The organism is Streptomyces sp. NBC_00207 (assembly GCF_045160965.1).
Classification (GTDB): domain Bacteria; phylum Actinomycetota; class Actinomycetes; order Streptomycetales; family Streptomycetaceae; genus Streptomyces.
On record NZ_CP130715.1, the window covers coordinates 6,495,531 to 6,552,841 of the forward strand.

A 57,311-nucleotide genomic window follows, 5' to 3' on the forward strand; every position below is an offset into this window, starting at 1 on the left:
CCCGGTCGGCCCCGCATCGGCTCCCGCCGTGGAGCTGCCCGGGCAGGCTTCGGCCGGGGGAGTCTTGCCCCACCCCGCCCCTTCCCGAGACCGGGCTCTACCCGGACCCGCGCCTCAAACGCCGGTGGGGCTGAATGCTGCAGCCTCGCCGGCGATTGAGGCGCGGGGTGCGGGGCAGGGCCTCTGCGGCGGGCCCGCAGGGGAGGTCGTTCCCGCGGCCCGGCTGGTCGGCGGGGATGCCGGGGTCGTCGGGCATGATCCAGCCCCGCCGGCGATTGAGGCGCGGGGTGTGGGGCAGGGCCCCTGCGGCGGGCTCGCAGGTGAGGGAGTTTCCGCGGCCTCGCTGGTCGGTGGGGACGCCGAGGTGTGGCGGGCGGCCGCCTGGGTGCTGCGCGACCACGTCGTCGTCGGCACGCTCGACGACGCCGAGGCGCTCGTCGCGGCGCGGCCCGACTCGGTGGCCGTGACCCTCGACGGAGACGTGCTCGGTGCGCACCTCGCGCACGGCGGCTCCGCCGGGGCGCCCAGCCTGATCGAGGTGCAGGCCGCGGTCGACGAGGCGGCGGCGGAGCTGACCGAACTGGGCGTGCGGTGCTCGGAACTCGGCGAGGCCCAGGCTGCCGCACAGTCCCGGCGGCAGGACGCGGCCGCCCTGGTCGAGGAGCTCGCCGAGCGCCGTCGTGCCGTGGAGCAGGCCCGCGCCGGCGTGGCGCAGCAGCTCGGGCGGCTCGCCGGGCAGGCGAAGGGGGCCGCCGGCGAAGCCGAGCGCAGCGCCGCCGCCGCGGCCAAGGCACAGGACGCGCTGGAGCAGGCGCTGGCCGACGTGGAGGAGTGCGCGGAACGGCTCGCGACGGCCGAGGAACTGCCGGTGGAGGAGGAGCCCGACAGCTCCCGGCGGGACCGGCTCGCGGCCGACGGGGCCAACGCACGGCAGACCGAGATGGAGGCGCGGCTGCAGCTGCGCACCCATGAGGAGCGGGTCAAGGGGCTGGCCGGACGGGCCGATTCCCTCGACCGCGCGGCCCGGGCGGAACGCGAGGCCCGGGCCCGCGCCGACCGGCGCCGGGCGCGGCTGCGGCACGAGGCGGAGGTGGCCCGCGCGGTGGCCGACGGCTCCCGGCAGCTGCTCGCGCACGTGGAGGTCTCACTGCTGAGGGCCGACGAGGAGCGCCTCGCGGCCGAACGGGCCAAGGGCCTGCGCGAGCGGGAGCTCGGCGAGGCGCGCAACCGCGGACGCGAACTGAAGGGGGAGCTGGACAAGCTCACCGACTCCGTCCACCGCGGCGAGGTGCTCGGCGCCGAGCAGCGGCTGCGCATCGAGGCGGTGGAGGCCAGGGCGCTGGAGGAGTTCGGCATGGAGTCCGCCGGCCTCGTCGCCGAGTACGGTCCCGACCAGCCGGTGCCGCCGTCGCCGCCCGCCGAGGGGGAGGAACTCCCCGAGGATCCCGAGCACCCGCGCAACCGGCCCGGCCCCTTCGTCCGCGCCCGGCAGGAGAAGCGGCTCAAGGCGGCCGAACGCGCCTACCAGCAGCTCGGCAAGGTCAATCCGCTCGCGCTGGAGGAGTTCGCAGCGCTGGAGGAGCGCCACCAGTTCCTCAGCGAGCAGCTGGAGGATCTGCGCAAGACACGAGCCGATCTCCTTCAAGTGGTGAAGGAGGTCGACGAGCGCGTCGAGCAGGTCTTCACCGAGGCGTACCGGGACACGGCACGGGAGTTCGAGGGGGTGTTCTCGCGGCTGTTCCCCGGCGGCGACGGCCGGCTGATCCTGACCGACCCCGACAACATGCTGACCACCGGCGTGGACGTCGAGGCCCGCCCGCCGGGCAAGAAGGTCAAGCGGCTGTCGCTGCTCTCCGGCGGTGAGCGCTCGCTGACCGCCGTGGCTCTGCTGGTGTCCATCTTCAAGGCGCGTCCCAGCCCGTTCTACGTGATGGACGAGGTCGAGGCCGCGCTCGACGACACCAACCTGCAGCGGCTGATCCGGATCATGGAGGAGCTCCAGGAGAGCTCGCAGCTGATCGTGATCACGCACCAGAAGCGGACGATGGAGGTCGCGGACGCGCTCTACGGCGTCTCGATGCAGGGCGACGGGGTCTCCAAGGTCATCAGTCAGCGTCTGCGTTGACCGTTCACTTCAGAAAGTGAACGCTGTGGCTCTCTTCACTCCGGCTTGTCGGTTTTTCTCGGGCTATTGACTTCAGGAAGTGAAGTCATAAGCTCTGCTTGCCGTGTCCGACGTTCAGGTGGTGGTGAGCAGTTTGCTGTGCGCCACTGGAGGAACACGCGTACAGACGTACACCCCCACACCGCCCGCCGTCGGCGCCGGGCCCAGGAGCACACCTTGACCAGCACAGCGAACGCACCCGCGTCCGGCAGTGGCCGGGAGGCACGCCCCGACCACCTCGGGCACGTCATCTTCATCGCCGCGGCCGCGGCTATGGGCGGTTTCCTCTTCGGCTACGACAGCTCCGTCATCAACGGCGCCGTCGTCGCCATCCGCGAACGGTTCGACGTCGGGTCCGCGGCGCTCGCCCAGGTGATCGCCGCCGCACTGATCGGCTGCGCGTTCGGCGCCGCCACCGCCGGCCGTATCGCCGACCGGATCGGCCGAATCCGCTGCATGCAGATCGCCGCCGTCCTCTTCACCGCGAGCGCCATCGGCTCGGCCCTTCCGTTCGCCCTGTGGGACCTGGCCATGTGGCGCGTCATCGGCGGCTTCGGCATCGGCATGGCCTCCGTCATCGGCCCCGCCTACATCGCAGAGGTGTCCCCGGCCGCCTACCGCGGCCGCCTCGCCTCCTTCCAGCAGGCCGCCATCGTCATCGGCATCGCCGTGTCCCAGCTCGTCAACTGGGGCATCCTCAACCTCGCCGACGGCGACCAGCGCGGCGAGATCGCGGGCCTGGAGGCCTGGCAGTGGATGCTCGGCATCATGGTCATCCCGGCCGTGATCTACGGGCTGATGTCCTTCGTCATCCCGGAGTCCCCCCGCTACCTGATCTCCGTCGGCCGCACCGAGCAGGCCAAGAAGGTGCTGCGCGAGGTCGAGGGCTCGAAGATCGACATCGACGCGCGCGCCGCCGAGATCGACCGGGCCATGCGCTCCGAGCACAAGTCCACCTTCAAGGACCTGCTCGGCGGCCGCTTCGGCTTCCTGCCCATCGTCTGGATCGGCATCGGCCTCTCCGTCTTCCAGCAGCTCGTCGGCATCAACGTGATCTTCTACTACAGCTCCTCGCTGTGGCAGTCCGTCGGCATCGACCCGACCAGCTCGTTCTTCTACTCCTTCACCACGTCGATCATCAACATCATCGGCACGGTGATCGCGATGGTCTTCGTCGACAGGATCGGCCGCAAGCCGCTGGCCCTCATCGGCTCGGCCGGCATGGCCGTCTCGCTCGGCCTCTGCGCGTGGGCGTTCTCGTACAAGGAGGGCAGCGGCGACAACATCACCATCCCCGACGCCCAGGGCACGATCGCACTCGTCGCCGCCCACTCCTTCGTGCTCTTCTTCGCCCTCTCCTGGGGCGTGGTCGTCTGGGTGCTGCTCGGCGAGATGTTCCCGAACCGCATCCGGGCCGCGGCGCTCGGCGTCGCCGCCGCGGCCCAGTGGATCGCCAACTGGGTCATCACCGTCACGTTCCCGACGCTCTCGGACTGGAACCTCGCCGGCGCGTACGTGATCTACACGTTCTTCGCCCTGCTCTCGATCCCCTTCATCCTCAAGTGGGTGCCGGAGACCAAGGGCAAGGCGCTGGAGGAGATGGGGTAATCCTCCCCGCCACCACCCCTCTCCTCGATACTGCCCCGGCTCAGTCCTTGAGCCGGGGCAGTACCTGTTCGCACAGCAGGTGCAGGCTGCGCCAGCCCTCGTCCAGCGGCATCCCGCCGCACAGCGGGTGCAGGACCAGGTTCCCCGCCTCGCCCGCGCCCCGGCCGTACGCGACCGCCTCGTCCGGGGTGAGGATCCGGTACACGCCCTCCGCGCGCAGCTCCGCCACCGAGCGCGCGGCCGACCGTACGGCGCTGCGGATGTCCTTGGACTGCCAGGACGCGTACATCCCGGCCTCGTGCAGGAAGCGCTCGCCGTGCTCCGCCCAGACCCGGTCCGGATCCTCCGCGATGTGCAGCAGCGGGGTCTCGGCCGCCGGCATCATGCAGAAGCCCTCGGTGCCGTACTCCGCGAGCTTCGCGTTGTAGTACGCCTCCAGCTCCGGCAGGTGCGCGCTCGGGAAGAACGGCAGCCCCAGCCGGGCCGCGCGGCGGGCCGCCGCCTCGGAGCTGCCGCCGACCAGCAGCAGCGGGTGCGGCCGCGTGAACGGCGTCGGCGTGACCCGTACCGTGCGGCCGCGGAACTCGAAGGGCTCGCCGGTCCACGCCTTCAGCAGGGTCTCCAGCAGCTCGTCCTGGAGCCGGCCGCGCCGGCCCCACTCCACGCCGTGCTGCTCGTACTCCTCGGGCCGGTAGCCGATGCCCGCGACGGTCACGAGGCGGCCGCCGCTCAGCAGGTCCAGGACGGCGATGTCCTCGGCCACCTTCAGCGGGTCGTACAGCGGACCGATGATCGCCGAGACGGTGACGGCGATCCGGCGGGTGGCGCCGAAGACCGCGCCCGCGAAGGCGAAGGGGGAGGGCAGCCAGTTGTTGCCGGTGCCGTGGTGCTCCTCGGTCTGGATGGTGTCGATCCCGCGGTCGTCCGCGTACCGGGCCATCTCCAGGGCCGTCTTGTAGCGGGCGGAGAGGGACTCGGGGGTGCCGTTCGGGTCGACGAGATTGAACCGGGCCACGGTGATGGGCATGGAGGAGTCCCCCTTCGCCGGATGTGGGTGGGCGGGCGAAGGGGGACGTTAGCTGACGCAGCGTCAGTTGGACAGGGATCCGGCGAGCGCGGGCTCCTCCGCGGCCGGGGCCGGCTCCGCCGGGGCCGTGCGCGGCAGGACGGCGTAGAGCACGCCCGAGGTCACGATGCCGGCCACCCAGCCGAGGCCGTTGCGGCCGATCCAGGTGGCGGCGAGCGGCCCGCTGAACCAGTCCACCGAGGTGAACAGCAGACCGACCACCAGGGCGAGGGCCCACGCGGTCATGGCCTGCCAGGCGAAACCGCCCTTGTACCAGTAGGCGCTGGTCCGCGTGGTGTCCAGCAGCGCGGCCCCGTCGTAGGTCTTGCGGCGCAGCATGTCCACGCCGAAGACGCCGATCCACGCCGAGAACGCCACGGCCAGCAGCGTCAGGAAGGAGATGAAGGAGCCGAAGAAGCTCGTCGCGACCACCATCAGCAGGAAGCCGAAGACCAGGCTGATGGCCGCGTTGACGCTGACCGCCCACGCGCGCGGGACCTTGATGCCGAGGGTCTGCGCGGTGAAGCCGGCCGAGTACATGGACATCGAGTTGATCAGCAGCATCCCGACGAGCGCGACGAGCAGGTACGGGACCGCGATCCAGGTCGGGAGCAGCTCGCCGATGAAGGACACCGGGTCCTGGGCGGTGGCCAGGTCCGGGGTGCCGACAGCCATGACCGCGCCCATCAGGACCATCGGGAGCACGACGACGCCGGCGCCGCCGACCGTCGCGCCCACCAGTCCCTTGGAGGAGGCGGTGCGCGGCAGGTAGCGGGTGAAGTCGGGGCCCGAGGGCACCCAGCTGATGCCGCCGGCCGCGATGGTGCCGATGCCCGCGATCATCATCGCGGTGGAGCCGGCCGGCTTGCCGAGGACGGCGGACCAGTCGGTCGTGAAGAGCAGGTACCCGAGGACGAGCACGCTGAAGGCGCCGAAGAGGTACGTCGACCACGTGGAGCAGACGCGCAGCGCCTTGATGCCGAGGCCCGAGACCACGAAGGTGCAGCCCACGAAGAACAGCAGGGTGACGACGATGAGCGCGGTGTTGCTCTTGATCCCGAAGAGCAGGTCGAGCACGGTCAGCACGGCGTAGGCGCCGCTCACCGCGTTGATCGTCTCCCAGCCCCACCGGGCCACCCAGATCAGCGAGCCCGGGAAGAGGTTGCCGCGCTGGCCGAACACGGCCCGCGAGAGGGCCATGCCGGGAGCGCCGCCGCGCTTGCCGGCGATCGATATCAGGCCGACGATCCCGTACGAGACGACCGGCGCCGCGACCGCGACGACGAGCACCTGCCAGATGTTGAGCTTGTTGAAGATCACCAGACCCGCGCCCATGGTCAGCAGCAGCACGCTGATGTTGGCGGCGACCCAGGTGGGCACGAGGTCGCGGACCCGGCCGCCGCGCTCGCCGTCCGGGACGGGCTCCAGTCCGCGGGTCTCGATCGCGGTTTCGGTTCCGCCGTCGGCGGGCTCGGCAGGCATGCGGCTGCTCCGTGGGGGAGGGGCGGGGGGAAGTCGTCCATCATCGTGGATTTGCCGCTAAAACCACAAACGGCGGCTTACGTCCCGGTGTGAACGCCCGGGGTCCGAGCTCCGGGCCGCCCGTGGCCGATACTGGTGAGGTTATGGACATCCTCATCCTTGCTGTAGTCATCGCCCTGGTCGCGGTCGGCGCGATCAGCGGGCTCGTGGTCAGCAGCCGCAAGAAGAAGCAGCTGCCGCCCCCGGCACCGCCCAGCACGCCGACCATCACTGCCCCGCCTGCCGAACCGCAGGTGGGGGAGGACGCCGTAGAGACGGCGGAAGAGCCGCGCCGCACGATCGAGGAGGTCGGACTCCCGGAGGCGGAGGCCGAGGCTCCGGTCGAGGCGCCGGCGGCCGAGCCCGAGGCTCCGGCCGCGCCCGCGATCGAGGTGCCCGAGCCCACCGCCGGCCGCCTGGTCCGGCTGCGCGCCCGCCTCGCCCGGTCGCAGAACTCCCTCGGCAAGGGGCTGCTCACGCTGCTCTCGCGGGAGCACCTCGACGAGGACACCTGGGAGGAGATCGAGGAGACCCTCCTCATCGCCGACGTGGGCGTCGTGCCCACCCAGGAGCTCGTCGACCGGCTCCGCGAAAGGGTCAAGGTGCTCGGCACCCGCACCCCGGCGGACCTGCGCGCCCTGCTCAAGGAGGAGCTGCTGACCCTGGTCGGCACCGACTTCGACCGCGTCGTGAAGACGGAGAGCGGCGAGGACACGCCCGGCGTGATCATGGTCGTCGGCGTCAACGGCACCGGCAAGACCACCACCACCGGCAAGCTGGCCCGCGTGCTCGTCGCCGACGGCCGCAGCGTGGTGCTCGGCGCGGCCGACACCTTCCGTGCCGCCGCCGCCGACCAGCTCCAGACCTGGGGCGACCGGGTCGGCGCCCGTACCGTGCGCGGCCCCGAGGGCGGCGACCCGGCCTCGATCGCCTACGACGCGGTCAAGGAGGGCATCGCCGAGGGCGCCGACGTGGTGCTCATCGACACGGCCGGCCGCCTGCACACCAAGACCGGCCTCATGGACGAGCTCGGCAAGGTCAAGCGCGTCGTCGAGAAGCACGGTCCGCTGGACGAGATCCTGCTGGTCCTCGACGCCACCACCGGGCAGAACGGCCTGACCCAGGCCCGCGTCTTCGCCGAGGTCGTGGACATCACCGGCATCGTGCTGACCAAGCTCGACGGCACGGCCAAGGGCGGCATCGTCGTCGCCGTCCAGCGCGAACTGGGCGTCCCGGTCAAGCTCGTCGGGCTCGGCGAGGGTGCGGACGACCTGGCCCCCTTCGAGCCGGAGGCGTTCGTCGACGCCCTCATCGGCGACTGACCGCGGTCTCCGCGCACCACGGGTGCCCCCGGGGTTCCGACCGGAACACGGGGGCACCGTTGCGTGCGGGGCGTGCCTACCGGCGCGAGCGGTGGCAGATGTACGCGAGGGTGCCCAGCAGCAGCCGGGCCTGCGGAGGGCTTCCGGCCGAGTCCAGCGCGGGCGGCCGCAGCCAGCCGACCTGGCCGAGGCCGGCCCGGTCCGAGGGCGGCGCGGTCACATGGGCCCCGTGGCCCAGGGCCAGCAGGTCGAGGTCGGCGTCGTCCCAGCCCATCCGGTACAGCAGCTGCGGCAGCTCGGCCGCCGCGCCCGGGGCCACGAAGAACTGCGCCCGGCCGTCCGCAGTCACGATGACCGGGCCGAGCGGCAGCCCCATCCGCTCCAGCCGCACAAGCGCCCGGCGCCCGGCCTCCTCGGAGACCTCGATGACGTCGAAGGCGCGGCCCACGGGGAGCAGCACCGCGGCGCCCGGGTAATCGCCCCAGGCCTCGGTGACCTCGTCCAGGGTGGCCCCGGCCTTGACGGTGGGGGCGAAGGGGAGCGGGTGCGCCCCGGGGGAGACGCACTCCGCGTCCCCGCAGGAACAGTCGCGGGCGGGCGCCGCGGCGCGGGCGCCGGGGACCACGTCCCAGCCCCACAGCCCGGTGTACTCCGCCACCGCCGTGCACTCCGAGGTCCGGCCGCGGCGCCGGGTGCCGGAACGGAACTCCCTGGTGCCGCGGCTGCCGCCGATCGTGAAGCCCATGCCCATGCCCCCTCCAACGGGTCGGACGCGCCGGTGGTTACGACGCCGGTGGTGGCGGCGTCGGCCGAACCTGCGGACCGCGGTCCGCCTCGGGGTGCCCGTCGTGGCTGCCCGGCGCACTCCTCGCCGCGCGCGCCCCGAGCGCACTCCAGTCCAACCGAGCCGTTTCACCTCGGTGTCAAGTGAATCGCGCCTGGCGGGTGGCTTGTTCATTCGAAGGGGTGGCGAATGGTGGCGTTTCTGGAATCGACCTCGCCGCAGGGGTGATCGTAGGATTACTTTCGGTACACGAACCCCCAAGGCATGCCCGTCCGTGGGTATGCCGGAGGCAATGTGTGAAGGACCTGTGAAGGTCCGTGGCGGCGCGCTGCGCCCCGGCCAGGGTTTCGTGTGGAAGATGCTGAGCGGATGGGGGCGTTCCAGTGAGCGGCAACGGCGCAAGCGGAACGATCGAGGACACTGCTGCGCGCAACGACCAGCTGACCTCGTGGTTCGTCCGCAGCGGCTGGTCCAAGGGCGAACTCGCCCGGCAGGTCAACCGCCGGGCTCGTCAGATGGGCGCCCACCACATCAGCACGGACACCTCCCGGGTGCGCCGCTGGCTGGACGGCGAGCAGCCCCGCGAGCCCGTGCCGCGCATCCTGTCCGAGCTGTTCTCCGAGCGCTTCGGCTCCGTCGTCGCCATCGAGCAGCTCGGCCTGCGCACGGCCCACCAGACCCCGTCCGTCTCCGGTGTCGACCTGCCCTGGGCCGGCCCGCAGACCGTCGAGCTGCTCGGCGAGTTCTCCCGCAGCGACCTGATGCTGGCCCGCCGCGGCTTCCTCGGGACCTCGCTCGCCCTCTCCGCCGGCCCCGCCCTCATCGAGCCCATGCAGCGCTGGCTCGTACCGGTCCCGGCCGCCGACCCGGGACCGCGTCAGGCGGGGTTCCCCTCGGCGGAGCGGGGGGGAGGGCCGACGGGGGCCCTCGGCGGCCACCGCCCGCCCCGGCTCTCCGAACCGGAACTCGACCTCCTCGACGCCACCACGGTCATGTTCCGCCAGTGGGACGCCCAGTGCGGGGGCGGGCTGCGCCGCAAGGCCGTCGTGGGCCAGCTCCACGAGGTCACCGACCTGCTCCAGGAGAACCACCCCGCCCCGGTCATGAAGCGGCTCTTCAAGGTCGCCGCCGAGCTGGCCGAGCTGGCCGGCTGGATGAGCTACGACATCGGCCTGCACCCCACCGCGCAGAAGTACTTCGTCCTCGCCCTGCACGCCGCGAAGGAGGCCGGGGACAAGCCTCTCGGCTCGTACATCCTCTCCGGCATGAGCCGCCAGATGATCCACCTGGGCCGCCCCGAGGACGCCCTCGAACTCGTCCACCTCGCGCAGTACGGCAGCCGTGACTGCGCCGGCCCGCGCACCCAGGCCATGCTGTATGCGATGGAGGCCCGCGCGTACGCCAACATGGGACAGCCCAGCCGCTGCAAGCGGGCCGTGCGGATGGCCGAGGACACCTTCTCCGATCTCGCCTTCGGCGCCGAGCCCGAGCCCGACTGGATCCGCTTCTTCTCCGAGGCCGAGCTGAACGGCGAGAACTCCCACTCGTACCGGGACCTCGCCTACGTGGCCGGGCGCAGCCCCATGTACGCCTCCCTCGCGGAACCCGTCATGGAGCGGGCCGTCGAGCTCTTCGAGAAGGACGAGGAGCACCAGCGCTCCTACGCCCTCAATCTCATCGGCATGGCCACCGTCCACCTGCTGCAGCGCGAGCCGGAGCAGGCCGCGGCGCTCGTCGACCGGGCCCTCGACGTGGCGGGAAAGGTGCGGTCCGAACGGGTGAACACGCGCCTGCGCAAGACCGTCGACAGCGCCGCCCGTGAGTACGGCGACGTCGCCGAAGTGGTCCGGCTCACCGACCACCTCGCCTCCCGGCTCCCCGAAGCCGCGGCGGCCGTCTGACGGCCCCGGCGGCCGCCCCTCAGGCCCCGGCCGCGGCAGTCACCCCGTGAAGCCCGATCAGGCTCCCCCAGCCAGGACGTCCGGGTCACCGCCGCGGCCGGTTGCACCACCCGCCCAGTTCATTGACGCGTAACACGCCCGACCTCTTCGTCATCGGCGCGAAACACCCAGCGGCGCCGCCGGAAACCGGCCTGCGCGAATCTCATGGCCAATAACCGGCCAGTTCCCAATGCCGCCGCTCAGGTTTTCACGATCGCCCGCACGCGAACGTACCGACGACGAGGAGACGCCGATGGCATCAGCCATCACGACCCTCGCGGCAGACGCCCCGACGCTGTCTGCCGCGAACACCGGGTTCATGCTCATCTGCTCCGCCCTGGTCATGCTGATGACCCCGGGACTCGCCTTCTTCTACGGAGGCATGGTCCGCGTCAAGAGCAGCCTCAACATGCTGATGATGAGCTTCATCAGCCTGGGGATCGTCACGATCCTCTGGGTCCTCTACGGCTTCAGCCTCGCCTTCGGCACCGACTCCGGCTCCCTCATCGGCTGGAACTCCGACTACGTGGGCCTCAGCGGCATCGGGATCACCGAGCTGTGGGACGGCTACACCATCCCGGTCTACGTCTTCGCCGTCTTCCAGCTGATGTTCGCCGTCATCACCCCGGCCCTGATCAGCGGCGCCCTCGCCGACCGCGTGAAGTTCAGCGCCTGGGCCCTGTTCACCGTCCTGTGGGTCACCGTCGTCTACTTCCCCGTCGCCCACTGGGTCTGGGGAGCCGGCGGCTGGCTCTTCGAGCTCGGCGTCATCGACTTCGCGGGCGGCACCGCCGTCCACATCAACGCCGGCGCCGCCGCCCTCGGCGTGATCCTGGTCATCGGCAAGCGCGTCGGCTTCAAGAAGGACCCGATGCGCCCGCACAGCCTGCCCCTCGTGATGCTCGGCGCCGGTCTGCTGTGGTTCGGCTGGTTCGGCTTCAACGCGGGCTCCTGGCTCGGCAACGACGACGGCGTCGGCGCGGTCATGTTCGTCAACACCCAGGTCGCCACCGCCGCCGCCATGCTCGCCTGGCTCGGCTACGAGAAGCTGCGCCACGGCTCCTTCACCACCCTCGGCGCCGCCTCCGGCGCGGTCGCCGGCCTCGTCGCCATCACCCCCTCCGGCGGTGCGGTCAGCCCGCTCGGGGCCATCGCGATCGGCGTCATCGCCGGTGTGCTCTGCGCCATGGCGGTGGGCCTCAAGTACAAGTTCGGCTACGACGACTCCCTCGACGTGGTCGGCGTCCACCTCGTCGGCGGTGTCGCCGGCTCCCTCCTCGTCGGCCTCTTCGCCACCGGCGGGGTCCAGTCCGACGTGGCCGGCCTCTTCTACGGCGGCGGCCTCGAACAGCTCGGCAAGCAGGCCATCGGAGTCTTCTCCGTCCTCGCCTACTCTCTGGTGGCGTCCGCGCTGCTCGCCTTCCTCCTCGACAAGACGATCGGGATGCGGGTCAGCGAGGACGTCGAGGTCGCCGGCATCGACCAGGTCGAGCACGCCGAGACCGCCTACGACTTCAGCGGAGCCGGTGGCGGGGCAGCCTCGCGCAGCACCGCCGCACCCACCCCCTCCGCCGCGAGCAAGAAGGTTGACGCATGAAGCTGATCACCGCGATCGTCAAGCCGCACAAGCTGGACGAGATCAAGGAAGCCCTCCAGACCTTCGGAGTGCAGGGCCTCACGGTCACCGAGGCCAGCGGCTACGGCCGCCAGCGCGGTCACACCGAGGTCTACCGCGGTGCCGAGTACCAGGTGGACCTCGTCCCCAAGATCCGCATCGAGGTGCTGGTCGACGACTCCGACGCCGAGGAACTGATCCGCGTCATCGTCAGCGCGGCCGCCACCGGCAAGATCGGTGACGGCAAGGTGTGGAGCGTCCCCGTGGACTCGGTCGTACGGGTCCGCACCGGCGAGCGCGGCGCTGACGCGCTCTAGGTGACGGGAGCTTCTGGGTGACGAGCGTCGAAGAGACCACGGACAACACGGCCGACTCGGGACCCAGCGGATACGCCGCGGCCCGGCTGCGACTCCTCCAGGAGGAGTCGCGGTCCGGGCCTTCGCGGCGTTCCGCCCTGTCCGGGCTGACCGACGACTGGCTGAACGCCCTGTTCACGACCGCCGTACGGGAGACCGGCGTCCGCGGCGCCACCCTGGTGGCCGTCGGCGGCTACGGGCGGGGCGAACTCTCCCCCCGCAGCGACCTCGACCTGGTGCTGCTGCACGACGGCAAGGCGGAGCCGCAGGCGCTGAGCGCGCTGGCCGACCGCGTCTGGTACCCGGTGTGGGACCTCGGCCTCGCCCTCGACCACTCGGTACGGACCCCCGGCGAGGCCCGCAAGACCGCCGCCGAGGACCTCAAGGTGCAGCTCGGCCTGCTCGACGCCCGGACCGTCGCCGGCGACGCCGGACTCCTCGCCGGCCTGCGGACCTCCGTCCTGGCCGACTGGCGCAACCAGGCCGCCAAACGGCTCCCGCAGCTGCACTCCCTGTGCCGCGAGCGGGCCGAGCGGGCCGGAGAGCTCCGCTTCCTGCTCGAACCCGACCTCAAGGAGGCCCGCGGCGGGCTCCGCGACATCACCGCGCTGCGGGCGGTCGCGGCCTCCTGGCTGGCCGACGCCCCGCGCGACGGCCTCGCCGAGGCACGGCGGCGGCTCCTCGACGCGCGCGACGCCCTGCACCTGGTGACCGGCCGGGCCACCGACCGGCTCTCGCTCCAGGAACAGGACCAGGTCGCGGCGCAGCTCGGGCTGCTCGACGCGGACGCCCTGCTCCGCGAGGTGTACGAGGCCGCGCGCGTCGTCGCGTACGCCGGTGACGTGACCTGGCGGGAGGTCGGGCGGGTGCTGCGGGCCCGCGCCGCCCGGCCCAGGCTGCGCGGGCTGCTGGGCGCCCGGGGCGCCCAGGCCGCCGCGCGGGCACCGCTGGCCGAGGGCGTGGTGGAGTCCGACGGCGAGGCCGTACTGGCCCTGGCCGCCCGCCCCGACCGCGATCCCGTCCTGCCCCTGCGGTTCGCCGCGGCCGCCGCGCAGGCGGGTCTTCCCGTTTCGCTGCACGCCGTACGCAGGCTCGCCGCGCAGGGCAAACCGCTCCCGGTGCCCTGGCCGGCCGAGGCGCGCGAGCAGCTGGTGACACTCCTCGGGGCGGGGGAACCCACGGTGGCCGTGTGGGAGGCCCTGGAGGCGGAAGGCCTGATCACGCGACTGCTCCCCGACTGGGAGCGGGTGCGGTGCCGCCCGCAGCGCAACCCCGTCCACACCTGGACGGTGGACCGCCACCTCATCGAGACGGCGGTCCGCGCCTCGGCCCTCACCCGCCGGGTCGGCCGCCCCGACCTGCTGCTGATGGCGGCCCTCCTGCACGACATCGGCAAGGGCTGGCCGGGCGACCACTCGGTGGCCGGCGAGACGATCGCCCGCGACGTCGCCGCCCGCGTCGGCTTCGACGCGCAGGACGCCGCCGTGCTGGGGGCGCTCGTACGGCACCACCTGCTGCTGATCGACACCGCGACCCGGCGCGACCTGGACGACCCGGCCACCGTCCGCTCGGTCGCCGAGGCCGTCGGGTCGGTGGGCACGCTGGAGATACTGCACGCCCTGACGGAGGCGGACGCCCTGGCCACCGGGCCCGCCGCGTGGAGCGCCTGGCGGGGATCGCTGGTGGCGGACCTCGTCGCGCGGGTCGCCGCCGTGCTGCGCGGCACGGCCCCGGCGGTGCGGGAGGCGGAGATCCCGACCACGGAACAGGAACGCCTGGCGGTGGAGGCCCTGCGCACCGGGGAGCCGGTGCTCGCGCTCCACGGCCGCCAGGAGGAGGACGCGGTCGGCGGGGAGCTCGTCGTGGCCGTCCCCGACCAGCCGGGGGTCCTCCCGGCGGTGGCCGGGGTGCTGGCCCTGCACCGGCTCACCGTACGGGCGGCGGACCTGCGCTCCATGGAACTGCCGGACCGGCTGGGCGAGGTCCTGGTGCTGCGCTGGCGGGTGGCGGCGGAGTACGGGGCGCTGCCCCAGGCCGCGCGGCTGCGCAGCGACCTGGTCCGGGCCCTGGACGGCTCGCTGGACGTCCCGGCGAAGCTGGCGGACCGCGAGGCGGCGTATCCGCGCCGGCGCGGGGTGACCCCGCCGCCGCCCCGGGTCACGGTCGTCCCGGACGTCTCCTCACTGGCCACGGTCCTGGAGGTGCGCGCGCCCGATGCCGTCGGCCTGCTGCACCGGATCGGGCGGGCGCTGGAGTCGGCGGGCGTCAGGGTGCGGAGCGCGCACGTCTCCACCCTGGGCGCGAACGCGGTGGACACGCTGTACGTGACCACGGCGGAAGGCAAGCCCCTGGATCCGCAGGAGGCGACGGTGCTGGCCGACCGGGTGGCGTCGGCACTGGCGTAGCGCGCGGGGCCCTCAAACGCCGGGCAGGCTGGATTTGCGCAGCAAATTCCAGCCCCGCCGGCGTTTGAGGCGCGGAGCCCCGGTCCTGTAATCCGCACCCGGGCACGGGGGCGGGCAGAATCCGGCCTCCTCCGCGTTTGAGGCACGGGGTTCGGTGCGGAGCACCGGGGAAAGCCGACCGCAGGGCCGGATGGGCGGCGAGGGCGGATACCCTGGGGGACGACCACAACGCCCCCGACCCGAGGAATCGCGACCACCGTGTTCGATACGCTCTCCGACCGCTTGGCGAATACCTTCAAGGGCCTGCGCGGCAAAGGCCGGCTGTCCGAGGCTGACATCGACTCCGCGGCCCGGGAAATCCGTATCGCCCTCCTCGAGGCCGACGTCGCCCTCCCGGTCGTCCGCTCCTTCATCGCGAACGTCAAGGAGAGGGCCCGCGGCGAGGAGGTCAGCAAGGCGCTGAACCCCGGCCAGCAGGTCCTGAAGATCGTCAACGACGAGCTCGTCACGATCCTCGGCGGCGAGACCCGGCGGCTGCGCTTCGCCAAGACGGCCCCCACCGTGATCATGCTGGCCGGTCTCCAGGGTGCCGGTAAGACCACCCTCGCCGGAAAGCTCGGCCTCTGGCTCAAGGGGCAGGGCCACACCCCGCTCCTCGTCGCCTGCGACCTCCAGCGCCCCAACGCCGTCAACCAGCTCTCCGTCGTCGCCGACCGCGCGGGCGTGGCCTTCTACGGCCCCCAGCCGGGCAACGGCGTCGGTGACCCGGTCCAGGTCGCCAAGGACTCCATCGAGTACGCGCGGACCAAGCAGCACGACATCGTCATCGTCGACACCGCCGGCCGCCTCGGCATCGACCAGGAGCTGATGCAGCAGGCCGCGGACATCCGCGACGCCGTCAGCCCCGACGAGATCCTCTTCGTCGTCGACGCCATGATCGGTCAGGACGCGGTCAACACCGCCGAGGCCTTCCGCGACGGCGTCGGCTTCGACGGCGTCGTGCTCTCGAAGCTCGACGGCGACGCCCGCGGCGGTGCCGCGCTCTCCATCGCGCACGTCACCGGCAAGCAGATCATGTTCGCCTCGAACGGCGAGAAGCTCGACGAGTTCGACGCCTTCCACCCCGACCGCATGGCGGGCCGGATCCTCGACATGGGTGACATGCTCACCCTCATCGAGCAGGCCGAGAAGACCTTCTCGCAGGCCGAGGCCGAGAAGATGGCGGCCAAGCTCGCCAAGGGCCCGAAGGAGTTCACGCTCGACGACTTCCTGGCCCAGATGGAGCAGGTCCGCAAGATGGGCTCCATCTCCAAGCTGCTCGGGATGCTGCCCGGCATGGGGCAGATCAAGGACCAGATCAACAACATCGACGAGCGTGACGTCGACCGCATGGCAGCGATCATCAAGTCGATGACCCCGGCCGAGCGCCAGGACCCGCACATCATCAACGGCTCGCGCCGTGCCCGTATCGCCAAGGGTTCCGGCTCCGAGGTCAGCGCCGTCAAGGGCCTCGTCGAGCGGTTCTTCGAAGCCCGCAAGATGATGTCCCGCATGGCCCAGGGCGGCGGGATGCCGGGCATGCCCGGCATCCCGGGGATGGGCGGTGGCCCCGGCCGGCAGAAGAAGCAGGTCAAGCAGGCCAAGGGCAAGCGCAAGAGCGGCAACCCGATGAAGCGCAAGGAAGAGGAGGCCGCAGCAGCGGCCCGCCGCGAGCAGGGTCCGCAGGCGATCGAGCCCGCGGCCGGCGGCAGCCCCTTCGGCCTTCCCGCCGGCGGTGGCCAGCCGGGCCAGGACTTCGACCTTCCGGACGAGTTCAAGAAGTTCATGAAGTAGTACCTGCGCAGGCAGGCAGCGGAGGGCCCCGGTCGTGATCCCACGGCCGGGGCCCTCCGTCTTCTGCGGGGCAACGGGTCGATTTGTCGCTTATCGTCGGCCGGGAGGATGGCAGAAGGAGGCGCCCCGTGCCCAGCCCCACCCCCGTACCTCCCCGCGACCGGGCCGACACGCCCTGGCGCTCGGAAGGCGCCCCGCCCACGCCTCCGCCGAAGAAGCGGATGCCGGGCGGCTGGAGGGGGCTGATCCTCGCCGCCCTGATCGTCTACCTGGTGACCAACCTCGTGCTGTCCTTCTTCAACGAGGGGGACGAGCCCACCATCTCGTACACCGAGTTCAGCAAGCAGGTGGCCGGCGGCAACGTCTCGAAGATCTATTCCAAGGGCGACGCGATCCAGGGCGAGCTGAAGGCCAAGCAGCCGCTGCCCGACGGGGACAAGGGGGACTACACCAAGTTCGTCACCCAGCGCCCGGCCTTCGCCGACGACGACCTGTGGGCCGACCTCACCAAGCAGAACGTGACGGTGACGGCCTCCCCGGTCGTCGTGCAGCGCAGCTTCCTCGCCAACCTGCTGCTCTCCCTCGCCCCGATGCTCCTGCTGGTCCTGCTGTGGGTGGTCATCGCCCGCCGGATGGGCGGGGGGATGGGCGGCATGGGCGCCCTGGGCCGCAAGGCCCCGCCCAAGCCGGTGGAGCTGGAGACCGGCGACAAGCGCACCACCTTCGAGGACGTGGCCGGCATCGACGAGGTCGAGGGCGAGCTCAACGACGTCGTCGACTTCCTCAAGAACCCGCAGGCCTACCGGAAGCTGGGCGCCCGGATGCCCGGCGGGGTCCTCCTGGCCGGCCCTCCCGGCACCGGCAAGACCCTGCTCGCGCGGGCGGTCGCGGGCGAGGCCGGGGTGCCGTTCTTCTCCGCCTCCGCCTCCGAGTTCATCGAGATGATCGTCGGCGTCGGCGCCTCCCGGGTCCGCGAACTCTTCACCGAGGCCCGCAAGGTGGCTCCCGCGATCATCTTCATCGACGAGATCGACACCATCGGCCGGGTGCGCGCCGGCAGCGCGGCCATGGGCGGCCACGACGAACGCGAACAGACCCTGAACCAGATCCTCACCGAGATGGACGGCTTCTCCGGCTCGGAGGGGGTGGTCGTCCTCGCCGCCACCAACCGGGCCGACGTCCTGGACCCCGCCCTGACCCGCCCCGGCCGCTTCGACCGCACGGTGGCCGTCTCCCCGCCCGACCGGGCCGGCCGCGAGGCCATCCTGCGCATCCACACCCGCGACATCCCGCTCGGCCCGGGCGTCGACCTCGCGCAGGTGGCCCGTACGACCCCCGGAATGACCGGCGCCGAACTGGCCAACCTCGCCAACGAGGCCGCGCTGCTGGCCGTCAAGCGCCGGCAGGACCAGGTCACCCAGTCCGATCTGTCCGACGCCCTGGAGAAGGTCCAGCTCGGCGCGGAGCGGTCCCTGGTGATGCCGCTGGAGGAGCGCCGCCGCACCGCTTACCACGAGAGCGGCCACGCCCTCCTGGGCATGCTGCAGCCGGGCGCCGACCCGGTCCGCAAGATCACGATCGTGCCCCGGGGCCGCGCCCTCGGCGTCACCCTCTCGACCCCGGACGCCGACCGGTACGCGTACACCGAGCCGTACCTGCGCGGCCGCGTCATCGGGGCGCTCGGCGGCATGGCGGCCGAGCACGTCGTCTACGACGTCATCACCACGGGCGCGGAGAACGACCTCGAACAGGTCACCAACATCGTCCGGGGGATGGTCGGCCGCTGGGGCATGAGCGACCGCGTCGGAAAGCTCACCGCCATCCCGTCCGACGGAGGCGGCCCCTACGGCCTGTCCGCCGCCCCCGCCACGCTCGACGCGGTGGACCACGAGATGCGGCGGATCGTCGACGAGTGCTACGCGGAGGCCTGCCGCCTCCTGCGCGAACACCGCCCGCAGCTCGACGCCCTGGCCGAGGCCCTGCTCGCCAACGAGACCCTGGACGAGACGGCCGCCTACGCCGCCGCCGGAGTCACCCGCCTGACGAAGGCCCACGACACCGACTGACGGGGCGGCCGCACGGCTGCACGGCCGTACGCCCGTTAGCCCATCCGGGCGATCACATACCGGAAGATGTTCGGCAGCCACACGGCGCCGTCGGACCGCTCGAACGGGTGAAGCGCCTCGGCCAGCTCCTTCTCCGCCAGCGCCGGATCGGCCGCGCTGTCGTAGAGCCCGGTCGACAGCAGCCCGCGCACCGCGCTGTCCACGTCCGCGTACCCGAAGGGGCAGAACACCCGCCCCGATCCGTCCGGTCTGAGCCCGGCCCGCTCCACCAGCGCGTCCAGGTCCCGGGGCGAGGGCCCGCCGCCCAGGACCGCGGGCACCGTGCAGCGCTCCGCCGGGCCCCAGTCGGCCAGCACCACCGCCCCGCCGCGGCGCACCGCGGGCAGGGCCGCGGCCAGGGCCGCCGGGGACGGCGAGAAGGCCAGCAGGGCGTCGTACGGGCGGGGCGCCGACGGCGGGGCCGCCAGTACCTCCAGCAGCCGCTCACGGGCCAGTGCCCGCCGGGCCGGATCCGCCTCCACGCCCGTGGCCACGGCTCCCCGCCCGGCCGCGAGCAGCAGGGCCAGGCCGGCCCCGCAGTCGAGGCCCAGCAGCCGGTCGCCCGGCCCGACCTCCAGTCGGTCGTAGACCGCCTCGTACAGCGGTACCAGCATCCGTTCCTGGATCTCCGCCCAGTCCCGGGCGACGAGCGTCGCCGTCGGCGTCGGTGTCATCGAAAGAGCGCTCCTGATTCCGTATCGCCCCCTTGCCCCCGTTGCCAGAGAACTCCCCATTCGCCCCCGCGTCCAGAGGAGCGAGGCACCCGATTCACGCATCGTGTGCCCGGCGCCGTACGATTCGCGGCATGGCAAAGGCACCCGTTCTCACCCCGCAGGCGGAGGATTTCCCCCGCTGGTACCAGGATCTGATCAACAAGGCCGAGCTGGCCGACAACGGTCCGGTCCGCGGCACCATGGTCATCCGACCGTACGGCTACGGCCTGTGGGAGCGGATGCAGCAGGAGATGGACGCGCGCATCAAGGACGCGGGCGCCCAGAACGCGTACTTCCCGCTCTTCATCCCGCAGTCGTACCTGACGAAGGAAGCCGAGCACGTCGAGGGCTTCGCCCCCGAGCTCGCGGTCGTCACGCACGGCGGCGGCAAGGAGCTGGAGGAGCCGGTCGTCGTCCGGCCCACGTCCGAGACGATCATCAACGACTACTTCTCCAAGTGGGTCCAGAGCTACCGCGACCTGCCTCTGCTGATCAACCAGTGGGCCAACGTGGTCCGCTGGGAGATGCGCCCGCGCGTGTTCCTCCGTACGAGCGAGTTCCTCTGGCAGGAGGGCCACACCGCCCACGCCACCTACGAGGACGCCCGCGACTACGCCGCCCGCATCCACACGGACGTCTACGGCGACTTCATGACGAACGTGCTCGGCATCGACGTCGTGCTCGGCCGCAAGACCGCCAAGGAGCGCTTCGCCGGCGCCATCAACACCCTCACCCTCGAGGGGATGATGGGCGACGGCAAGGCCCTGCAGCTGGGCACGAGCCACGAGCTCGGCACCAACTTCGCCAAGGCCTTCAACACCCAGTACCTGTCGAAGGAAGGCAAGCAGGAGCTCGTCTGGCAGACCTCCTGGGGCGTCTCGACCCGCATGGTCGGCGGCCTGATCATGTCCCACGGCGACGACAACGGCCTGCGGGTGCCGCCGCGCCTGGCGCACGTCCAGGTCGTCGTCATGGCGATCAAGGGCGACGAGGCCGTCACCAAGGTCCGCGAGCTCGGCGCCCAGCTGAAGGCCGCCGGACTCCGGGTCCAGGTCGACGACCGCGTGGACACCCCCTTCGGCCGCCGCGCCGTGGACTGGGAGCTCAAGGGCGTACCGGTGCGCATCGAGATCGGCCCCCGCGACCTGGAGGCCGGCACCGCGATGCTGGCCCGCCGCATCCCGGGCGGGAAGACCCCGGTGCAGATCGACGCGCTCGCCGACCTGCTGCCGAAGGTGCTCGACGAGGACCAGGCGCAGCTGCTGCGCGAGTCCCGCGAGCGCCGTGTGGCCCGTACCTCCGACGTGTCGACGATCGAGGAGGCCGCCGAGGCCGCCGTCGCCGGCGGCTGGGCGCGGATCCCGTGGGCGGACCTCGGTCCCGAGGGCGAGGCCAAGCTGGCCGAGCAGGCCGTCTCCGTGCGCTGCCTGATCGCCGAGGACGGGTCGGTCCCCACGGCGGACGACGCCCCCGGTACCCTCGCGATCGTCGCGCGCTCGTACTGACGGGGCCCGAAGGCTTCTGTGCCCCGGCGTGCGGCTCGTGCCGCGCGCCGGGGCAGCTTCGTCATTGGTCCTCGTTAAGTACCGACTCCTCCTGAGATAGACGCACCCGTCCTCGTCAGCACGCATGAGACTGAACTGACTGGTACGTGCAAAAAATTTGGAATGGCCCGGAATCGGAACACCCGGGCACCTCGGCTCGTTGTCACGACGTGAGCACGACACCACCTGTTCTCGCCGCAGAGCTGGCGCAGGCGTGGGCCGATATTCAGCGGCACCACCCCGAGCTGCCTGACCTTGCCGCGCCCGAGTCCCTGATCGGAGAGTCCTCGTCCGCCTGCGGCGCCGAGCTCTCCTTCGAGCGACTGCTGCACGAGGCAGTCCACGGCATCGCCGCCGCCCGCGGAGTCCGAGACACCTCGCGCGCCGGCCGCTACCACAACCGCAGATTCCTCGCGATCGCCGAGGAGCTGGGGCTGGACCACTCCGAGGAGCCGCACGCCAGCAGCGGCTTCTCGCTCGTCACGCTCAATCCGGAGGCGAAGCGGCGCTACCGCCCCACCATCGAACGGCTGCAGCGCGCCCTGAAGGCGCACACCGCCGCCACGGCAGCCGACACCAAGCGCAGCTTCCGCGGACCGGCCGCCCGGCACGGGTCCTCCGGTGGCGGCGTGCGCGTCAAGGCGGTCTGCGACTGCGGGCGCAACGTGCGGGTGGTCCCCTCCGTGCTGGCCCAGGCGCCGATCGTGTGCGGCGGGTGCATGAAGCCCTTCCGCATCCCCGAAGTCGCCATCGCGGCGGCCTCCTGACCGCCCTCACCGTCGCCACCGGGGCCACCGCCCCACGGCGAACCGGCCGCCGGGCCCTCGCCCCCACCGGGGCGACCGCCGCCGGCGCACACGCGGGCAGCCCGCACCGCCGCACCACCGGCGGGCCGTGCCCCGCGCCCCGCACCGCCGTCCTTGCGGTACCCCGTGCCCGCACGGAGAAGGGAGCGGGCCGCCCGCGGCAGGCGGACCCGCCCGCCCGGCGGAGCGCGCCGCGGGCGTATGGCACAATGGCTAGCTGTACTCGACAGTCGCATAGGACCCCTCTCTCCTCCGGCTGACGCGTCCATCGGGCACCCGAGTACCGCAACCCCACGTGGCATCTCATGTGCCCAACCACGTCAAGTTCAGGAGACACCACTCCAGTGGCAGTCAAGATCAAGCTCAAGCGCCTCGGCAAGATTCGCCAGCCGCACTACCGCATCGTCGTCGCCGACGCCCGCACCCGCCGGGATGGTCGCGCGATCGAGGAGATCGGTATCTACCACCCGACCTACAACCCGTCGCGCATCGAGGTCAACGCCGAGCGTGCGCAGTACTGGCTGTCCGTCGGCGCCCAGCCCACCGAGGCTGTGCTCGCCATCCTGAAGCTGACCGGTGACTGGCAGGCCCACAAGGGTCTCCCCGCCCCCGCGCCGCTCCTGCAGCCGGAGACGAAGGAGAGCAAGCGTCGCTCCTTCGACGAGTTCGCCAAGGCCCTCGAGGGCATCGGCGAGGGCAAGGGCGAGGCCATCACGCAGAAGGCGAAGAAGGCCGACAAGAAGGCGGACGAGGCTGAGGCCGCCGCCGAGTCGACCGAGGCCTGATCATGCTCGAGGAGGCTCTTGAGCACCTCGTAAAGGGCATTGTGGACAACCCCGACGAAGTGCAGGTCGCCTCGCGCAACCTGCGCCGTGGGCAGGTGCTCGAGGTCCGGGTTCACCCCGACGACCTCGGGAAGGTGATCGGCCGCAACGGCCGCACCGCACGTGCACTGCGTACCGTCGTGGGCGCCATCGGCGGCCGGGGGATCCGCGTCGACCTCGTCGACGTGGACCAGGTCCGCTGAGTATTTGAATCACCGGCACGGGCCGGGGAGGGCATTCGTGCCCGCCCCGGCCCGTCGTCGTCTGAACAGGAGAGACACACAGTGGAGCTGGTAGTCGCGCGGATCGGCCGCGCCCACGGCATCAAGGGTGAGGTCACCGTCGAGGTGCGCACGGACGAGCCGGAGCTGCGGCTCAGCCCCGGTGCCGTGCTCAAGACGGAGCCCGCCACGGCGGGACCGCTGACCATCGAGACGGGCCGGGTGCACAGCGGCCGGCTGATGCTCCGCTTCGCCGGCGTCAAGGACCGCACGGGGGCCGAGGCGCTGCGCAACATCCTGCTGATCGCCGAGGTGGACCCCTCCGAGCTGCCGGAGGAGGAGGACGAGTACTACGACCACCAGCTGATGGACCTGGACGTCGTCCTCGCCGACGGCACCGAGATCGGCCGGATCACCGAGATCTCCCACCTGCCCTCGCAGGACCTCTTCATCGTCGAGCGGCCGGACGGCTCCGAGGTGATGATCCCCTTCGTCGAGGAGATCGTCGCCGAGATCGACCTGGAGGAGCAGCGCTGCGTCATCACCCCGCCGCCCGGGCTGATCGACGAGCGCGAGGCCGTCATCGTCTCGACCCGTGACGAGGACTCCGGGGACGACGCCTGATGCGTCTCGACGTCGTCACGATCTTCCCCGAGTACCTGGAGCCGCTGAACGTCTCCCTCGTCGGCAAGGCCCGTGCCCGCGGGCAGCTCGACGTGCACGTCCACGACCTGCGGGACTGGACGTACGACCGGCACAACACGGTCGACGACACCCCGTACGGCGGCGGTCCCGGCATGGTCATGAAGACCGAGCCGTGGGGCGAGGCCCTGGACGCGGCGCTGGCCGACGGCTACGAGGCGGGCGCGCACGGGCCCGTCATGGTCGTCCCCACCCCCAGCGGCCGCCCCTTCACCCAGGAACTGGCCGTCGAGCTCTCCGAGCGGCCGTGGCTGATCTTCACCCCGGCCCGGTACGAGGGCATCGACCGCCGGGTCATGGACGAGTACGCCACCCGCATGCCGGTGTACGAGGTCTCCATCGGCGACTACGTCCTGGCGGGAGGCGAGGCCGCCGTCCTGGTCGTCACCGAGGCCGTGGCCCGGCTGCTGCCCGGGGTGCTCGGCAACGCCGAATCGCACCGCGACGACTCCTTCGCGCCGGGCGAGATGGCCAACCTGCTGGAGGGGCCCGTCTACACCAAGCCCCCGCAGTGGCGCGGCCGGGACATCCCCGAGGTGCTGCTCAGCGGCCACCACGGGAAGATCGCCCGCTGGCGCCGGGACGAGGCCTTCCGCCGGACCGCGCAGAACCGCCCGGACCTGATCGAGCGCTGCGAGGCCTCAGCCTTCGACAAGAAGGACCGGGAGATCCTCTCCGTCCTGGGCTGGAAGCCGTCCGCGGACGGCCGATTTTGGCTCAGGCCCGAGGCCGTGGAAGAATAGGCGGCTGCTGTACGCCCGCGGGCGCCCCTGCCACAGGGGGACCGTCGCCCGCCGGGTGGAACAGCTCCCGAATTCTCTACGGAAACCCGCCCGGCGGCCTGTGGCGTCGTGCGAAGAAAGCAGACGAAGAACATGTCTCACCTGCTCGATGGCGTCAACGCCGCCGCGCTCCGCTCGGACGTCCCGGCCTTCCGCCCGGGTGACACGATCAACGTGCACGTCCGCGTGATCGAGGGCAACCGCTCCCGTATCCAGCAGTTCAAGGGCGTCGTCATCCGTCGCCAGGGCGCCGGGGTCTCCGAGACCTTCACCGTCCGCAAGGTCTCCTTCAGCGTCGGCGTGGAGCGTACCTTCCCGGTCCACTCCCCGATCTTCGAGAAGATCGAGCTCGTCACCCGCGGTGACGTTCGCCGTGCGAAGCTGTACTACCTCCGTGAGCTCCGCGGCAAGGCCGCGAAGATCAAGGAGAAGCGCGACAAGTAAGGTCGCCTCCGGTGTTCCGGGGCGGCCGGATAGGCTCGCCCCCGATGGACACCGAAGCACCTCACACGCAGCGCGGCCACTCTTCCCCCGCAGAGGGGGGAGAGCGGCCGCGTTTTGCGTTCTCCGTGACCGGGAAGCCGGCGGTGGGGAGGCGGGCGTCGGGGCGCCCCGCGAAGGGGCGGGCGCGGACCCGGGGATCCCTGACCTGGCGGCGGGCCGGTGTGCTCGGTGTGATCTGCACCGTCTTCCTGCTGCTGTTCAGCAACTTCGTGGTCCAGCCCTTCCTGATCCCGAGCCGCTCCATGGAGCCGACGCTCCAGGTCGGCGACCGGGTGCTGGTCAACAAGCTGGCGTACCGTTTCGGCGACCAGCCGGGCCGCGGGGACCTGGTGGTCTTCGACGGCACGGGCTCCTTCGTTCGGGAACGCCCGGACGCCAATCCGGTCGGAGTGCTGCTCCACGGTGCGGCCTCGGCGCTCGGGCTCGCGGAGCCGTCCGACACCGACTTCGTGAAGCGGGTGGTGGGCGTGGGCGGTGACGACGTGGTGTGCTGCGATGCCGGCGGGCGGGTCGAGGTGAACGGCGTGCCGCTGGACGAGCCGTACCTGTATCCCGGTGACGCCCCCTCGAAGGTGCCGTTCCGGATCGTCGTACCCCTGGGGAGCCTGTGGGTGATGGGTGATCATCGGTCCCAGTCGCGGGACTCGCGGGACCATCTCGGGGAACCGGGCGGGGGGATGGTGCCGGTGGAGAAGGTGATCGGGCGGGCCGACTGGATCGGCTGGCCGGTTTCGCGCTGGGGCGCCGTCGGCGGCGGTCATGGGTAGCCGGGGACGGCCGCGCGGCGGACGGGAGCGGGAGCCCGAACCGGAGCCGGAACCGACGCCCGCACCGGTGGTGGAGGGCGGCCGGGCCGAACGGCGCCGGACGGCCCGCAAGGTGCGCCGGCGCCGCCGCACGCGCCGGGCGGGCGAGCTGCCGCTGCTGGTCGTGGTGGCCCTGTGCATAGCCCTGCTGCTCAAGACCTTCCTGGTGCAGGCCTTCTTCATCCCGTCGGGCTCGATGGAACAGACCATCCGCATCGGCGACCGGGTCCTCGTGGACAAGCTGACCCCGTGGTTCGGCTCCAAGGTCGAGCGCGGCGACGTCGTCGTGTTCAAGGACCCCGGCGGCTGGCTCAAGGGCGAGGCGGCCCGGCCCGCCCAGGATCCGGTCGGCGTCAAACAGATCAAGCAGGGCCTGACCTTCATCGGCCTGCTGCCCTCGGCCGACGAGCAGGACCTCATCAAGCGCGTCATCGGCGTGGGCGGGGACACCGTCAAGTGCTGCGACAACAGGGGCCGGGTCACCGTCAACGGCTCGCCGCTCGACGAGCCGTACGTGAATCCGGGCAACGCCCCCTCGGACATCGCCTTCGAGGTCGACGTGCCGGCCGGGCGGCTCTTCGTGATGGGCGACCACCGGGCGAATTCCTCGGACTCGCGCTTCCACCTCGACGAGGCTTTCGACGGAACCATCGACGAGAACGGGGTCGTGGGCGAAGCCGTGGTGATCGCCTGGCCGTTCGGGCACTGGAAGCGACTGGAACAGCCCGCGACCTTCCGCATGGTGCCCGATCAGGCACGGAGTGAAGGACGCGGACGGCGTAGGCGCCGTCGGGGCCTGCCGTTCGCATAGTGTGTCTTCGGTCTCCCGCGCCTTAGGGAACTCCCGCTCGTTAAGGGAGGGGAGGGCCCGTGCCTGTTTCGGCCGGGCGGCGATCGCGAGTGAGGAGTGGATGTGGGGGATGTGGCGGTAGGCGCACGTTCCGGTCGCGACGAGGGCGAGGAGCGGCCGGACGATGCAGTCGAGCGCGAGGCCGACGAGGACGGTACCGCGGCGCCGGCGCACCGCTCGTTCTGGAAGGAGCTTCCGCTCCTCATCGGCATCGCCCTGCTGCTGGCCCTGCTGATCAAGACCTTCCTGGTCCAGGCGTTCTCGATCCCGTCCGACTCGATGCAGGACACCCTGCAGCGCGGCGACCGGGTGCTGGTGGACAAGCTGACCCCGTGGTTCGGTTCCGAGCCGGAGCGCGGTGAGGTCGTCGTCTTCCACGACCCCGCGAACTGGCTCTCGGGGGAGCCCACTCCGGAGCCGAACATCGTGCAGAAGGCCCTCAGCTGGATCGGCCTGATGCCGTCCGCCGAGGAGAAGGACCTGATCAAGCGGACGATCGCCATCGGCGGTGACACGGTCGAGTGCAAGAAGGGGGGACCGGTCGTCGTCAATGGCAAGGCGCTCGACGAGCCGTACATCTACCCCGGCAACACCCCGTGCGACGACGCCCCCTTCGGCCCGATCACCGTGCCCAAGGGCAAGATCTGGGTGATGGGCGACCACCGGCAGAACTCCCAGGACTCCCGCTACCACATGCAGGACTCCACCCAGGGCTTCGTGCCGGTCGACAAGGTCGTCGGCCGGGCCGTCGTGATCGCGTGGCCGGTCACCCGCTGGTCGACGCTGCCGATCCCGGACACCTTCGACCAGCCGGGCATCGGCAACCAGGCCGCCGCGACCGCGCTCGGTCTCGGAGCCTCCGGGCTGGCCCCGGTCGGGCTGGGCCCGGCCGCACTCGGGCTCGTGGGGGCGGTTCCGCTCGTCATGTGGCGCAGGCAGAAGCTGACCAGCGGTCGTACCGCCCGGTAGGGTGCCGCCCAGGTCGACGATCCCGGAGTGTGGGGGCGCTGCAATGGGCGGAACACAAGCAATACGCAGTGGCAAGGATGGCCGCGGCGGTCTCGGCAATGTGCTGTCGGGACTCGCCGTGGCCATCGGCTTTGCGCTCTTCCTCGGCGGCTTCGTCTGGGGGGCGCTTCTCTATCAGCCCTACACGGTGCCGACCGACTCGATGATGCCGACCGTGAAGCCCGGGGACCGGGTGCTCGCGCAGCGCATCGACGGCGGGGAGGTGCGCCGCGGGGACGTGGTCATCTTCACTGATTCCATGTGGAGCGATTCGCCCATGGTCAAGCGGGTCGTCGGCATCGGCGGCGACACCGTGAAGTGCTGCGGCGCGGGCGGCGAGCTGACGGTGAACGGAACGCCGCTGGACGAGCCGTACGCCGACACCACCCGCCCGGACACGGGTCTGGCCATGCCTCCGGGGCAGGCCCCGCCACCCGGAACCCCGTTCGAGGTGACGGTCCCCGAGGGGAACCTCTTCCTGCTGGGCGACCGGCGGGCCGCCTCACTGGACTCCCGCGCCCACTTGCAGGAGGCAGGGCAGGGGACCGTGTCGAGGTCGGCCGTCAGCGCCCGCGTCGACGCCCTGGCCTGGCCCTCCGTGAAGATGCTGGAGCGTCCGGCGACGTACGCCGGCCTGCCCGGCGGGATCTCGCACCCCGGGCCGCTGCGGCTCCAGCTGGTCGCGGTGGTGGCCGGCGCCGTCCTGGTCCTGCTGGGGGCCGCGTACGGGCCCGTGGCGCGGGTCCTGGGGCGCGGGCGGAGGCAGGAGCGGGCCGGTGTCCGCTGACCCGGCCGGGACCGGCCGCCGGAAGGTGTCGCGGGTGATCCTCCTGGACCCGGACGACCGGATCCTGCTGCTGCACGGCTTCGAGCCGGCGGACCCCTCGGACGACTGGTGGTTCACCCCGGGCGGCGGGCTGGAGGGCTCCGAGAGCCGGGAACAGGCCGCGCTGCGCGAGCTGGCGGAGGAGACGGGGATCACGGAGGTGGAGCTGGGGCCGGTGCTGTGGCAGCGCTACTGCTCGTTCCCCTTCGACGGGCGCCGCTGGGAGCAGGACGAGTGGTACTTCCTGGCACGTACCAGCCAGACGGCGACCGAGATGGGCGGGCTCACCGAGCTGGAGCGGCGCAGCGTCACCGGAGCCAGGTGGTGGACCTCCGAGGAACTTCTCTCGGCCCATGAGACGGTGTACCCGACCAGACTCGCCGAGCTGCTCCGTACGCTGCTCGACGACGGTCCCCCGGGTGCGCCGGTGGTCCTGGCCCCGGAAATCGTTTAGGGGCGCACGGGCCTGGCGCACAATAGGGGGACGCACGGCTGAAGGGGAACATGCCATGAGTGCCGAGGACCTCGAAAAGTACGAGACCGAGATGGAGCTGAAGCTCTATCGGGAGTACCGCGACGTCGTCGGGCTGTTCAAGTATGTGATCGAGACCGAACGCCGTTTCTACCTCACCAACGACTACGAGATGCAGGTGCACTCGGTCCAGGGCGAGGTGTTCTTCGAGGTCTCGATGGCCGACGCGTGGGTCTGGGACATGTACCGGCCGGCCCGCTTCGTGAAGCAGGTCCGGGTGCTGACCTTCAAGGACGTGAACATCGAGGAGCTCAACAAGAGCGACCTCGAACTGCCCGGCAGCTGAGCTTCCTCACCCGGGAGGGTGAGGAGGTTTTCCACAACGGCCGGTTCGTCCACCAAGATCCACAAGGTGGGCGGGGACGCGGGACCGTCGGTGCCGGAGGTGGTGCCGGATGAACGCGAAGGGCGTGGCACAGCAGGCATTGGGGCGGTACGGCGAGGAACTCGCCGCGCGGCGGCTGACCGAGGCCGGCATGACGGTGATCGCGCGGAACTGGCGGTGCCGCGGCGGGGAGATCGACATCGTCGCGCGGGACGGGGACGCCCTCGTCGTGTGCGAGGTCAAGACCCGCCGGGCGGGTGACTTCGAACATCCCATGGCCGCGGTGCGGCCGCCCAAGGCCGAGCGCTTACGGGGGCTCGCCGGGCGGTGGCTCGCCGACCACGGCGGACCGCCCCCGGGCGGCGTGCGCATCGACCTCGTCGGAGTCCTGCTGCCGCGGCGCGGTGCGCCCCTGGTGGAACACGTCAGGGGGGTGGCCTGATGGGGTTCGCACGAGCCTGCTCGGTGGCCCTGGTCGGCGTCGACGGGGTGGTGGTCGAGGTCCAGGCCGATCTGGAGCCCGGAGTCGCGGCCTTCACCCTGGTGGGGCTGCCGGACAAGACCCTGGTCGAGAGCCGGGACCGGGTGCGTGCGGCCGTGGTCAACTCGGGGGCGGCCTGGCCGCAGAAGAAGCTCACGGTCGGGCTCAGCCCGGCCTCCGTGCCGAAGTCCGGCGCCGGATTCGACCTGGCCGTCGCCGCGGCGGTGCTCGGGGCCGCCGAGGTGGTCGACCCGGCGGCCATCGCCGATCTCGTCCTCATCGGGGAGCTGGGGCTGGACGGCCGGGTCCGTCCGGTCCGGGGGATCCTGCCGGCGGTCCTCGCCGCGATGGAGGCCGGATACCGGCAGGTGGTGGTGCCGCAGCAGTGCGCCGCCGAGGCCGCGCTCGTGCCGGACGTCTCCGTGCTCGGCGTGCGCAGCCTGCGTCAGCTGATCGCGGTCCTGACCGGCGGGACGGTGCCCGAGGAGGATCCGCCCGACCCGCCGGGGCGCCCCGATCCGATACTGGCCGGCCTGCTGGTCCCGGGTGCGGGACTGGGCACGGGTCTCGCCCAGGGCCGCACCGGCCGGGGGGAGGCCGCGGACTTCCCCGACCTCGCCGACGTGGCCGGGCAGCAGACGGCGCGCCGCGCCCTGGAGGTGGCGGCCGCCGGAGGGCACCACCTCTTCCTCAGCGGACCCCCGGGCGCGGGCAAGACGATGCTGGCCGAGCGGCTGCCCTGGATCCTGCCGCCGCTGACCCGCCAGGACTCCGTGGAGGTCACGGCCGTCCACTCGGTCGCGGGGATCCTCCCGCCCGGCGAACCACTGGTCGCCCGGCCGCCGTACTGCGCACCGCACCATTCGGCGACCATGCAGTCCCTGGTGGGCGGCGGGAGCGGGATCCCCAGGCCCGGAGCGGTCTCCCTGGCGCACCGAGGCGTGCTCTTCCTGGACGAGGCCGCGGAGTTCCACAGCCGGGCCCTGGACGCGCTGCGCCAGCCCCTCGAATCGGGACACGTGGTCATCGCCCGGGCCGCGGGCGTGGTGAGGCTGCCGGCCCGGTTCCTGATGGTGCTCGCCGCGAACCCCTGCCCGTGCGGGCGCCACACCCTGCTGGGAGCCGGGTGCGAATGCCCGCCCTCGGTGATCCGGCGCTACCAGGCGCGGCTGTCCGGGCCGCTGCTCGACCGGGTGGACCTGAGGGTGGAGGTCGAGCCCGTCACCCGGTCCGATCTGCTGGGGCAGGGCGGGCGGGGGGAGGCCACCGCCGTGGTCGCCGAGCGGGTGCGGGAGGCCCGGGAGCGCGCCGGGGCCCGGCTCGCCGACACGCCGTGGCGGCTCAACTCCGAAGTGCCCGGACAGGAATTGCGGACCCGGTGGCAGGCGGGCCCCGGGGCACTGGCGCAGGCCGAGCGCGACCTGGAGCGGGGGCTGCTCACCGCGCGCGGGCTGGACCGGGTGCTGCGGGTCGCCTGGACCGTCGCCGATCTGCGGGGGCGGGACCGGCCCGACGCGCTGGACGTGGCCGTGGCGCTGGAGTTGCGGACCGGGATCGCCCGCGGGGCCGTCCCGGTGACGGGAGGCGGGAGGTGACCGGCGCAGGGGACGAGGAACTGCTCGCGAGGGCGGCGCTGTCGCGGGTGCTCGAGCCCGGGGACGAGCACGGCGGGCGCTGGCTGCGGGAGCACGGCGCGGTGGGGCTGATGGGGCTGCTGACCGGCCCCGCGACGGGATCGGAGGCCCCGGCGGGAGTGGGGCCGGAGCGGCTCGCCGGGTACCGCAGACGGGCGGCACTGGCCGATCCGCGGCGCGACCTCGAACGGGCCGCCGCCTCGGGAGTCCGGTTCGTGTTCCCGGGATCGGCGGAGTGGCCGACCCAGCTCGACGACCTCGGCGACGCCCGCCCCGTCGGGCTGTGGCTGCGGGGCCGGCCGAACCTGCGGACCTGGGCTCTGCGTTCGGTGTCCGTGGTCGGCGCCCGGGCCTGCACCCCGTACGGCGCGCACATGGCGCAGACCCTGGCCGCCGGGCTCGCCGAGCGGGGCTGGGTCGTGGTCTCCGGCGCCGCGTTCGGGATCGACGGCGCCGCCCACCGGGGGGCCCTCGCGCCGGGCGGCGCGACCGCGGCGGTGCTCGCCTGCGGGGTGGACGTCGCCTATCCCCGCGGACACTCCGGGCTGCTCGACCGGATCGCCGGCCAGGGGCTGATCCTCGGCGAGCTGCCGCCCGGCAGCCATCCGACCCCCAGCAGGTTCGTCCTGCGCAACCGGGTCATCGCGGCCCTCACCCGGGGCACGGTCGTCGTGGAGGCCGCCCACCGCAGCGGGTCCCTCGTCACCGCCCGGCGGGCCCAGCAGCTCGGGCGGATCACGATGGGCGTCCCGGGGGCCGCCACCAGTGCGCTCTCGGCCGGGGTGCACGAACTGCTGCGCGGCGAGGCCGTGCTCGTCACCGACGCGGCGGAGGTGGTCGAACTGGTGGGCTCCATGGGCGAGCTGGCTCCCGAGCGGCGCGGTCCCGTGCTCGCCAGGGACCTGCTGGACCGGGACACGGCCCGGGTGCTCGAAGCGCTGCCGGCCGGACGCCCGGCCGACGTGGCGTCGCTGGCACTTGCCTGCGGCACCGGCGCCGATGAAGTCATCGGCAGACTGTACGAACTTCACTCTCTGGGGTTCGTCGAACGGCAGGGCGACGGCTGGCAGTTGAGCAGACAAACGGCTGGAAGGGACATACAAACCCGGCCCACCCGGCGAGGCGGTCGTTGACCTGGGGAGTTCCGGTGAAAGAGTGAAACCGATGAGAGACGCGGTCTTCCCGGTGGCAGCTGCCGGGACCGTGCGCGCTGCGCCGGTCCCGGGCGGCCCGTGCGAGTCGGGGCGCCCCTGCGCCCCCGCGCCATCCCGTACTCTTCGCGCACCGCGACACTTCCGTCACGCTACGCTCCCAAGGAATCCGGCTCCGGCAAAGGCGAAGCATGCCCCAGCACACCTCAGGGTCCGACCGCGCTGCGGTGCCCCCCGCTGCCCGTGGCAGCGTGCGGTCCACCGCGCCCTCGTCCCTGGAGGTGCTGTGGCGCTCGTACAAGGAATCGGGTGACGAGCGGCTGCGGGAGCAGTTGATCCTGCACTACTCGCCCCTGGTGAAGTACGTCGCCGGCCGCGTCAGCGTGGGCCTGCCGCCCAATGTCGAGCAGGCCGACTTCGTCTCCTCCGGGGTCTTCGGACTGATCGACGCCATCGAGAAGTTCGACATCGAACGGTCGATCAAGTTCGAGACCTACGCGATCACCCGGATCCGCGGCGCGATGATCGACGAACTGCGGGCACTGGACTGGATCCCCCGCTCGGTCCGGCAGAAGGCGCGGGCCGTGGAGCGGGCCTACGCCACGCTGGAGGCCCAGCTGCGGCGCACCCCGACGGAGAGCGAGGTCGCCGGGGAGATGGGCATCGGGGTGGAGGATCTCCACACCGTCTTCAGCCAGTTGTCCCTGGCGAACGTGGTCGCCCTGGAGGAGCTCCTGCACGTCGGCGGGGAGGGCGGCGACCGCCTCTCGCTGATGGACACCCTGGAGGACACCGCCGCCGACAACCCGGTGGAGGTGGCGGAGGACCGCGAACTGCGGCGCCTGCTGGCGCGGGCCATCAACACCCTGCCCGAGCGCGAGAAGACGGTGGTCACCCTCTACTACTACGAGGGCCTCACCCTCGCCGAGATCGGCAACGTGCTGGGCGTCACCGAGAGCCGGGTCAGTCAGATCCACACCAAGTCCGTCCTGCAACTGCGCGCGAAGTTGGCAGATGTAGGACGGTGAGCTTGCGCCCCCTCCGTAGAGTGGATGCGTGCCCAGGATTCGAGCGGCCTCCGTGGCCGAGCACCGGTCGATGCAGCGCGGCGCCCTCTTGGACGCTGCGCGTTCCCTGCTGTCCGAAGGCGGGACGGAGGCGCTGACCTTCCCCGCCCTCGCGGAGCGGACCGGCCTCGCCCGGTCCTCCGTGTACGAATACTTCCGCTCCCGTGCGGCCGTCGTCGAAGAGCTGTGCGCGGTGGACTTCCCCGTGTGGGCCGCCGAGATCGAGGCGGCGATGGAGCAGGCGGAGTCGCCGGAGGCGAAGATCGAGGCCTACGTGCGGAGCCAGCTGGGGCTGGTGGGGGACCGGCGGCACCGGGCGGTGGTGGCCATCTCGGCGAGCGAGCTGGACGCAGGTGCGCGGGAGAAGATCCGCGCGGCGCACGGCGGCCTGGTCGCGATGATCGTCGAGGCGCTGGCCGGCCTCGGGCAGCCGGAGCCGCGCCTCGCGGCGATGCTGCTGCAGGGGGTCGTGGATGCGGCCGTGCGACGCATCGAGCTCGGCGCGGCGGAGGATCCCGTCGTCGTGACGGAGACGGCCGTGGCCATGGCCCTGCGGGGCGTGCGGGGCTGAGGTCCCCGGGGCTCCCGGGGCTCCCGCCCCGGAACTTCCCCGGATTCCGTCCGGGGCCCTCCACACCTCGATCGCCGGCCGGGCTGAAAGATCGCCTCAAACGCCGGCGGGGTCCGGTGTGGGCGAGGCCGGATTCGGCAGCAGGCGGGGTGTCGAGCGGGGGAGCAGGGTCAGGGGGTTGAGGTAGGTCTCGCCCGACAGGAGGCCCCAGTGGAGGCACGGGGCCGGACAGTGGGAGCCCTGTGTCAGGACGGCCACCACCTGGCCCGCCGTGACCTGCTCGCCCTCCGCGACCAGCGGGCGGACCGGTTCGTAGGTCGTGCGCAAGCCGTCCGGGAGGGTCAGGGAGAGCACACCGCGGCCCGCGACCTGCCCGGCGTAGTGGACCCGGCCCGGGCCGACCGCGCGGAGCTCCGCGCCCACCGGGGCGGACAGGTCCACGCCGCGGTGCCCTGCCGCGTACGGGGTCGGCGGCGGGTCCCACCAGCGGGCCACCGTCAGCGGTGCGGGCAGCGGGCGCGCCCCGGGCAGGTGCCCGGGAACGGCCCGGGGCTGGTGTCCGGGCACGGGCCCGGGCAGGGCCGCCTGTGCCAGGGCCAGGAGCAGGCTGAGCAGCAGAGTCGTCATGGGCCGTAGCGTCCCGCGCCCGTACGGGGCCGCGAGCGGGCCTGTGGACGATCCGGGCGCTGTGGACAACGGCGTCACCCGGCATACCGCCGGGTCCCGTACACTTCTTGTGGCGATCCGGGTCACCGGGTCGACTTCGCACGCCCCGGCACCAGCCCGAAACGGCCAGGTGACAGCGTCTCTCGGTCCCTCATGGGGGCAGGGCGCGGTGGGGCGTCAGGAACCAAACCGAGAAACCAAGGAGATGGCCATGGCCGTCGTCACGATGCGGGAGCTGCTGGAAAGCGGCGTCCACTTCGGTCACCAGACCCGCCGTTGGAACCCGAAGATGAAGCGCTTCATCTTCACGGAGCGCAACGGCATCTACATCATCGACCTGCTGCAGTCGCTGTCGTACATCGACCGCGCCTACGAGTTCGTGAAGGAGACCGTCGCGCACGGTGGCTCCATCATGTTCGTCGGTACCAAGAAGCAGGCCCAGGAGGCCATCGCCGAGCAGGCGACGCGCGTTGGTATGCCGTACGTCAACCAGCGCTGGCTGGGTGGCATGCTCACCAACTTCTCCACCGTCTACAAGCGCCTTCAGCGTCTGAAGGAGCTTGAGGCGATCGACTTCGAGGACGTCGCCGCCTCGGGTCTCACCAAGAAGGAGCTCCTGGTCCTCTCCCGCGAGAAGACCAAGCTGGAGAAGACCCTCGGTGGTATCCGCGAGATGTCGAAGGTTCCCAGCGCCGTCTGGATCGTCGACACCAAGAAGGAGCACATCGCCGTCGGTGAGGCGCGCAAGCTGCACATCCCGGTCGTCGCGATCCTCGACACCAACTGCGACCCCGACGAGGTCGACTACAAGATCCCGGGTAACGACGACGCGATCCGTTCCGTCACCCTGCTCACCCGCGTGATCGCCGACGCCGTCGCCGAGGGCCTCATCGCCCGCTCCGGCGCTGCGACCGGCGACTCGAAGCCGGGCGAGAAGGCCGCCGCCGAGCCGCTCGCCGAGTGGGAGCGCGACCTGCTCGAGGGTGACAAGAAGGCCGACGACGCCGAGGCCGCTCCGGCCGCGGCCGCCGCCGAGGTCGTCGAGGCCCCGGCCGCCGAGGCTGAGGCCCCGGCCGCCGACGCCGAGCAGGCCTGACCCACTGAGAGCGCCCGGCGTTCACGCGCCGGGCACTCACAGCACGGACGATGACGGCGGGGGAGCCGCGCCCTGGGCGCGGCGCCTCCGCCGTTCACCCGTAGATCTACGACTTCGAGAGAGAATCACAGACTCATGGCGAACTACACCGCCGCTGACGTCAAGAAGCTCCGCGAGCTCACCGGCGCCGGCATGCTGGACTGCAAGAACGCGCTCGTGGACGCCGACGGTGACGTCGAGAAGGCCCAGGAAGCGCTCCGCATCAAGGGTCAGAAGGGCGTCGCCAAGCGCGAAGGCCGTTCTGCCGAGAACGGTGCGGTCGTCTCCCTCATCGCCGACGACAACACCTCCGGTGTCATCGTCGAGCTGAAGTGCGAGACCGACTTCGTCGCCAAGGGCGAGAAGTTCCTGGCCGTCGCCAACCAGCTGGCCGCCCACGTGGCCGCCACCTCCCCGGCCGACATCGAGGCGCTGCTCGCGTCCGAGATCGAGCCCGGCAAGACCGTCACCGCTTTCGTCGACGAGGCCAACGCCAACCTCGGCGAGAAGATCGTCCTGGACCGCTTCGCGCAGTTCACCGGCGGTTACGTGGCTGCGTACATGCACCGCACGATGCCCGACCTGCCGTTCCAGATCGGTGTCCTGGTCGAGCTCGACAAGGAGAACGCCGAGGTCGCCCGCGGCGTCGCGCAGCACATCGCCGCGTTCGCCCCGCAGTGGCTGTCCGCCGAGGACGTCCCGGCCGAGAAGGTCGAGTCCGAGCGCCGCATCGCCGAAGAGGTCACCCGCGCGGAGGGCAAGCCCGAGGCTGCCATCGCGAAGATCGTCGAGGGTCGCGTCAACGGCTTCTTCAAGGACGCCACGCTGCTCGGCCAGGCCTACGCCCTGGACAACAAGAAGTCCGTCCAGAAGGTTCTGGACGAGGCCGGTGTCACCCTGAAGCGCTTCACCCGCATCAAGGTCGGCATCTGAGTCCGTCCGTACGCGACGGACACCGGACCCCGGTAGGGTCTGAAGCAGTCGTCCGTGCTTGCGCAGGACGACCGCAGATCTGACGAGGAGGCCATTGCCGTAGAGGGAACCGCAAGGACCCACCGGCAATGGCCTTCTTCGTATGTGCACGAGGAGATCTCCATGAATCAGGGCGTGGACCCCCACACCGCATCCGACGACAAGAGCGACCAGGACAAGAAGGGCCGCCGCTTCATGCTGAAGCTGTCGGGCGAGGCCTTCTCCGGTGGCGGAGGACTGGGCGTCGACCCCGACGTCGTCCACGCCATCGCGCGTGAGATCGCCGCGGTGGTCCGCGACGGCGCGGAGATCGCCGTCGTGATCGGCGGCGGCAACTTCTTCCGCGGCGCCGAACTGCAGCAGCGTGGCATGGACCGGGCACGGTCCGACTACATGGGCATGCTCGGCACCGTCATGAACTGCCTCGCACTCCAGGACTTCCTGGAGAAGGAGGGCATCGACTCCCGCGTGCAGACCGCCATCACCATGGGCCAGGTCGCGGAGCCGTACATCCCGCTCCGTGCCGTGCGGCACCTGGAGAAGGGCCGCGTCGTCATCTTCGGCGCGGGCATGGGCATGCCGTACTTCTCCACCGACACCACGGCCGCCCAGCGTGCCCTGGAGATCGACGCCGAGGCCCTGCTCATGGGCAAGAACGGCGTCGACGGGGTCTACGACTCCGACCCGAAGAAGAACCCTGACGCGGTCAAGTTCGACGCGCTGGAGTACAGCGAGGTCCTCTCCCGCGACCTCAAGGTCGCCGATGCCACCGCGATCACGCTCTGCCGCGACAACAAGCTGCCGATCCTCGTGTTCGAGCTGCTCGCCGAGGGCAATATCGCCCGCGCCGTCAAGGGTGAGAAGATCGGCACGCTCGTCAGCGACCAGGAAACCCGGGCCTGAGCGGTCCGCCGCCGGACCGAGCCCGGACCGGCCCCGCCGGCCCCGCCCGCCTGAACCATCCATTCAAGACATGCAGGAGCACGTGGTGACCGAAGAGATCCTCCTCGAGGCCGAGGAGAAGATGGAAAAGGCCGTCGTCGTCGCCAAGGAAGACTTCGCCGCGATTCGCACCGGCCGTGCGCACCCGGCGATGTTCAACAAGATCGTGGCGGACTACTACGGTGCCATCACGCCCATCAACCAGCTCGCGTCCTTCTCGGTGCCCGAGCCGCGCATGGCGATCGTGACCCCGTTCGACAAGAGCGCCCTGCGCAACATCGAGCAGGCCATCCGCGACTCCGACCTCGGTGTCAACCCGAGCAACGACGGCAGCATCATCCGGGTGACCTTCCCCGAGCTGACGCAGGACCGCCGCAAGGAGTACATCAAGGTCGCCCGCACCAAGGCCGAGGACTCCAAGGTCTCCATCCGCGCCGTGCGCCGCAAGGCCAAGGACGCCCTCGACAAGCTCGTCAAGGACAAGGAAGCCGGCGAGGACGAGGTCCGTCGCGCCGAGAAGGAGCTCGACGACACCACCGCGAAGTACGTCGCGCAGGTGGACGAGCTCCTCAAGCACAAGGAAGCCGAGCTCCTCGAAGTCTGATGAACGACACTTCCTGGCAGCCGGAGCCGGTTCCGGCGGGTCCCGCATACGATGCGCAGGTGGGCCCGCACACTCGGCCCATGCCCATCGTGCCCGATGCCGCCGGCCGTGACTTCGACGACCGGGAAGCACGCGATCGGGGGGCCGCCCTGGACGGCGGCCCCCTCTTCCGCGCCGATACGCCGCCGCAGGAGCCCATGCCCAGCCCCCCGCCTCCGCATGCCCCGCAGCCGCAGGACGCCTCGCCCCCGCCGCCGAAGAAGCGCGCGGGCCGGGACCTGCGCGCCGCCATAGGGGTCGGCGTCGGTCTCGGCGCGGTGATCTTCGCTTCGCTGCTGATCGTCAAGGCGGTCTTCGTCGGCGTCATCGTCGTCGCGGTCGTCGTGGGCCTGTGGGAGCTCACCTCCCGGCTGCAGGAGCAGAAGGGCATCAAGGCCCCGCTGGTCCCGCTCGCGGTCGGCGGCGCGGCCATGGTCATCGCCGGGTACGTCCGGGGGGCCGAGGGCGCCTGGGTCGCCATGGCCCTGACCGTGCTGGCGGTCCTGGTGTGGCGGATGACCGAACCGCCCGAGGACTACCTCAAGGACGTCACCGCGGGCGCCTTCGCGGCGTTCTACGTGCCCTTCCTGGCCACCTTCGTCGCGATGCTCCTCACCGCCGACGACGGCCCCCAGCGCGTGATCACGTTCCTGCTCCTGACCGTGGTCAGCGATACCGGGGCCTACGCCGTCGGCTGGCGCTTCGGGAAGCGCAAGCTCGCGCCGCGCATCAGCCCCGGAAAGACCCGCGAGGGACTGTTCGGCGCGGTGGCCTTCGCGATGGCGGCCGGCGCGCTGTGCATGGAGTTCCTGATCGACGGCGGCGCCTGGTGGCAGGGCCTGCTGCTGGGCCTCGCGGTCGCGGTCAGCGCCACCCTGGGCGACCTCGGCGAGTCGATGATCAAGCGGGACCTGGGCATCAAGGACATGGGCACCCTGCTGCCGGGCCACGGCGGCATCATGGACCGGCTCGACTCCCTCCTGCCGACGGCGCCGGTGGTGTGGCTGCTGCTGGCGGCCTTCGTGGGTGTTGGCTGACCTGCGAAAAGGCGGCGTGTGACGCCGGGCGGTTACTCTTGAAAGGCGCGCTGCTTCTGCGGCGCGCCTTTCGTCTTACAAGGAGTACCTGCCATGGCCCGCCCCGTTCCGGGAGAGCTCACCTTCGTCGCCCCTCGCGGGGCCAAGAAGCCGCCCCGGCACCTCGCCGACATGACCCCGGCCGAGCGCCGTGAGGCGGTCGCCGCGATCGGCGAGAAGCCGTTCCGGGCCAAGCAGCTTTCCCAGCACTACTTCGCGCGCTACGCGCACGACCCGGCCGAGTGGACCGACATCCCCGCCGGCTCGCGGGAGAAGCTCCAGCAGGAGCTGCTCCCCGATCTGATGAACGTCGTCCGCCACATCAGCTGCGACGACGACACCACGCGCAAGACCCTGTGGAAGCTGCACGACGGCACGCTCGTCGAGTCCGTGCTGATGCGCTATCCCGACCGGGTCACGATGTGCATCTCCTCGCAGGCCGGCTGCGGCATGAACTGTCCGTTCTGCGCCACCGGCCAGGCGGGACTCGACCGCAACCTCTCCACCGCCGAGATCGTGCACCAGATCGTCGACGGCATGCGCGCGCTGCGCGACGGCGAGGTCCCGGGCGGACCGGCGCGCCTGTCGAACATCGTCTTCATGGGCATGGGCGAGCCGCTGGCCAACTACAACCGCGTGGTCGGCGCCATCCGCCGGCTCACCGACCCCGAGCCCGACGGCCTGGGCCTGTCGCAGCGCGGCATCACCGTCTCCACCGTCGGCCTGGTCCCGGCCATGCTGCGGTTCGCCGACGAGGGCTTCAAGTGCCGTCTCGCCGTCTCCCTGCACGCGCCCGACGACGAGCTGCGCGACACCCTGGTCCCCGTGAACACCCGCTGGAACGTCCGCGAGGTGCTCGGCGCGGCCTGGGAGTACGCGGAGAAGTCGGGCCGGCGGATCTCGATCGAGTACGCCCTGATCCGCGACATCAACGACCAGGCCTGGCGTGGTGACCTGCTGGGCAAGCTGCTCAAGGGCAAGCGTGTCCACGTCAATCTGATCCCGCTGAACCCCACGCCGGGCTCGAAGTGGACCGCCTCGCGGCCCGAGGACGAGAAGGCCTTCGTCGAGGCCATCGCCCGCCACGGCGTGCCCGTGACCGTACGCGACACCCGCGGCCAGGAGATCGACGGCGCGTGCGGCCAGCTGGCCGCTTCGGAGCGCTAGGTTCCGCTTCTGTTCGATGAGATTCGGCCGCGGGGTACCCTGTGGCCGAACCAATTTCATATTCCGACAGGGGAGCGCCACAGCGCTGAGAGTGCGGTATCCGTCATCCGCAGACCCTCTGAACCTCGCCCCGGTCATTCGGGGTAGGAAGTTCGGTCACCACTCTTGCTGTTGCGCCCTGCCCGGCGTCCGCTCTCGCAGCGCCGGGCAGGGCCGCGTCTTCTCCTGGACATCCCAGGAGGAATTCACCGATGAGCACCACCAAGAAGATCGCGGGCGCCGCGCTCGCGGCCGCGCTGGGCGTCACCACGCTCAGCGCCTGCGGCGGCGACGCCAAGGACAAGACGGCGGGCGCGAGCGACGCCCCCAAGTCCAAGACCGTGACCCTCGTCTCGCACGACTCCTTCAACGTGACCGACACGGTCCTCAAGGAGTTCGAGCAGCAGAGCGGCTACACGGTCAAGGTGCTGAAGTCCGGGGACGCCGGCGCGGCACTGAACCAGGAGATCCTCACCAAGGGCTCCCCGCGCGGCGACGTCTTCTTCGGCGTGGACAACACCCTCCTCTCGCGCGCCCTCGACAACGGCATCTTCACGCCGTACGAGGCCAAGGGCCTGGCCGACGTGAAGCCCGAGTACGTCCTCGACAAGGAGCACCGGGTCACCCCGATCGACTCCGGCGACATCTGCGTCAACTACGACAAGGCGTACTTCGCCGACAAGAAGATCGCCCCGCCGCAGACGCTGGACGACCTGATCAAGCCGGAGTACAAGAACCTCCTGGTCACCGAGAACGCCGCGACCTCCTCGCCCGGCCTCGGCTTCCTCCTCGCCTCCGTCGGCAAGTACGGCGACGAGGGCTGGAAGGACTACTGGAGCAAGCTGAAGGCCAACGGCGTCGAGGTCGTCGACGGCTGGGAGCAGGCCTACAACGAGCGGTTCTCCGGCTCCGCCGGAGGCAAGAAGGCCAAGGGCGACCGCCCGCTGGTCGTCTCCTACGCCTCCAGCCCGCCGGTCGAGGTGCTGTACGGCGAGCCGCAGCCGGCCGAGGCCCCGACGGGCGTCGCCACCGGCACCTGCTTCCGCCAGATCGAGTTCGCGGGCCTGCTGAAGGGCGCGAAGAACGAGGAGGGCGGCAAGGCCCTGGTGGACTTCCTGGTCAGCAAGAAGTTCCAGGAAGACATGCCGCTCCAGATGTTCGTGAACCCCGTGACCAAGGACGCCGCCCTGCCGGAGCTGTTCACCAAGCACGGTGTGGTGGTCGAGAAGCCGGAGAACGTGGCTCCCGAGACCATCGCCAAGAACCGTGAGCAGTGGGTCAAGGCATGGACCTCGCTCGTCGTGAAGTAGGCGGTACCAAGGGGCCGGGCGCGGCGTCGGGGGGCGCCGCGCCGGGCTCCGGCCCCCGCGGGGGCGGCCGGTCGACCGCCGTGCGGCTCGCCCTGATGGCCGTGCCGCTGGCCTTCTTCGGGCTGTTCTTCGCCTACCCCGTCGCCTCGATCGTCGGGCGCGGCCTCAAGACCGACGAGGGCTGGCAGTTCGGCCGGATCGGCGAGGTGCTGGCCCGGCCCGACATCGCCGGCGTGCTGTGGTTCACGACCTGGCAGGCGCTCGCCTCGACCGTGCTCACGCTGCTGATCGCGCTCCCCGGCGCGTACGTCTTCGCGCGCTTCGAGTTCCCCGGCAAGCAGCTGCTGCGGGCCGTGGTGACCGTTCCCTTCGTGCTGCCGACCGTGGTCGTCGGCACCGCCTTCCTCGCGCTGCTGGGACGCGGCGGGCTGCTGGACGAGACGATGGGGGTCCGGCTCGACACCACCGTCTGGGCGATCCTCCTCGCGCACGTCTTCTTCAACTACGCGGTCATCGTCCGCACCGTCGGCGGGCTGTGGGCGCAGCTCGATCCGCGCCAGGAGGAGGCCGCCCGGGTGCTGGGCGCCGGCCGGTTCGCCGCCTGGCGGCGCGTGACACTGCCCGCGCTGGCCCCGTCGGTGGCCGCGGCCTCGCTGATGGTCTTCCTGTTCACCTTCAGCTCCTTCGGCGTCGTACTGATCCTGGGCGGGCCCGCGTACTCCACCCTGGAGGTGGAGGTCTACCGGCAGACCGCGCAGCTCCTGGACCTGCCGACGGCCGCCGTGCTGACGATGGTGCAGTTCGCCGCGGTCGGCGCGATCCTCGCCGTGCACGCCTGGACCGTGCGCCGGCGCGAGACCGCGCTGCGGCTGGTGGACCCGGGCCGCACCACGCACCGGCCGCGCGGCTGGGCGCAGCGCACGCTGCTGGGCGGGGTCCTGGCGACCATCGCGCTGCTGATCGTGGCGCCGCTGGCCGTACTGGTCGAGCGGTCCTTCGACGCCCCCGGCGGATACGGGTTCGGCTTCTACCGGGCGCTGCAGGACGCGGGCGCCGGCGGCGGAACCTTCCTGGTGCCCCCGTTGGAGGCGATCTGGAACTCCCTCCAGTACGCCCTCGCCGCCACCGCGATCGCCCTGTTCATCGGGGGGCTGGCGGCCGCGGCACTGACCCGGCGCGCGGGGCCCTTCGTACGCGGCTTCGACGCGCTGCTGATGCTGCCGCTCGGGGTGTCCGCCGTGACGGTGGGCTTCGGCTTCCTCATCACCCTGGACGAGCCGCCGCTGGACCTGCGGACCTCGTGGATCCTGGTGCCGCTGGCGCAGGCGCTGGTGGGCGTGCCCTTCGTCGTACGGACCATGCTGCCGGTGCTGCGCGCGGTGGACGGCCGGCTGCGGGAGGCGGCCTCCGTGCTCGGCGCGTCGCCGCTGCGGGCCTGGCGGGAGGTGGACCTGCCGCTGGTGCGGCGGGCGCTGTTGATCGCGGCCGGATTCGCCTTCGCGGTGTCGCTGGGGGAGTTCGGCGCGACCGTCTTCATCGCGCGGCCGGACCAGCCGACACTGCCGGTGGCCGTGGCACGGCTGCTGGGGCGGGCCGGCGAGATGAACTACGGGCAGGCGATGGCCCTGAGCACGATTCTGATGCTGGTGTGCGCGGTGTCCCTGCTGGTGCTGGAGCGACTGCGGCCCGACAAGACCTCCGGAGAGTTCTGATGACACTGCTTCAGCTGGAAGGGGTGTCGGTCCGGTTCGGTGAGCGCGCGGCCGTCGACTCCGTGGACCTCGCGGTCGCCGAGCACGAGACCGTGTGCGTACTGGGCCCGAGCGGGAGCGGGAAGTCCACGCTGCTGCGGGTCGTCGCCGGGCTCCAGCAGGTGTCCGCGGGGCGGGTGCTGCTGGGCGGGGACGACCAGGCCGGCGTACCCGTGCACCGTCGGGGCGTGGGCCTGATGTTCCAGGACCACCAGCTCTTCCCGCACCGCGACGTCGGCGCGAACGTCTCCTTCGGCCTGCGGATGCGCGGTGGCGGGCGGGCCTCGAACGCGTCCCGGGTCGCGGAACTGCTCGAACTGGTCGGGCTCCCCGGGGCCCAGGCCCGTGCGGTGGCCTCCCTGTCGGGCGGCGAACAGCAGCGGGTGGCGCTGGCCCGGGCGCTGGCGCCGTCGCCGCGGCTGCTGATGCTGGACGAACCGCTGGGACAGCTGGACCGCGGGCTTCGGGAGCGGCTCGTGGTGGAGCTCCGGCAGTTGTTCGCCCGGCTGGGAACGACGGTGCTCGCCGTCACGCACGACCAGGGGGAGGCCTTCGCACTGGCCGACCGGGTGGTGGTGATGCAGGACGGCCGGATCGCGCAGGCCGGGACCCCGCTGGAGGTGTGGCAGCGGCCCGCATCGGAGTTCGTGGCGCGCTTCCTCGGCTTCGAGAACGTGGTCCCGGCCGTGGTCTCGGGCACGGCGGCCGGGACCCCGTGGGGCAAGGTCCCGGTGCCGGAAGGATCCCCCGAGGGGGATCAGCGGCTGCTGATCCGCCCGGCGGGGGTGGTGCTCTGCGCGGCCGGCCTGCGGTGCGAGGTGGTGTCGCGCACCTTCCGCGGCACGCACGTCGCGCTGCTGCTGCGGCCGGAGGCGGGGCCGGACCTGGAGGCGGAGTGCGGGCTGGAGGGGGCGCCGGCCGCGGGGGACCGGGTCGCGGTGACCTTCACCCCGTCCGAGGTCGTCGTCCTCCCGGTGGCCGGCACCCGCTAGCCGGTCCCGGCTCAGGGACGGATGCCGTCACAGGCGATCGGCAGGTGGCGCGGTCCGCGCAGGACCGCGTTCTGACGGTACTGCGGCGGGTCCTCCAGCAGCCGGGGGTTCTCCAGCCTGCGGGCGAGTTCGCTCAGGGCGAGCTGGGCCTCCTGGCGGGCGAGCGGCGCCCCGAAGCAGCTGTGGATGCCGCTGCCGAGGCCGAGGTGCTGGATGTCCTTGCGGTCGGGGTCGAAGCGGTCCGGGTCCTCGAACCGCTTCGGGTCGCGGTTCCCGGAGGCCAGCATCAGCCACAGGGACGCGCCCTGGGGGATGGTCACCCCGCCGACCTCGATGTCGGAGAGGGTGGTGCGCTGCGGCAGCAGCTGCACGGGCGGTTCGTACCGCAGCAGCTCCTCGACGATCGGGACCGACAGGTCCGGGTTCCCGCGCAGCCGCTCGAGGACGTCCGGGTGGCGCAGCAGGGTCAGCATGCCGTTCGTGATGAGGTTGACCGTGGTCTCGTGGCCCGCGATCAGCAGCAGCGCGGAGGTGCTGAGCGCCTCCATGGTGGTCATCGCGCCGTCCGGGCCGTCCGCCGTCGCCAGCTGGGACAGCATGTCGTCGCCGGGGTTCTTGCGGCGCTCCTCGATCAGCCCGGCCAGGTACATGCCCAGTTCCATCCGGGCGTCCATGGCCTTCGGGGGGTGCTTGGCGGGGTCCGCGTCCGGGTCGGGGTCCAGGCTGGCGGCCAGGGTTTCCGCCCAGACGTGGAACTTCGGCTCGTCCTCGCGGGGCACGCCGAGCAGCCGGCAGATGACCGTGACCGGGAAGGGGTACGCGAACTGGTCGACCAGGTCGACCCGGTCCAGGTTCCCGTTGGTGGCGATGGAGTCGATGAGCCCGGAGACGAGCCCGCCGAGTTCGTCGCGCATGTCGTACACCCGGTGGGGCGCGTGCGGAGGCCCGAACGGCCGGTTCGTCATCCGCCGCAGACGGTCGTGGTCCGGCGGGTCCAGCTTGAGGAAGGACGGAGGCAGGGCCGTCCCCGCCCCGTCGTCCTCGGTCTGGCCCAGCGGGTCGTCCCCGGTCGACTTCAGGTTCCTGGCGTCGGAGCTGATCCGCGGGTCGTGCAGGAGGCTGTGGATCTCGTAGTACGTGCTGACGACGTACGGGCCGTCCCCGTCCTGGGACACCGGGGTCTTGCGGAGCTCCTCGTACAACGGGTACGGGTTCGCGCGGCTCGCGTAGTCGATGATCTCCCGCAGGAGGGCTTGTGTCATGACGGGTCCTCGTGATCCTCGTGATCCTCGGGGGAGGGCGCGGTGCGGTCTCGGACGTGGTCAGGGGCGCCCGGGGACGAAGGTCATCTTCCGGTCGGCCGGCGAGTAGCCGCTGAGGGTGATGGTCGGTCCGTGCGTCGGCACGGAGGGGTCCGGGAAGTCCGCCGGTACCGGCTTGTTGCCCTCGGGCCTGCGGTCCACCGTGGAGAACTCCGGGGGGAACGGCGCGGTGCTCTCGATCTGGTGCTCGTAGAAGGGGAGCCACCGGCAGTTGTCGAAGGTCACGGCGGCGATCACGCGCCCCTGGTACCCGTACACGGCCGCGAACCGGCGCTCCGCGAGCGAGCCCTGAGTGACCAGGAGCTCGGTTCCCATCGGCGGTACTCCGACCGACTTGATGTTCACCCCGAACTGGGAGGACCAGAACGCCGGCACCCACAGGTGGGGGCGGCGGTCCGCGCTCTCGCTGAGCATGTTGTGCGCGGCGGTGTCGGCCTGTGCGACGGCATTGCCCCAGTGCTCCAGGGACAGGAACTGGTAGCCGAACAGCGCGTGCGGCGAACGTGCCACGTCACCCGCCACGTAGATGTCATCGGTGACGATGCCGCGGATGTCGAAGGCCCGGCAGCCGGCGTCGCAGGCGATGCCGCGGGGTCCCGCACCCAGTCCGGACCCGGAGAGCCACTCGGTGTTGCGCTGCGCGCCGAGCCCGACCACCACCACATCGGCCTCGACGGTGGACCCGTCGGAGAAGTGGGCGGCGCGGACCCGTCCGGCGGGGTCGCCCTCCAGCCCGGTCACCATGACCCCGGTGCGCAGGTCCACCCCGTTCTCGCGGTGCATCTCGGCCGCGACCTCGCCGATCACCCCGCCGAGCGCACCGACCAGCGGCGCCGCGCCCCGTTCGGCGACGGTGACGTCCAGGCCGCGTTCCCGGCAGGCCGAGGCGATCTCGGACCCGGTGAAGCCGGCTCCGATGACGAGCACCCGGCGGGGGCCGGCGGCGAGGGCCTGTTGCAGTCCTTCGCCGTCGTCGCGGGTGCGCAGGACGAAGACTCCCTTGAGGGCGCCCTCCTCCTCGTTGGGCCAGGGCCGCGCCCGGACGCCGGTGGCGATCAGCAGCCGGTCGTACTCCACCTCGTCGCCGTTGCCGAGCCGGACCCGGTGGGCCGCCATGTCCAGGCCCGTGGCGGGGACCCCGAGGCGCCAGTCGGCGTCGATCGCCCGGCGGCGGGGGAGCGCCGTGTGGTCCGCCACCGCGTTGCCCAGCAGGACCTGCTTGGACAGCGGGGGCCGGTCGTAGGGCTCGTACGGTTCGTCGCCGATCATCGTGAGCGAACCGGCGAAGCCCTTCTCGCGCATGGTCTCGGCAGCCCGCAGACCCGCCAGCGAGGCGCCGACGACGACGATGCGGCCTTCGCGCTTGAGCCGCTCCAAGGCCCCGTCGTGTGTTCCTGCAGCGGTCACCGGGAGCCTCCCGAGCGGGATCCGGCTCCGGCCACGGCATCGGGGGCGGTCATGTTCGCCATGTCCTCGTCAGTGATCTCCAAGAGGATGGCCTGGACCGGACAGGCGGCCACGGCACGCAGGACGTTCTCGCGCTGCTCGGGGTCGGCCTCCGGGTTGTACAGGAGCGACTCGTCGCCGTGCATGGCGAAGACATCGGGTGCGAGGAAAGCGCACTGGGCGTATCCCTGGCAGCGGTTGAGGTCGACGACAAGCCTCATGACGGTTCTGCCTTTCCCTCGGCTGTCCATCCCCGTCACCCCCCGGAACCCCGGTTCCTCCCCTTTCCACCAGCATGCACGCGGCACCGGGAGGCCGCCTGCCGGAGAAAGGATCACCAGGTCAGGGCGGGTCGGTGCGGTCGGGAGGGGTCCTTCGGGCGGTGCCGCGCCGGGCCCGCAGGACGTACAGGCTGAGGATCAGTGCCCAGACCGGGAACAGCAGCTCGGACCAGGGCACCCCGGAGCCGATCACGAGCAGGAGCAGACCGACGACGGTGCCCAGCACGGCCAGCGGCCGGGGGAAGACGCCGAGCATGCGCCCGATGGTCGAGGTCGCGAGGACGAAGACCGCCGCCATCCGCATCGCGTACGTCGCGAGGAGGGTGTAGGCGTAGTGGCGGCCGAAGTCGGAGGGCGTCTCCTCGGCCAGCACCGTGCCCGCCGCCGCGGCGGCGGCGAACAGGGTGGCCACGAAGACGAATCCGCTGCCGAGGAACACGGTGGCGACGAACCGGTCCTCGGCCGCGCCCGTGTGCGCGCGCAGGGCGCCCATGAACCAGAGGAAGAAGATGCCGGCGAAGGGCACGATCTCCAGTGCCACTTGGACCGCCCAGCGCCGGTCCGCGGCGACGGGCGTGCTGGCGTTGCCCGACGGGACGGCGATCCGCATCAGGACGATCGCCGCCGCGAGCAGCAGCGCGAAGGCGATTCCGGCCATTCCGGCCGCGCGCGGTGTGTCGAGCCGATCGGTCGTGGGCTTCATGGACCCTCACTCTCTCCCCCGGTCCAGCAAGCGGCAGCCACTGCCGCGCCACCACCGGGAGCGGCCGACCGGGTGAGTGCGCCCGGCCGGCCGGCGCGTCAGCCGACCGGCTCCGGCACTGGGTCCCCGGCCTCCTCCTCGGCGCCCTCGTGCTTGCCGTACCAGGCGACGGCCACCGCGCCCGCGACGGCAAGGACGAAGCCGAGGACCGCCAGCCAGGCCAGGCCCGGGCGGGAGGCGTCACCCAGCCACAGCACGCCGATCGCGCCCGGGAGCACCGTCTCGCCGACGACCAGGGCCGCCGTGGCGCCGTTCACCGAGCCGATCTGGAGCGCGACCGTGTGCAGGTACATGCCACCGATGCCCGCCACCAGAATGGCGTAGAGGGCCGGGTCGGAGAGGAAGGTGCCGAGGTCGAACGGGTCCACGCCGTCGAGGATCCGGACGCCGACGCCGAGCGCGCCGAAGCCCAGGCCCGACAGCAGGCCCGCCAGGATCGCCGCCCCGCCGCCGAGGAGACGTACCGCGACCGTGCCGCCCACCATCAGCAGCAGGGTGATCCCCAGCAGCCACCAGTGCGTGGACATCGGCGCGTGGTGCCCGCCCTCGTGGCCCGCCGCCGTCGCCAGCAGCACCAGCGCCGTGCAGACGACGCCGATCGAGGTCCACTCCTTCCGGCTCAGCCGGATGCCCAGCATCTTCACGCTCAGCACGGCCGTGATCACCAGGTTGGCGCTGATCACCGTCTGCGAGAGGAACAGGGGAAGGAGGCGGGCAGCCAGGGCGCCGAGCCCGAAGCCCACGAAGTCCAGGATCGTGCCGACGATGAATTCCCAGGTCATCGCCGCTTTCGCGGTGGACGACAGGTTGGGGCCGCCGTGGGCGGTCACCCCGGCGGCGGTCGGGGACATCCGGGCGGCGCGGCGCGATCCGACGGCTTGCAGCACGGATCCCGTGCCGTAGCAGATGGATGCCGCGACGGCGGTCAGCAGGCCTATGAGCACCAAGGGCTCCGTTCACGTCTGGCAGGTTTTGCGGTACCTCTGCCAGACGTGGGAACGGGCCGCGAAGTTGCTTCCGGAGCTCAGCTCATTGACGCGAGGACGCCGGGGACCTCGTCCACCGAGTCGACCAGCGCGATCCGGGACTCCATGGCGCGGCCGCGGGCCAGCGCCCGGAGCAGGGGCCAGGCCGGGAGGTGCTCGGTCCAGTGGGTGCGGCCGACCAGGATCATCGGTGCCGGCTCGCCCCGGGACTCGTAGTAGTTCGGTGTGCCGTTGTCGAAGATCTCCTGGACCGTGCCGGCCGCGCCGGGCAGGAAGACCACGCCCGCGGTGGACCGGGCCAGCAGCCCGTCCTCCCGGGTGGCGTTCGCGAAGTACTTCGCGACGTGCCCGGCGAACGCGTTCGGCGGCTCGTGCCCGTAGAACCAGGCCGGGATGCCCACCGAGTCGCCGCCTCCGGGCCAGCGCTCCCGTACGGCGAAGGCCGCGTGCGCCCAGTCGGACACCGACGGGGTGAAGGAGGGGGCCTTGGCGAGCAGCTCCAGGGCCTCCGCGAGGGCCTCGTCCGGGGCCGGGGCCAGGTAGGCGCCGAGGTTCGCGGCCTCCATCGCGCCGGGGCCGCCGCCGGTGGCCACGGTCAGCCCGGACCGGGACAGGGCCCGGCCCAGCTCCGCAGCGCCGCGGTAGTCCGTGCCGCCGCGCGACATGGCGTGGCCGCCCATCACGCCGACGACCCGGGCGCCGACGAGGTGTTCGTCGAGGGCGTCCGATATGGCGTCGTCGTGGATGGACCGGAGCATGGAGGAGAGGACGTCGGTGTCGGCCTTGGTCTCCTGGAACCAGGCGTAGGCCAGGGCGTCGGGGGTGGCCTCGTACCCGTCGGGCAGCCCGGTGAAGAGCTCCTCGGGCGTGTAGAGCAGGCCCCGGTACGGGTTGAACGGCAGGTCCGGGACGGGCGGGAAGACCAGCGCCCCGTCGGCGCGGACCTTCGCCGCGGCGTCGGGCTCCATCGCGCAGCCCAGGAACACGGCTGCCGAGGTGTCGGCGGAGAGCAGCGCGAAGGTCCGCTCCAGCAGGTTGACCGACTGGATCCGGTAGCCGCTGAGCGAGCCGCGTGCCACGACCTGGTCGAATTCGGCGAGCGTCTCGATCTCGATGTCTGCGTTGACCATTCGGCCCACCCTAAGGGCTGCCCGCGTCAGCGGGTCAGTGCCAGCGACGTCAGCTGCGCCACACCCCAGCTGAGCGGAACGCACACCGCCACGAGCGCTCCGGCCCGCAGACTCGCCGCCGTACGCAGGACCTTGGCGGGAGCGCCCAGGTCGAGCAGGGCCTCGCGCGCGGCGCTCCGGCTGCGCCGGGCCTCCACCGCGGATGTGAGAAGGGTCGCGGCCGCGCACACCGCCACGAGCGCGGCGGCCGGACCGGTCAGCGGGCCCAGCGGGACGAGCGGCCCGCCCCCGTCGCGCAGGGCCAGGGCGGTGAGGGCGCCGACGCCGACCGAGCACAGCACCCCGAGCGGCGGGCCGATCCGGGGTGCGTCCTCCTGGAGGACCCGCCCGGCCAGCAGGCGCAGCGCGCCCGGGCGCACGGCCTGGACCAGGCTCCCGGCAGCGTAGGCGAGACCCGGCCCGGCGAGGGCGAGGCCGATCGCGGTCAGCGCCCAGCCGGCGAGCATTCCGGGGCCGCTCCGGCCCGCGTAGGCCTCGGCGGCGAGCCCGCAGGCGGTCAGCGCGATCCCCCAGGGCAGGCCGGTCTGCGGGGCCAGCGGCCGGTGCGGGCGCAGGGCGAGGGCGGTGGCGGCCGAGGCGGTCAGCGGGACCAGGGCCAGCAGGGTGAGGGCGGCCGCCACGGGCAGCGGCTGGTCGGCGTGGAGCAGCGCGGCCCCGGCTCCGTCGAACGGCAGCCCGGCCAGGTCCCCGCGCAGGTGGAGGAATGCGGCCAGGGCCAGGGCGCTGCCCAGGGTGCAGGCGACGGCGGTGGAGATCGCGGCGACCAGGGCGAGCCGTACGGGTCCCAGCCCGGCGGCGTCCATTCCCTCGCGGGGCCGGTTCGCGGGGTCGGCCCGGGCCACGGCCACGGCGAAGTGGACGGTGACGGCCAGCGGGATCAGGGCCCACAGCAGGCGAGGGAACGATCCGGCAGGCTTGGCCACCGCCCCGGCGAGTACGGAGAGCAGCAGGAACCCGGTCCCGGCCGAGGCGGCGGCGACGAGGAGCCGCCGCAGCTGGACGAGCGGCCGGGAACCGCGGGCTAGGCGGAGAGCGAGCACGCGGCCTGGCCCTCCGGGGTGTCGGGGAGGGGGGAGGCGGCGGCCGCGGTCCCCGCGAGCCGGCCGTCGAGCAGCGCCAGGCGGCGGTCCGCGACGGCCGCGGTGGCCTCGTCGTGGGTGGCCAGGAGCACGGTGATCTCGTGGGACCGGGCCGCGGTGGTGAGCGTCCGGAGCAGCAGGGCCCGCTCGGCCCGGTGCAGGGGGGCCGTGGGATCGTCGGCGAAGATCACCGCGGGCTCGTTGACCAGGGCCCGGGCCAGCGCGACCCGCTGGGATTCGGCACGGGTCAGGGCGCCGGGGCGCTTGCGCGCGAAGCCGCCGATGTCGAGGCGGTCCAGCCATTCGCAGGCGGCGTTCTTGGCGGCGCGGTGGGGGGCTCCGGCGAGGAGCAGCGGCAGGGCGGCGTTCTCCCAGACCTTCAGTTCGGGCAGCAGCTGCGGCTCCGGGCCGATCCAGCCGAACCGGTCGCGGCGAAGCCGTTCGCGGGCCAGCGCGCCCATGGTGTGCACGGGGACGCTGTTGAACCAGACCTCGCCCTCCTGGGGTCGCAGCTGCCCGGACAGGCAGCGGAGCAGGGTGGTCTTGCCGCTGCCGCGGGGACCGGTCAGGGCCAGGATCTCGCCCTGGCGGACTCCCACGGAGACCCCGACGAGAGCGGGGGATCCGTCGTGCGAGTACTGCAGGGACCGGGCCCACAGGACGTCATTGTCAGGCGGGGCATTGTCCGGTGGAGCCACCATGGCGTACACCTCCGTCCGGGGGAACGAAGCGGAGCCGGTTCGGTCACTGGCACCGCAATGAGATGTAAAGAGATGAACCTCTTGGATGGTGACAGCACACGGCCCGGACCCCCGCGTTCTCACTCGAACGGAGGATCCGGGCCATGTGATCGGACTATGGCAGCCTCGGACGATTTACGTCCCGGCCGGTCCGGTGGGCCTGCTTACAGCTTCGTCCAGGCCTCGGTGAGCACCGAGCGCAGGATGCCTTCGATCTCGTCGAAGGTGCCCTGGTCCGCGATCAGCGGCGGCGCCAGCTGGATGACCGGGTCACCGCGGTCGTCGGCCCGGCAGTACAGGCCGTTCTCGAAGAGCGCCTTGGAGAGGAAGCCGTAGAGCACGCGCTCCGTCTCCTCGTCCGTGAAGGACTCCTTGGTGACCTTGTCCTTGACGAGCTCGATGCCGTAGAAGTAGCCGTTGCCGCGGACGTCGCCGACGATCGGCAGGTCGTGCAGCTTCTTCAGCGTTGAGAAGAAGGCGTCCTCGTTGTCCAGCACGTGCTGGTTGAGGCCTTCCTTGTCGAAGATGTCGAGGTTGGCCAGCGCGACCGCCGAGGAGACCGGGTGGCCGCCGAAGGTGTAGCCGTGCAGGAAGGTGTTGTCGCCCTTGTAGAAGGGCTCCGCGAGGCGGTCGGAGATGATGCAGGCGCCGATCGGGGAGTAGCCCGAGGTCATGCCCTTGGCGCAAGTGATCATGTCCGGCACGTAGTCGAACTTGTCGCAGGCGAACATCGTGCCGAGGCGGCCGAACGCGCAGATCGTCTCGTCGGAGACGAGCAGGACGTCGTACTCGTCGCAGATCTCGCGGACCCGCTGGAAGTACCCGGGCGGCGGCGGGAAGCAGCCACCGGCGTTCTGCACCGGCTCCAGGAAGACGGCGGCGACGGTGTCGGCGCCCTCGAAGAGGATCTCCTGCTCGATCTGGTCGGCGCACCAGCGGCCGTAGGCCTCGGGGTCGTCGCCGAAGATCGGGGCGCGGTAGATGTTGGTGTTCGGCACCTTGTGCGCGCCGGGGACCAGCGGCTCGAAGGGGGCCTTCAGGGCCGGCAGGCCCGTGATGGACAGGGCGCCCTGCGGGGTGCCGTGGTAGGCGACCGCACGCGAGATGACCTTGTACTTGGTGTGCTTGCCCTGCAGCTTGAAGTACTGCTTGGCGAGCTTCCAGGCGGTCTCGACGGCCTCGCCGCCACCGGTGGTGAAGAAGACCTTGTTCAGGTCGCCCGGGGCGTAGTGCGCGAGGCGCTCGGCGAGCTCCACGGCCTTGGGGTGCGCGTACGACCAGATGGGGAAGAACGCGAGTTCCTGCGCCTGCTTGTAGGCGACCTCGGCCAGTTCCTTGCGGCCGTGACCGGCGTTGACCACGAACAGTCCGGCGAGACCGTCGAGATAGCGCTTGCCCTTGTCGTCCCAGATGTAGGTGCCCTCGCCCCGGACGATGGTGGGGACGGGGGAGTTCTCGTAGGACGACATGCGGGTGAAGTGCATCCACAGGTGGTCGTACGCGGTCTTGGAGAGGTCCTGGCTCACGGTTATCGGGTTCCCCACATGTAGGTCTGCTTCTTCAGCTTCAGGTAAACGAAGCTTTCGGTTGATCGCACGCCGGGGAGCGTGCGGATCTTCTTGTTGATCGTTTCGAGCAGGTGGTCGTCGTCCTCGCAGACGATCTCCACCATCAGGTCGAACGACCCTGCGGTCATCACCACGTACTCGCACTCGGCCATGGCAGTCAGTGCATCGGCCACCGGGTCGAGGTCGCCCTCGACGTTGATGCCGACCATGGCCTGGCGTCGCAGGCCCACGGTGAGCGGGTCGGTGACGGCGACGATCTGCATGACGCCCTGGTCGAGCAGCTTCTGCACACGTTGGCGCACTGCCGCTTCGGAGAGGCCGACGGCCTTGCCGATCGATGCGTAGGGACGGCGGCCGTCCTCCTGCAGTTGCTCGATGATCGCCAGGGACACAGCATCGACCGAAGGGGACGGTTGTCTGTTCCTGGAATCTGCGCTTCGACTGACCACGACCTCACTGTGCACGAGGGTCGTCTGTTCCGCAAGACGGAATCAATGAAATCCGTTGTTTGGGCACTCGGATCTCACCGATTTCGTAGTTGGTGGCCTTCGGGTCTGTCGAAAGCCTCTGCCAAGGGGCTAGGCTTGGTAATCGTCTCAATCGTTGGACATGTGATCAGGAGTGTGGCTGTAGTGACCACCGAACTGCGTCGTCTGCGCAACTACATCGGCGGGGAGTTCAAGGACGCCGCCGACGGGCGGACCACCGAGGTGGTCAACCCGGCCACCGGCGAGGTGTACGCCACGGCCCCGCTCTCGGGCCAGGCCGATGTCGACGCCGCCATGGCCGCCGCCGCTGCGGCCTTCCCGGGCTGGCGCGACACCACCCCCGCCGAGCGCCAGAAGGCGCTGCTGAAGATCGCGGACGCCTTCGAGGCGCGCGCGGACGAGCTCGTCGCCGCGGAGTCGGAGAACACCGGCAAGCCGCTGGGCCTCACGGCCAGCGAGGAGCTGCCGCCGATGGTGGACCAGATCCGCTTCTTCGCGGGCGCCGCCCGTCTGCTCGAGGGCCGCTCGGCCGGCGAGTACATGGAGGGGATGACCTCGATCATCCGCCGTGAGCCGGTCGGCGTCTGCGCCCAGGTCGCGCCGTGGAACTACCCGATGATGATGGCCGTGTGGAAGTTCGCCCCGGCCATCGCGGCGGGCAACACCGTCGTGCTCAAGCCGTCGGACACCACCCCGGCCTCCACCGTCCTGATGGCGGAGATCATCGACTCGGTCCTGCCCAAGGGCGTCTTCAACGTCGTCTGCGGCGACCGCGAGACCGGCAAGGCCATGGTCGAGCACTCCACCCCGGCGATGGCCTCCATCACCGGCTCGGTGCGCGCGGGCATGCAGGTCGCCGAGAGCGCCTCCAAGGACGTCAAGCGCGTCCACCTGGAGCTCGGCGGCAAGGCCCCGGTCGTGGTCTTCCAGGACGCCGACATCCCCAAGGCCGTCGAGGACATCGCGGTCGCCGGTTACTTCAACGCCGGCCAGGACTGCACCGCCGCCACCCGCGTGCTCGTGCACGAGTCCATCCACGACGAGTTCGTGGCCGCGCTCGCCAAGGCCGCCGCCGACACGAAGACCGGCCAGCCGGACGACGAGGACGTGCTGTACGGCCCGCTGAACAACCCGAACCAGCTCAAGCAGGTCGCGGGCTTCATCGAGCGCCTCCCCGCCCACGCCAAGGTCGAGGCGGGCGGCCACCAGGTCGGCGAGAAGGGCTTCTTCTACGCCCCGACCGTGGTCTCCGGCCTCAAGCAGGACGACGAGATCATCCAGAACGAGGTCTTCGGCCCCGTCATCACCGTCCAGTCCTTCACGGACGAGGCCCAGGCCCTGGAGTACGCGAACGGCGTCGAGTTCGCCCTCGCCTCCTCCGTGTGGACCAAGGACCACGGCCGCGCGATGCGGATGTCCAAGAACCTCGACTTCGGCTGCGTGTGGATCAACACCCACATCCCGCTCGTCGCCGAGATGCCGCACGGCGGCTTCAAGAAGTCCGGCTACGGCAAGGACCTCTCCGCCTACGGCTTCGAGGACTACACGCGCATCAAGCACGTGATGACCTCGCTCGACGGCTGACCGGTCGCATCGATCACAGCACAGCGTTGACGGGGCGGGCAGTAGACAACATGTCTATTGCCCGCCCTTCCGCGTTCCCCGAGGCTGTGCCCATGCCTGAACTCGCCTTCTCCCGCCGTGCTGCGTTGTACGGCCTCGGTGCCGCGGGCCTGTCGGCCGCCCTCGTCGGCTGCGGTGTGCCCGCCGCCTACGTTCCCGAAGAACGGCGTACGGGCCCGGACCGGTCCGAGCGGGACCGGAGCGTCGCCTTCTCCAACTGGCCGCTCTACATCGACACCGACGAGGAGGACGAGGAGCGCCGGCCGACGCTTGAGGCCTTCTCGGAGCAGACCGGCATCGAGGTCCGGTACACCGAGGAGATCAACGACAACGACGAGTTCTTCGGCAAGGTCAGCCCGGCCCTGATGAACCGCCAGGAGACCGGCCACGACCTGGTCGTGGTCAGCGACTGGATGGCCGCCCGCTTCGTCCACCTGGGCTGGGCCCAGAAGCTGGACCGCTCGGCGCAGCCCAACGTGGCCATGCACCTCGACCCGCAACTGCGGTCCCCCGCCTTCGACGAGGGGCGGCTGCACACCGTTCCGTGGCAGTCGGGGATCACCGGCATCGCCTACAACCGCAAGGCCCTGGGCCGGGAGATCAAGTCGGTCAAGGACCTGTGGCACCCGGACCTGGCGGGCCGGGTCACCCTCTTCTCCGGCCTCGACGAGTCCTTCTCCCTGCTGATGCAGGGCAACGGCGTGGACGTCACCCGCTGGACCGAGTCCGACTTCCACCGGATGTGCGACCAGGTGGAGAGCATGGTGAAGAAGAAGCACATCCGCCGCTTCACCGGCAACGACTACACCTCCGATCTGAGCAAGGGCGATGTCCTCGCCTGCCAGGCCTACTCCGGTGACGCCATCCAGCTGCAGGCCGACAACCCGGACATCGAGTTCGTGGTCCCCGAGGAAGGGGCCGAACTCTGGGCGGAGAGCCTGCTCGTCCCCAACCTCGCCCGCCACAAGGCCAATGCCGAGGCGCTCATCGACTACTACTACGACCCGGCGGTGGCCGCGTCGCTGGCCGCCTCCGTCAACTACGTCTGCCCGGTCCCGGCCGCCCG

Annotated in this window: 53 protein-coding genes and 1 riboswitch (2 of these 54 cut by a window edge); of the genes, 38 read left to right on the forward strand and 15 right to left on the reverse strand. The window is 71.5% G+C overall.

Annotation, left to right across the window (positions count from 1 at the left end; translation table 11 throughout):
• Together OG472_RS30835 and OG472_RS30840 are read left to right on the forward strand one after the other, a co-directional pair.
• Positions 1–2,125, forward strand: the 3' portion of a protein-coding gene (locus OG472_RS30835) for an AAA family ATPase (protein WP_405832137.1). Its footprint begins 2,057 nt before the window's first position; the window shows 2,125 of its 4,182 coding nt (coding positions 2,058–4,182); the start codon falls outside the window, past its left edge; it ends in the stop codon at positions 2,123–2,125.
• A 216-nt stretch (positions 2,126–2,341) separates the two neighbouring features.
• A complete protein-coding gene (locus OG472_RS30840; RefSeq protein WP_401613306.1) occupies positions 2,342–3,772 on the forward strand; it encodes a sugar porter family MFS transporter in 1,431 nt (476 codons plus the stop codon).
• Positions 3,773–3,812: 40 nt separating this feature from the next.
• Here the strand turns inward: OG472_RS30840 and OG472_RS30845 are convergent, their stop codons facing one another.
• Positions 3,813–4,799 (reverse strand): LLM class flavin-dependent oxidoreductase, encoded by a 987-nt coding sequence (locus tag OG472_RS30845; protein ID WP_401613304.1) that lies wholly within the window; start codon positions 4,797–4,799, stop codon positions 3,813–3,815.
• 63 nt (positions 4,800–4,862) lie between these two features.
• Entirely contained in the window at positions 4,863–6,320 is a 1,458-nt protein-coding gene (locus OG472_RS30850) for a cytosine permease (RefSeq protein WP_401613302.1), read from the reverse strand.
• A gap of 143 nt (positions 6,321–6,463) precedes the next feature.
• Between OG472_RS30850 and ftsY the strand changes: the two genes are divergently transcribed.
• Positions 6,464–7,681, forward strand: coding sequence for a signal recognition particle-docking protein FtsY (ftsY, locus tag OG472_RS30855; protein WP_401613300.1), 1,218 nt, complete (start codon positions 6,464–6,466; stop codon positions 7,679–7,681).
• A gap of 76 nt (positions 7,682–7,757) precedes the next feature.
• On the opposite strand, the gene OG472_RS30860 is transcribed toward ftsY, so the two are convergent.
• Positions 7,758–8,426 carry a bifunctional DNA primase/polymerase gene (locus OG472_RS30860; RefSeq protein WP_405832139.1) on the reverse strand — a complete coding sequence of 223 codons (669 nt, stop codon included), beginning with the start codon at positions 8,424–8,426 and terminating at the stop codon, positions 7,758–7,760.
• Positions 8,427–8,848: 422 nt separating this feature from the next.
• Between OG472_RS30860 and OG472_RS30865 the strand changes: the two genes are divergently transcribed.
• From OG472_RS30865 to ftsH, 6 genes are all read left to right on the forward strand, one after another.
• Positions 8,849–10,366 (forward strand): hypothetical protein, encoded by a 1,518-nt coding sequence (locus tag OG472_RS30865; RefSeq protein WP_401613296.1) that lies wholly within the window; start codon positions 8,849–8,851, stop codon positions 10,364–10,366.
• 292 nt (positions 10,367–10,658) lie between these two features.
• Positions 10,659–12,002: an ammonium transporter gene (locus OG472_RS30870; protein WP_405832141.1), complete on the forward strand. Its 1,344-nt coding sequence runs from the start codon at positions 10,659–10,661 to the stop codon at positions 12,000–12,002.
• Positions 11,999–12,337: a P-II family nitrogen regulator gene (locus OG472_RS30875; protein WP_030708521.1), complete on the forward strand. Its 339-nt coding sequence runs from the start codon at positions 11,999–12,001 to the stop codon at positions 12,335–12,337. The genes OG472_RS30870 and OG472_RS30875 overlap by 4 nt, the downstream gene beginning before the upstream one ends.
• Positions 12,338–12,354: 17 nt before the next feature.
• Positions 12,355–14,781 carry a [protein-PII] uridylyltransferase gene (locus tag OG472_RS30880; protein ID WP_401613293.1) on the forward strand — a complete coding sequence of 809 codons (2,427 nt, stop codon included), beginning with the start codon at positions 12,355–12,357 and terminating at the stop codon, positions 14,779–14,781.
• Positions 14,782–15,039: 258 nt separating this feature from the next.
• On the forward strand, positions 15,040–16,614 hold the full coding sequence (ffh, locus tag OG472_RS30885; protein WP_401613291.1) for a signal recognition particle protein: 1,575 nt from the start codon (positions 15,040–15,042) through the stop codon (positions 16,612–16,614).
• A gap of 128 nt (positions 16,615–16,742) precedes the next feature.
• The gene (gene ftsH / locus OG472_RS30890) at positions 16,743–18,680 is read left to right on the forward strand and encodes an ATP-dependent zinc metalloprotease FtsH (protein ID WP_401613289.1); all 1,938 of its coding nucleotides are present in this window, start codon (positions 16,743–16,745) and stop codon (positions 18,678–18,680) included.
• A 35-nt stretch (positions 18,681–18,715) separates the two neighbouring features.
• Here the strand turns inward: ftsH and OG472_RS30895 are convergent, their stop codons facing one another.
• Positions 18,716–19,393, reverse strand: coding sequence for a methyltransferase type 11 (locus OG472_RS30895; protein WP_383563626.1), 678 nt, complete (start codon positions 19,391–19,393; stop codon positions 18,716–18,718).
• 131 nt (positions 19,394–19,524) lie between these two features.
• Between OG472_RS30895 and proS the strand changes: the two genes are divergently transcribed.
• The 18 genes from proS (at position 19,525) to OG472_RS30985 (ending at position 34,066) form a co-directional block, all read left to right on the forward strand.
• The gene (gene proS / locus OG472_RS30900) at positions 19,525–20,937 is read left to right on the forward strand and encodes a proline--tRNA ligase (protein WP_383563629.1); all 1,413 of its coding nucleotides are present in this window, start codon (positions 19,525–19,527) and stop codon (positions 20,935–20,937) included.
• 209 nt (positions 20,938–21,146) lie between these two features.
• The gene (locus OG472_RS30905; RefSeq protein WP_030708534.1) at positions 21,147–21,743 is read left to right on the forward strand and encodes a hypothetical protein; all 597 of its coding nucleotides are present in this window, start codon (positions 21,147–21,149) and stop codon (positions 21,741–21,743) included.
• A gap of 383 nt (positions 21,744–22,126) precedes the next feature.
• A complete protein-coding gene (rpsP, locus tag OG472_RS30910; protein WP_030386406.1) occupies positions 22,127–22,567 on the forward strand; it encodes a 30S ribosomal protein S16 in 441 nt (146 codons plus the stop codon).
• A gap of 2 nt (positions 22,568–22,569) precedes the next feature.
• Entirely contained in the window at positions 22,570–22,809 is a 240-nt protein-coding gene (locus tag OG472_RS30915; protein ID WP_030011889.1) for an RNA-binding protein, read from the forward strand.
• Between the two features lie 81 nt (positions 22,810–22,890).
• Complete coding sequence (gene rimM, locus OG472_RS30920; protein WP_401613286.1) at positions 22,891–23,451, forward strand: ribosome maturation factor RimM; 561 nt, start codon at positions 22,891–22,893, stop codon at positions 23,449–23,451.
• Entirely contained in the window at positions 23,451–24,272 is an 822-nt protein-coding gene (gene trmD / locus OG472_RS30925; RefSeq protein WP_405832142.1) for a tRNA (guanosine(37)-N1)-methyltransferase TrmD, read from the forward strand. Before rimM ends, trmD begins: the two co-directional genes overlap by 1 nt.
• A gap of 132 nt (positions 24,273–24,404) precedes the next feature.
• On the forward strand, positions 24,405–24,755 hold the full coding sequence (rplS, locus tag OG472_RS30930) for a 50S ribosomal protein L19 (protein ID WP_030823745.1): 351 nt from the start codon (positions 24,405–24,407) through the stop codon (positions 24,753–24,755).
• 44 nt (positions 24,756–24,799) lie between these two features.
• A complete protein-coding gene (gene lepB / locus OG472_RS30935) occupies positions 24,800–25,582 on the forward strand; it encodes a signal peptidase I (RefSeq protein WP_405942279.1) in 783 nt (260 codons plus the stop codon).
• Positions 25,575–26,432, forward strand: a complete 858-nt coding sequence (gene lepB / locus OG472_RS30940) for a signal peptidase I (RefSeq protein ID WP_401613281.1) — start codon at positions 25,575–25,577, stop codon at positions 26,430–26,432. Before lepB (OG472_RS30935) ends, lepB (OG472_RS30940) begins: the two co-directional genes overlap by 8 nt.
• Before the next feature lie 111 nt (positions 26,433–26,543).
• Positions 26,544–27,440, forward strand: coding sequence for a signal peptidase I (lepB, locus tag OG472_RS30945; protein ID WP_401613279.1), 897 nt, complete (start codon positions 26,544–26,546; stop codon positions 27,438–27,440).
• Positions 27,441–27,483: 43 nt separating this feature from the next.
• Entirely contained in the window at positions 27,484–28,266 is a 783-nt protein-coding gene (gene lepB / locus OG472_RS30950; protein ID WP_401613277.1) for a signal peptidase I, read from the forward strand.
• Positions 28,256–28,759: an NUDIX hydrolase gene (locus tag OG472_RS30955; protein WP_401613275.1), complete on the forward strand. Its 504-nt coding sequence runs from the start codon at positions 28,256–28,258 to the stop codon at positions 28,757–28,759. The genes lepB (OG472_RS30950) and OG472_RS30955 overlap by 11 nt, the downstream gene beginning before the upstream one ends.
• 55 nt (positions 28,760–28,814) lie before the next feature.
• The gene (locus OG472_RS30960; protein WP_005311352.1) at positions 28,815–29,123 is read left to right on the forward strand and encodes a DUF2469 domain-containing protein; all 309 of its coding nucleotides are present in this window, start codon (positions 28,815–28,817) and stop codon (positions 29,121–29,123) included.
• Between the two features lie 109 nt (positions 29,124–29,232).
• Positions 29,233–29,604 (forward strand): YraN family protein, encoded by a 372-nt coding sequence (locus OG472_RS30965; RefSeq protein WP_405832145.1) that lies wholly within the window; start codon positions 29,233–29,235, stop codon positions 29,602–29,604.
• Positions 29,604–31,238 (forward strand): YifB family Mg chelatase-like AAA ATPase, encoded by a 1,635-nt coding sequence (locus tag OG472_RS30970; RefSeq protein ID WP_405942280.1) that lies wholly within the window; start codon positions 29,604–29,606, stop codon positions 31,236–31,238. The genes OG472_RS30965 and OG472_RS30970 overlap by 1 nt, the downstream gene beginning before the upstream one ends.
• Positions 31,235–32,410, forward strand: coding sequence for a DNA-processing protein DprA (gene dprA / locus OG472_RS30975; RefSeq protein WP_405942281.1), 1,176 nt, complete (start codon positions 31,235–31,237; stop codon positions 32,408–32,410). Before OG472_RS30970 ends, dprA begins: the two co-directional genes overlap by 4 nt.
• 209 nt (positions 32,411–32,619) lie before the next feature.
• Entirely contained in the window at positions 32,620–33,456 is an 837-nt protein-coding gene (gene whiG / locus OG472_RS30980) for an RNA polymerase sigma factor WhiG (protein WP_362858442.1), read from the forward strand.
• 52 nt (positions 33,457–33,508) lie between these two features.
• Positions 33,509–34,066, forward strand: coding sequence for a TetR/AcrR family transcriptional regulator (locus tag OG472_RS30985; RefSeq protein WP_383563907.1), 558 nt, complete (start codon positions 33,509–33,511; stop codon positions 34,064–34,066).
• A gap of 96 nt (positions 34,067–34,162) precedes the next feature.
• Here the strand turns inward: OG472_RS30985 and OG472_RS30990 are convergent, their stop codons facing one another.
• Complete coding sequence (locus OG472_RS30990) at positions 34,163–34,693, reverse strand: M23 family metallopeptidase (protein WP_401613233.1); 531 nt, start codon at positions 34,691–34,693, stop codon at positions 34,163–34,165.
• A gap of 250 nt (positions 34,694–34,943) precedes the next feature.
• Here OG472_RS30990 and rpsB point away from each other — a divergent pair, with 250 nt between their 5' ends.
• From rpsB to OG472_RS31035, 9 genes are all read left to right on the forward strand, one after another.
• Positions 34,944–35,828 carry a 30S ribosomal protein S2 gene (gene rpsB / locus OG472_RS30995; protein WP_361755224.1) on the forward strand — a complete coding sequence of 295 codons (885 nt, stop codon included), beginning with the start codon at positions 34,944–34,946 and terminating at the stop codon, positions 35,826–35,828.
• Between the two features lie 135 nt (positions 35,829–35,963).
• The gene (gene tsf, locus OG472_RS31000; RefSeq protein WP_266379229.1) at positions 35,964–36,800 is read left to right on the forward strand and encodes a translation elongation factor Ts; all 837 of its coding nucleotides are present in this window, start codon (positions 35,964–35,966) and stop codon (positions 36,798–36,800) included.
• A gap of 162 nt (positions 36,801–36,962) precedes the next feature.
• On the forward strand, positions 36,963–37,742 hold the full coding sequence (gene pyrH, locus OG472_RS31005) for a UMP kinase (protein ID WP_030016384.1): 780 nt from the start codon (positions 36,963–36,965) through the stop codon (positions 37,740–37,742).
• Positions 37,743–37,827: 85 nt separating this feature from the next.
• Positions 37,828–38,385, forward strand: coding sequence for a ribosome recycling factor (frr, locus tag OG472_RS31010; protein ID WP_031144133.1), 558 nt, complete (start codon positions 37,828–37,830; stop codon positions 38,383–38,385).
• Entirely contained in the window at positions 38,385–39,461 is a 1,077-nt protein-coding gene (locus tag OG472_RS31015) for a phosphatidate cytidylyltransferase (RefSeq protein WP_405942282.1), read from the forward strand. The genes frr and OG472_RS31015 overlap by 1 nt, the downstream gene beginning before the upstream one ends.
• A 93-nt stretch (positions 39,462–39,554) precedes the next feature.
• The gene (gene rlmN, locus OG472_RS31020) at positions 39,555–40,667 is read left to right on the forward strand and encodes a 23S rRNA (adenine(2503)-C(2))-methyltransferase RlmN (protein ID WP_319724511.1); all 1,113 of its coding nucleotides are present in this window, start codon (positions 39,555–39,557) and stop codon (positions 40,665–40,667) included.
• 58 nt (positions 40,668–40,725) lie between these two features.
• Positions 40,726–40,835: riboswitch (TPP riboswitch) on the forward strand.
• A gap of 83 nt (positions 40,836–40,918) precedes the next feature.
• Positions 40,919–42,016 (forward strand): thiamine ABC transporter substrate binding subunit, encoded by a 1,098-nt coding sequence (locus tag OG472_RS31025; RefSeq protein WP_401613227.1) that lies wholly within the window; start codon positions 40,919–40,921, stop codon positions 42,014–42,016.
• Between the two features lie 95 nt (positions 42,017–42,111).
• The gene (locus OG472_RS31030; RefSeq protein WP_401613364.1) at positions 42,112–43,728 is read left to right on the forward strand and encodes an ABC transporter permease; all 1,617 of its coding nucleotides are present in this window, start codon (positions 42,112–42,114) and stop codon (positions 43,726–43,728) included.
• Positions 43,728–44,759 (forward strand): ABC transporter ATP-binding protein, encoded by a 1,032-nt coding sequence (locus tag OG472_RS31035; RefSeq protein ID WP_405832152.1) that lies wholly within the window; start codon positions 43,728–43,730, stop codon positions 44,757–44,759. The genes OG472_RS31030 and OG472_RS31035 overlap by 1 nt, the downstream gene beginning before the upstream one ends.
• Before the next feature lie 11 nt (positions 44,760–44,770).
• Here OG472_RS31035 and OG472_RS31040 read toward each other — a convergent pair whose 3' ends face one another.
• From OG472_RS31040 to OG472_RS31085, 10 genes are all read right to left on the reverse strand, one after another.
• Positions 44,771–46,021: a cytochrome P450 gene (locus OG472_RS31040; RefSeq protein WP_401613223.1), complete on the reverse strand. Its 1,251-nt coding sequence runs from the start codon at positions 46,019–46,021 to the stop codon at positions 44,771–44,773.
• A gap of 60 nt (positions 46,022–46,081) precedes the next feature.
• Positions 46,082–47,488 (reverse strand): NAD(P)/FAD-dependent oxidoreductase, encoded by a 1,407-nt coding sequence (locus OG472_RS31045; RefSeq protein WP_401613221.1) that lies wholly within the window; start codon positions 47,486–47,488, stop codon positions 46,082–46,084.
• Entirely contained in the window at positions 47,485–47,748 is a 264-nt protein-coding gene (locus OG472_RS31050) for a ferredoxin (protein WP_401613219.1), read from the reverse strand. Before OG472_RS31050 ends, OG472_RS31045 begins: the two co-directional genes overlap by 4 nt.
• Before the next feature lie 121 nt (positions 47,749–47,869).
• Complete coding sequence (locus tag OG472_RS31055) at positions 47,870–48,511, reverse strand: hypothetical protein (protein WP_401613217.1); 642 nt, start codon at positions 48,509–48,511, stop codon at positions 47,870–47,872.
• Positions 48,512–48,609: 98 nt separating this feature from the next.
• Positions 48,610–49,515, reverse strand: coding sequence for a hypothetical protein (locus tag OG472_RS31060; protein WP_383563682.1), 906 nt, complete (start codon positions 49,513–49,515; stop codon positions 48,610–48,612).
• An 80-nt stretch (positions 49,516–49,595) separates the two neighbouring features.
• Positions 49,596–50,687 carry an LOG family protein gene (locus OG472_RS31065; protein WP_405942283.1) on the reverse strand — a complete coding sequence of 364 codons (1,092 nt, stop codon included), beginning with the start codon at positions 50,685–50,687 and terminating at the stop codon, positions 49,596–49,598.
• 26 nt (positions 50,688–50,713) lie between these two features.
• Positions 50,714–51,787, reverse strand: a complete 1,074-nt coding sequence (locus OG472_RS31070; RefSeq protein WP_405832161.1) for a hypothetical protein — start codon at positions 51,785–51,787, stop codon at positions 50,714–50,716.
• On the reverse strand, positions 51,769–52,527 hold the full coding sequence (locus OG472_RS31075) for an ABC transporter ATP-binding protein (protein ID WP_405832162.1): 759 nt from the start codon (positions 52,525–52,527) through the stop codon (positions 51,769–51,771). Before OG472_RS31075 ends, OG472_RS31070 begins: the two co-directional genes overlap by 19 nt.
• Positions 52,528–52,730: 203 nt before the next feature.
• The gene (locus tag OG472_RS31080) at positions 52,731–54,110 is read right to left on the reverse strand and encodes an aspartate aminotransferase family protein (protein ID WP_382538091.1); all 1,380 of its coding nucleotides are present in this window, start codon (positions 54,108–54,110) and stop codon (positions 52,731–52,733) included.
• Complete coding sequence (locus OG472_RS31085; RefSeq protein ID WP_007266859.1) at positions 54,095–54,598, reverse strand: Lrp/AsnC family transcriptional regulator; 504 nt, start codon at positions 54,596–54,598, stop codon at positions 54,095–54,097. Before OG472_RS31085 ends, OG472_RS31080 begins: the two co-directional genes overlap by 16 nt.
• A gap of 168 nt (positions 54,599–54,766) precedes the next feature.
• On the opposite strand from OG472_RS31085, the gene OG472_RS31090 reads away from it, so the two are divergent.
• Both OG472_RS31090 and OG472_RS31095 read left to right on the forward strand, forming a co-directional pair.
• Positions 54,767–56,206 (forward strand): gamma-aminobutyraldehyde dehydrogenase, encoded by a 1,440-nt coding sequence (locus tag OG472_RS31090; RefSeq protein WP_401613208.1) that lies wholly within the window; start codon positions 54,767–54,769, stop codon positions 56,204–56,206.
• A gap of 92 nt (positions 56,207–56,298) precedes the next feature.
• Positions 56,299–57,311, forward strand: partial view of a PotD/PotF family extracellular solute-binding protein gene (locus OG472_RS31095; RefSeq protein WP_405942284.1) — the 5' portion only. The gene runs 166 nt beyond the window's last position; 1,013 of the gene's 1,179 nt are visible here — the first part of the coding sequence; its start codon is at positions 56,299–56,301; its stop codon lies beyond the right edge, outside the window.

Excerpts from the sequence above, each read along its gene's own strand:
- OG472_RS31040 (WP_401613223.1), bottom strand. The coding sequence starts at position 46,021 with ATGACACAAGCCCTCCTGCGGGAGATCATCGACTACGCGAGCCGCGCG.
- tsf (WP_266379229.1), top strand. The coding sequence starts at position 35,964 with ATGGCGAACTACACCGCCGCTGACGTCAAGAAGCTCCGCGAGCTCACC.
- OG472_RS31035 (WP_405832152.1), top strand. The coding sequence starts at position 43,728 with ATGACACTGCTTCAGCTGGAAGGGGTGTCGGTCCGGTTCGGTGAGCGC.
- OG472_RS30845 (WP_401613304.1), bottom strand. The coding sequence starts at position 4,799 with ATGCCCATCACCGTGGCCCGGTTCAATCTCGTCGACCCGAACGGCACC.
- OG472_RS30870 (WP_405832141.1), top strand. The coding sequence starts at position 10,659 with ATGGCATCAGCCATCACGACCCTCGCGGCAGACGCCCCGACGCTGTCT.
- OG472_RS31065 (WP_405942283.1), bottom strand. The coding sequence starts at position 50,687 with ATGGTCAACGCAGACATCGAGATCGAGACGCTCGCCGAATTCGACCAG.
- OG472_RS31075 (WP_405832162.1), bottom strand. The coding sequence starts at position 52,527 with ATGGTGGCTCCACCGGACAATGCCCCGCCTGACAATGACGTCCTGTGG.
- OG472_RS31050 (WP_401613219.1), bottom strand. The coding sequence starts at position 47,748 with ATGAGGCTTGTCGTCGACCTCAACCGCTGCCAGGGATACGCCCAGTGC.
- rplS (WP_030823745.1), top strand. The coding sequence starts at position 24,405 with ATGTCTCACCTGCTCGATGGCGTCAACGCCGCCGCGCTCCGCTCGGAC.
- OG472_RS30850 (WP_401613302.1), bottom strand. The coding sequence starts at position 6,320 with ATGCCTGCCGAGCCCGCCGACGGCGGAACCGAAACCGCGATCGAGACC.
- lepB (WP_405942279.1), top strand. The coding sequence starts at position 24,800 with ATGGACACCGAAGCACCTCACACGCAGCGCGGCCACTCTTCCCCCGCA.
- rpsB (WP_361755224.1), top strand. The coding sequence starts at position 34,944 with ATGGCCGTCGTCACGATGCGGGAGCTGCTGGAAAGCGGCGTCCACTTC.
- proS (WP_383563629.1), top strand. The coding sequence starts at position 19,525 with ATGGCAAAGGCACCCGTTCTCACCCCGCAGGCGGAGGATTTCCCCCGC.
- lepB (WP_401613277.1), top strand. The coding sequence starts at position 27,484 with ATGGGCGGAACACAAGCAATACGCAGTGGCAAGGATGGCCGCGGCGGT.
- OG472_RS30990 (WP_401613233.1), bottom strand. The coding sequence starts at position 34,693 with ATGACGACTCTGCTGCTCAGCCTGCTCCTGGCCCTGGCACAGGCGGCC.
- OG472_RS30895 (WP_383563626.1), bottom strand. The coding sequence starts at position 19,393 with ATGACACCGACGCCGACGGCGACGCTCGTCGCCCGGGACTGGGCGGAG.
- OG472_RS31055 (WP_401613217.1), bottom strand. The coding sequence starts at position 48,511 with ATGAAGCCCACGACCGATCGGCTCGACACACCGCGCGCGGCCGGAATG.
- rlmN (WP_319724511.1), top strand. The coding sequence starts at position 39,555 with ATGGCCCGCCCCGTTCCGGGAGAGCTCACCTTCGTCGCCCCTCGCGGG.
- whiG (WP_362858442.1), top strand. The coding sequence starts at position 32,620 with ATGCCCCAGCACACCTCAGGGTCCGACCGCGCTGCGGTGCCCCCCGCT.
- OG472_RS30860 (WP_405832139.1), bottom strand. The coding sequence starts at position 8,426 with ATGGGCTTCACGATCGGCGGCAGCCGCGGCACCAGGGAGTTCCGTTCC.
- OG472_RS31030 (WP_401613364.1), top strand. The coding sequence starts at position 42,112 with ATGGCCGTGCCGCTGGCCTTCTTCGGGCTGTTCTTCGCCTACCCCGTC.
- ftsY (WP_401613300.1), top strand. The coding sequence starts at position 6,464 with ATGGACATCCTCATCCTTGCTGTAGTCATCGCCCTGGTCGCGGTCGGC.
- OG472_RS30915 (WP_030011889.1), top strand. The coding sequence starts at position 22,570 with ATGCTCGAGGAGGCTCTTGAGCACCTCGTAAAGGGCATTGTGGACAAC.
- OG472_RS31025 (WP_401613227.1), top strand. The coding sequence starts at position 40,919 with ATGAGCACCACCAAGAAGATCGCGGGCGCCGCGCTCGCGGCCGCGCTG.
- lepB (WP_401613281.1), top strand. The coding sequence starts at position 25,575 with ATGGGTAGCCGGGGACGGCCGCGCGGCGGACGGGAGCGGGAGCCCGAA.
- OG472_RS30965 (WP_405832145.1), top strand. The coding sequence starts at position 29,233 with ATGAACGCGAAGGGCGTGGCACAGCAGGCATTGGGGCGGTACGGCGAG.
- OG472_RS30875 (WP_030708521.1), top strand. The coding sequence starts at position 11,999 with ATGAAGCTGATCACCGCGATCGTCAAGCCGCACAAGCTGGACGAGATC.
- pyrH (WP_030016384.1), top strand. The coding sequence starts at position 36,963 with ATGAATCAGGGCGTGGACCCCCACACCGCATCCGACGACAAGAGCGAC.
- trmD (WP_405832142.1), top strand. The coding sequence starts at position 23,451 with ATGCGTCTCGACGTCGTCACGATCTTCCCCGAGTACCTGGAGCCGCTG.
- OG472_RS31015 (WP_405942282.1), top strand. The coding sequence starts at position 38,385 with ATGAACGACACTTCCTGGCAGCCGGAGCCGGTTCCGGCGGGTCCCGCA.
- OG472_RS30970 (WP_405942280.1), top strand. The coding sequence starts at position 29,604 with ATGGGGTTCGCACGAGCCTGCTCGGTGGCCCTGGTCGGCGTCGACGGG.
- OG472_RS30960 (WP_005311352.1), top strand. The coding sequence starts at position 28,815 with ATGAGTGCCGAGGACCTCGAAAAGTACGAGACCGAGATGGAGCTGAAG.